This is a genomic window from Roseivivax sp. (assembly GCF_054552075.1).
This window is the reverse complement of the sequence record NZ_JBTOLZ010000009.1, coordinates 1-56,834: the sequence shown is the minus strand read 5'-3', so window position 1 is coordinate 56,834 and position 56,834 is coordinate 1. Positions and strand designations below refer to the sequence as shown.

At 69.2% G+C, this 56,834-nt stretch carries 48 protein-coding genes and 1 tRNA gene (1 of these 49 running past the window's edge); 28 read left to right on the top strand and 21 right to left on the bottom strand.

Translation table 11 applies throughout. The annotated features are described in order from the left end of the window. Positions 1-198, top strand: partial view of a UDP-N-acetylmuramoyl-tripeptide--D-alanyl-D-alanine ligase gene (locus ACX938_RS09160; protein ID WP_459430815.1) — the 3' portion only. The gene continues 1,233 nt to the left of window position 1, outside the view; 198 of the gene's 1,431 nt are visible here — the last part of the coding sequence; its start codon lies off the left edge, out of view; it ends in the stop codon at positions 196-198. Between the two features lie 47 nt (positions 199-245). After that, complete coding sequence (gene mraY / locus ACX938_RS09155) at positions 246-1,328, top strand: phospho-N-acetylmuramoyl-pentapeptide-transferase (RefSeq protein WP_232751977.1); 1,083 nt, start codon at positions 246-248, stop codon at positions 1,326-1,328. Positions 1,329-1,706: 378 nt separating this feature from the next. On the opposite strand, the gene mnmA is transcribed toward mraY, so the two are convergent. Continuing rightward, positions 1,707-2,849, bottom strand: a complete 1,143-nt coding sequence (mnmA, locus tag ACX938_RS09150) for a tRNA 2-thiouridine(34) synthase MnmA (RefSeq protein WP_232751976.1) — start codon at positions 2,847-2,849, stop codon at positions 1,707-1,709. A gap of 161 nt (positions 2,850-3,010) precedes the next feature. Here mnmA and sciP point away from each other — a divergent pair, with 161 nt between their 5' ends. The 4 genes from sciP to recG all read left to right on the top strand — a co-directional run bounded on the left by sciP (position 3,011) and on the right by recG (position 8,899). Next, the gene (gene sciP / locus ACX938_RS09145; RefSeq protein WP_232751975.1) at positions 3,011-3,289 is read left to right on the top strand and encodes a CtrA inhibitor SciP; all 279 of its coding nucleotides are present in this window, start codon (positions 3,011-3,013) and stop codon (positions 3,287-3,289) included. Positions 3,290-3,394: 105 nt separating this feature from the next. Continuing rightward, positions 3,395-4,108, top strand: coding sequence for a response regulator transcription factor CtrA (gene ctrA, locus ACX938_RS09140; protein WP_459430814.1), 714 nt, complete (start codon positions 3,395-3,397; stop codon positions 4,106-4,108). 439 nt (positions 4,109-4,547) lie between these two features. Beyond that, positions 4,548-6,815 (top strand): NAD-dependent DNA ligase LigA, encoded by a 2,268-nt coding sequence (ligA, locus tag ACX938_RS09135; RefSeq protein ID WP_459430813.1) that lies wholly within the window; start codon positions 4,548-4,550, stop codon positions 6,813-6,815. Beyond that, complete coding sequence (gene recG, locus ACX938_RS09130; RefSeq protein WP_459430812.1) at positions 6,812-8,899, top strand: ATP-dependent DNA helicase RecG; 2,088 nt, start codon at positions 6,812-6,814, stop codon at positions 8,897-8,899. Before ligA ends, recG begins: the two co-directional genes overlap by 4 nt. Before the next feature lie 601 nt (positions 8,900-9,500). Here recG and ACX938_RS09125 read toward each other — a convergent pair. Next, on the bottom strand, positions 9,501-9,953 hold the full coding sequence (locus ACX938_RS09125) for an iron-sulfur cluster assembly scaffold protein (protein WP_459430811.1): 453 nt from the start codon (positions 9,951-9,953) through the stop codon (positions 9,501-9,503). Positions 9,954-10,021: 68 nt separating this feature from the next. Between ACX938_RS09125 and hisI the strand changes: the two genes are divergently transcribed. Continuing rightward, on the top strand, positions 10,022-10,384 hold the full coding sequence (gene hisI / locus ACX938_RS09120; protein WP_459430810.1) for a phosphoribosyl-AMP cyclohydrolase: 363 nt from the start codon (positions 10,022-10,024) through the stop codon (positions 10,382-10,384). Here hisI and gluQRS read toward each other — a convergent pair. Genes gluQRS through ACX938_RS09095 form a run of 5 tightly spaced genes read right to left on the bottom strand, consistent with a single transcriptional unit; the run spans position 10,379 to position 14,264 of the window. After that, entirely contained in the window at positions 10,379-11,245 is an 867-nt protein-coding gene (gene gluQRS, locus ACX938_RS09115) for a tRNA glutamyl-Q(34) synthetase GluQRS (RefSeq protein WP_459430809.1), read from the bottom strand. The genes hisI and gluQRS overlap by 6 nt on opposite strands. Further along, positions 11,242-11,850 carry a class I SAM-dependent DNA methyltransferase gene (locus tag ACX938_RS09110; RefSeq protein WP_232751968.1) on the bottom strand — a complete coding sequence of 203 codons (609 nt, stop codon included), beginning with the start codon at positions 11,848-11,850 and terminating at the stop codon, positions 11,242-11,244. Before ACX938_RS09110 ends, gluQRS begins: the two co-directional genes overlap by 4 nt. Before the next feature lie 21 nt (positions 11,851-11,871). Next, the gene (locus tag ACX938_RS09105; protein WP_232751967.1) at positions 11,872-12,078 is read right to left on the bottom strand and encodes a hypothetical protein; all 207 of its coding nucleotides are present in this window, start codon (positions 12,076-12,078) and stop codon (positions 11,872-11,874) included. Between the two features lie 4 nt (positions 12,079-12,082). After that, positions 12,083-13,444, bottom strand: a complete 1,362-nt coding sequence (trmFO, locus tag ACX938_RS09100) for a methylenetetrahydrofolate--tRNA-(uracil(54)-C(5))-methyltransferase (FADH(2)-oxidizing) TrmFO (RefSeq protein WP_459430808.1) — start codon at positions 13,442-13,444, stop codon at positions 12,083-12,085. A 31-nt stretch (positions 13,445-13,475) separates the two neighbouring features. Further along, positions 13,476-14,264, bottom strand: coding sequence for an enoyl-CoA hydratase (locus ACX938_RS09095; RefSeq protein WP_459430807.1), 789 nt, complete (start codon positions 14,262-14,264; stop codon positions 13,476-13,478). 61 nt (positions 14,265-14,325) lie between these two features. Here ACX938_RS09095 and ACX938_RS09090 point away from each other — a divergent pair, with 61 nt between their 5' ends. Then, a complete protein-coding gene (locus ACX938_RS09090; protein ID WP_232751964.1) occupies positions 14,326-14,748 on the top strand; it encodes a PaaI family thioesterase in 423 nt (140 codons plus the stop codon). A gap of 228 nt (positions 14,749-14,976) precedes the next feature. Here the strand turns inward: ACX938_RS09090 and ACX938_RS09085 are convergent, their stop codons facing one another. Then, on the bottom strand, positions 14,977-15,882 hold the full coding sequence (locus ACX938_RS09085; RefSeq protein WP_232751963.1) for a LysR family transcriptional regulator: 906 nt from the start codon (positions 15,880-15,882) through the stop codon (positions 14,977-14,979). Positions 15,883-16,047: 165 nt separating this feature from the next. Here ACX938_RS09085 and ACX938_RS09080 point away from each other — a divergent pair, with 165 nt between their 5' ends. The 4 genes from ACX938_RS09080 to argC all read left to right on the top strand — a co-directional run bounded on the left by ACX938_RS09080 (position 16,048) and on the right by argC (position 22,393). After that, entirely contained in the window at positions 16,048-19,470 is a 3,423-nt protein-coding gene (locus tag ACX938_RS09080; protein WP_459430806.1) for an indolepyruvate ferredoxin oxidoreductase family protein, read from the top strand. Between the two features lie 129 nt (positions 19,471-19,599). Further along, entirely contained in the window at positions 19,600-20,487 is an 888-nt protein-coding gene (locus ACX938_RS09075; RefSeq protein WP_459430864.1) for a lysophospholipid acyltransferase family protein, read from the top strand. Positions 20,488-20,521: 34 nt separating this feature from the next. Beyond that, positions 20,522-21,334, top strand: a complete 813-nt coding sequence (gene murI, locus ACX938_RS09070; protein WP_232751961.1) for a glutamate racemase — start codon at positions 20,522-20,524, stop codon at positions 21,332-21,334. 30 nt (positions 21,335-21,364) lie between these two features. Then, entirely contained in the window at positions 21,365-22,393 is a 1,029-nt protein-coding gene (gene argC / locus ACX938_RS09065) for an N-acetyl-gamma-glutamyl-phosphate reductase (protein WP_459430805.1), read from the top strand. Positions 22,394-22,472: 79 nt separating this feature from the next. Here argC and ACX938_RS09060 read toward each other — a convergent pair whose 3' ends face one another. Next, positions 22,473-23,099, bottom strand: coding sequence for a thiamine phosphate synthase (locus ACX938_RS09060; RefSeq protein ID WP_459430804.1), 627 nt, complete (start codon positions 23,097-23,099; stop codon positions 22,473-22,475). Between the two features lie 140 nt (positions 23,100-23,239). On the opposite strand from ACX938_RS09060, the gene ACX938_RS09055 reads away from it, so the two are divergent. Genes ACX938_RS09055 through ACX938_RS09045 form a run of 3 tightly spaced genes read left to right on the top strand, consistent with a single transcriptional unit; the run spans position 23,240 to position 26,663 of the window. Then, entirely contained in the window at positions 23,240-23,986 is a 747-nt protein-coding gene (locus ACX938_RS09055; RefSeq protein ID WP_459430803.1) for an RNA methyltransferase, read from the top strand. 59 nt (positions 23,987-24,045) lie between these two features. Then, a complete protein-coding gene (ctaA, locus tag ACX938_RS09050; protein ID WP_459430802.1) occupies positions 24,046-25,191 on the top strand; it encodes a heme A synthase in 1,146 nt (381 codons plus the stop codon). Next, complete coding sequence (locus ACX938_RS09045; RefSeq protein ID WP_459430801.1) at positions 25,188-26,663, top strand: carboxypeptidase M32; 1,476 nt, start codon at positions 25,188-25,190, stop codon at positions 26,661-26,663. The genes ctaA and ACX938_RS09045 overlap by 4 nt, the downstream gene beginning before the upstream one ends. Positions 26,664-26,961: 298 nt before the next feature. Here the strand turns inward: ACX938_RS09045 and ACX938_RS09040 are convergent, their stop codons facing one another. Further along, complete coding sequence (locus ACX938_RS09040) at positions 26,962-27,825, bottom strand: LysR family transcriptional regulator (protein ID WP_459430800.1); 864 nt, start codon at positions 27,823-27,825, stop codon at positions 26,962-26,964. 298 nt (positions 27,826-28,123) lie between these two features. Continuing rightward, a complete protein-coding gene (gyrA, locus tag ACX938_RS09035) occupies positions 28,124-30,883 on the bottom strand; it encodes a DNA gyrase subunit A (protein WP_459430799.1) in 2,760 nt (919 codons plus the stop codon). 196 nt (positions 30,884-31,079) lie between these two features. On the opposite strand from gyrA, the gene ACX938_RS09030 reads away from it, so the two are divergent. Beyond that, complete coding sequence (locus ACX938_RS09030; RefSeq protein ID WP_232751953.1) at positions 31,080-31,349, top strand: usg protein; 270 nt, start codon at positions 31,080-31,082, stop codon at positions 31,347-31,349. A gap of 672 nt (positions 31,350-32,021) precedes the next feature. On the opposite strand, the gene ACX938_RS09025 is transcribed toward ACX938_RS09030, so the two are convergent. Continuing rightward, a complete protein-coding gene (locus ACX938_RS09025; protein WP_459430798.1) occupies positions 32,022-33,215 on the bottom strand; it encodes a UbiH/UbiF family hydroxylase in 1,194 nt (397 codons plus the stop codon). A 167-nt stretch (positions 33,216-33,382) separates the two neighbouring features. Beyond that, on the bottom strand, positions 33,383-34,024 hold the full coding sequence (locus tag ACX938_RS09020) for a pyrimidine 5'-nucleotidase (protein ID WP_232751951.1): 642 nt from the start codon (positions 34,022-34,024) through the stop codon (positions 33,383-33,385). A gap of 101 nt (positions 34,025-34,125) precedes the next feature. Between ACX938_RS09020 and ACX938_RS09015 the strand changes: the two genes are divergently transcribed. Beyond that, entirely contained in the window at positions 34,126-34,770 is a 645-nt protein-coding gene (locus ACX938_RS09015) for a GntR family transcriptional regulator (protein WP_232751950.1), read from the top strand. Positions 34,771-34,938: 168 nt separating this feature from the next. On the opposite strand, the gene ACX938_RS09010 is transcribed toward ACX938_RS09015, so the two are convergent. Together ACX938_RS09010 and carA are read right to left on the bottom strand one after the other, a co-directional pair. Then, positions 34,939-36,810: a glycosyltransferase family 2 protein gene (locus tag ACX938_RS09010; RefSeq protein ID WP_459430797.1), complete on the bottom strand. Its 1,872-nt coding sequence runs from the start codon at positions 36,808-36,810 to the stop codon at positions 34,939-34,941. 82 nt (positions 36,811-36,892) lie between these two features. Further along, the gene (gene carA, locus ACX938_RS09005) at positions 36,893-38,050 is read right to left on the bottom strand and encodes a glutamine-hydrolyzing carbamoyl-phosphate synthase small subunit (protein ID WP_459430796.1); all 1,158 of its coding nucleotides are present in this window, start codon (positions 38,048-38,050) and stop codon (positions 36,893-36,895) included. A gap of 188 nt (positions 38,051-38,238) precedes the next feature. Between carA and ACX938_RS09000 the strand changes: the two genes are divergently transcribed. Next, entirely contained in the window at positions 38,239-38,700 is a 462-nt protein-coding gene (locus ACX938_RS09000; protein ID WP_232751947.1) for a GatB/YqeY domain-containing protein, read from the top strand. A gap of 3 nt (positions 38,701-38,703) precedes the next feature. Here ACX938_RS09000 and ACX938_RS08995 read toward each other — a convergent pair whose 3' ends face one another. From ACX938_RS08995 to lipB, 5 genes are all read right to left on the bottom strand, one after another. Beyond that, a complete protein-coding gene (locus ACX938_RS08995; RefSeq protein WP_459430795.1) occupies positions 38,704-39,606 on the bottom strand; it encodes a hypothetical protein in 903 nt (300 codons plus the stop codon). Beyond that, on the bottom strand, positions 39,606-40,103 hold the full coding sequence (locus tag ACX938_RS08990) for a DUF2244 domain-containing protein (RefSeq protein ID WP_459430794.1): 498 nt from the start codon (positions 40,101-40,103) through the stop codon (positions 39,606-39,608). The genes ACX938_RS08995 and ACX938_RS08990 overlap by 1 nt, the downstream gene beginning before the upstream one ends. 1,114 nt (positions 40,104-41,217) lie before the next feature. Next, positions 41,218-42,891 carry a cytochrome c oxidase subunit I gene (ctaD, locus tag ACX938_RS08985; RefSeq protein WP_232751944.1) on the bottom strand — a complete coding sequence of 558 codons (1,674 nt, stop codon included), beginning with the start codon at positions 42,889-42,891 and terminating at the stop codon, positions 41,218-41,220. Between the two features lie 158 nt (positions 42,892-43,049). After that, positions 43,050-44,606, bottom strand: a complete 1,557-nt coding sequence (locus ACX938_RS08980) for an alpha-amylase family glycosyl hydrolase (RefSeq protein WP_459430793.1) — start codon at positions 44,604-44,606, stop codon at positions 43,050-43,052. Positions 44,607-45,444: 838 nt separating this feature from the next. After that, positions 45,445-46,098, bottom strand: a complete 654-nt coding sequence (gene lipB / locus ACX938_RS08975; protein WP_232751942.1) for a lipoyl(octanoyl) transferase LipB — start codon at positions 46,096-46,098, stop codon at positions 45,445-45,447. Between the two features lie 125 nt (positions 46,099-46,223). On the opposite strand from lipB, the gene ACX938_RS08970 reads away from it, so the two are divergent. The 3 genes from ACX938_RS08970 (at position 46,224) to ACX938_RS08960 (ending at position 48,189) form a co-directional block, all read left to right on the top strand. Beyond that, the gene (locus ACX938_RS08970) at positions 46,224-47,216 is read left to right on the top strand and encodes a diacylglycerol/lipid kinase family protein (RefSeq protein WP_459430792.1); all 993 of its coding nucleotides are present in this window, start codon (positions 46,224-46,226) and stop codon (positions 47,214-47,216) included. Beyond that, positions 47,213-48,007 (top strand): metallophosphoesterase family protein, encoded by a 795-nt coding sequence (locus ACX938_RS08965; RefSeq protein ID WP_232751940.1) that lies wholly within the window; start codon positions 47,213-47,215, stop codon positions 48,005-48,007. Before ACX938_RS08970 ends, ACX938_RS08965 begins: the two co-directional genes overlap by 4 nt. 95 nt (positions 48,008-48,102) lie before the next feature. Next, positions 48,103-48,189 (top strand) — tRNA-Leu (locus ACX938_RS08960). 124 nt (positions 48,190-48,313) lie between these two features. On the opposite strand, the gene ACX938_RS08955 is transcribed toward ACX938_RS08960, so the two are convergent. Beyond that, complete coding sequence (locus tag ACX938_RS08955; RefSeq protein WP_459430791.1) at positions 48,314-48,592, bottom strand: hypothetical protein; 279 nt, start codon at positions 48,590-48,592, stop codon at positions 48,314-48,316. Positions 48,593-48,756: 164 nt separating this feature from the next. On the opposite strand from ACX938_RS08955, the gene ACX938_RS08950 reads away from it, so the two are divergent. The 7 genes from ACX938_RS08950 to ptsP all read left to right on the top strand — a co-directional run bounded on the left by ACX938_RS08950 (position 48,757) and on the right by ptsP (position 56,487). Then, positions 48,757-49,926 (top strand): glycosyltransferase, encoded by a 1,170-nt coding sequence (locus ACX938_RS08950; RefSeq protein ID WP_459430790.1) that lies wholly within the window; start codon positions 48,757-48,759, stop codon positions 49,924-49,926. A gap of 31 nt (positions 49,927-49,957) precedes the next feature. After that, positions 49,958-51,166 (top strand): 3-deoxy-D-manno-octulosonic acid transferase, encoded by a 1,209-nt coding sequence (locus ACX938_RS08945; protein WP_459430789.1) that lies wholly within the window; start codon positions 49,958-49,960, stop codon positions 51,164-51,166. Positions 51,167-51,241: 75 nt separating this feature from the next. Continuing rightward, positions 51,242-51,682, top strand: a complete 441-nt coding sequence (locus ACX938_RS08940) for a DUF1178 family protein (RefSeq protein WP_232751936.1) — start codon at positions 51,242-51,244, stop codon at positions 51,680-51,682. Between the two features lie 7 nt (positions 51,683-51,689). Next, a complete protein-coding gene (locus tag ACX938_RS08935; protein WP_232751935.1) occupies positions 51,690-52,337 on the top strand; it encodes an SDR family oxidoreductase in 648 nt (215 codons plus the stop codon). Continuing rightward, entirely contained in the window at positions 52,337-52,789 is a 453-nt protein-coding gene (locus ACX938_RS08930; protein ID WP_459430788.1) for an SgcJ/EcaC family oxidoreductase, read from the top strand. Before ACX938_RS08935 ends, ACX938_RS08930 begins: the two co-directional genes overlap by 1 nt. An 80-nt stretch (positions 52,790-52,869) precedes the next feature. Next, complete coding sequence (locus ACX938_RS08925; protein ID WP_232751933.1) at positions 52,870-54,126, top strand: aspartate kinase; 1,257 nt, start codon at positions 52,870-52,872, stop codon at positions 54,124-54,126. A gap of 117 nt (positions 54,127-54,243) precedes the next feature. Next, complete coding sequence (ptsP, locus tag ACX938_RS08920) at positions 54,244-56,487, top strand: phosphoenolpyruvate--protein phosphotransferase (RefSeq protein ID WP_459430787.1); 2,244 nt, start codon at positions 54,244-54,246, stop codon at positions 56,485-56,487. Positions 56,488-56,834: the final 347 nt, after the last annotated feature.

Sequence of the window (56,834 nt, the reverse complement as noted above, 5' to 3'; positions counted from 1 at the left end):
CTCATGCGCGCCCTCTGGGAGGCGCTGCCGCCCGAGAAACGCGGCCGCGCCACCGAGACCGCCGAGGAGATGCAGGCCCAGCTCGCCCGCGACCTCGATGCCGGCGACGTGGTGCTGGTCAAGGCCTCGCTCTCCATGGGGCTGGGGCGGCTGGTTGACGCGATACGGAAAATGCGCCAAGGCGCGGAGCCATCCTGACATCCCCAAACCCCGCGCCCGGACACGCGTAGAAAGGATCCGAGTTCATGCTCTATTGGCTGGCCGAATTGTCGGACGGGGGCGGTGCCTTCAACCTGTTCCGCTACATCACCTTCCGCGCCGGGGCGGCCTTCCTGACCGCGCTGGTCTTCGGCTTCCTCTTCGGGCCGCCGCTGATCAACGTGCTGCGCCGCGCCCAGGGCAAGGGCCAGCCGATCCGCACCGACGGCCCCGAGGCGCATCTGTCGAAGGCCGGCACGCCGACCATGGGCGGTCTGCTGATCGTCGGGGCGCTTTTGACCTCGACGCTCCTCTGGGCGCGGCTCGACAACGCCTTCGTCTGGCTGGTGCTTTTCGTGACCATGTCCTACGCGGCGATCGGCTTCGCGGATGACTACTCCAAGGTGAAGAAGCAGACCTCGGCGGGGGTCTCCGGCAAGGTGCGGCTGCTCCTGGGTTTCATCATCGCGGCCACCGCGGCGATCTGGGCCTCGATCTACCATCCCGCCGAGCTGACCGGGCAGCTCGCCTTCCCCTTCTTCAAGAATTACCTGCTGGACCTGGGGCTCTTCTTCGTGCCCTTCGCGATCCTGGTGATCGTCGGTGCGGCCAATGCCGTGAACCTGACCGACGGGCTCGACGGGCTGGCGATCATGCCGGTGATGATCGCCGCGGGAACGCTGGGCATCATCGCCTACGCGGTGGGCCGGGTCGATGTGACCGACTACCTCGACGTGCACTACGTGCCGGGCACCGGGGAGCTTCTGATCTTCACCGCCAGCATCTTCGGCGGGGGGCTCGGGTTCCTGTGGTACAACGCGCCGCCCGCGGCGGTCTTCATGGGCGACACCGGCTCGCTGGCCCTGGGCGGCGCGCTCGGCGCCATCGCGGTGGCCACCAAGCACGAGATCGTGCTGGCCATCGTCGGCGGGCTCTTCGTGGTCGAGGCGCTCTCGGTGATCATCCAGGTGCTGTATTTCAAGCGCACCGGCAAGCGGGTCTTCCTGATGGCGCCGATCCATCACCACTACGAGAAGAAGGGCTGGGCAGAGCCGCAGATCGTGATCCGCTTCTGGATCATCTCGCTGATCCTCGCCGCGATCGGCCTCGCGACGCTGAAGGTGCGGTGAGGGGGCTGGGAGGCTTTGAAAAAGCAGCCCCACCTGGGTTCAGGCGGTGCTTTTTTGTCCGCTCGTCGCGATCTCTGGCAGACCGGCGCAGCCAATACCGCCCCCAACAGGGACTCACGGTGAAGCAGAGGGCGCGCGCCGGACCGGGGGCCGGCGCTGCTTAGCTCCGAGCTGAGCACTTTATACCAGCAAGGTCAGGACTAAAGGCGAGCTATGTGCGCCATCCCAAGGAGCGCCGGCCCAAGGGGCCGGTCCGGCGCGCGCCCGGCACCTTCGGTGCTATTCGGGCGCAAGAAGCGCGGGGTGGGACGCAAGCGCTCCGATCCAGACGGAGCAGAGGTCATTCTACACCCCGAGCAAAGCACCAAGCCCCCGGCCTCAATACCCCCGCCAGATCCAGCCGCCGCCCAGGATGCGGCTGTCCCCGGTCTGGTAGAACACGCAGGCCTGGCCCGGCGACACACCCTCCTCGGGGGTCAGCAGCTCGACCTCCGCCTCGGTCTCCGAGATCGGCCGGATCACCGCCTCGCGCGGCGGCCGGGTGGAGCGCACCTTGACCGAGACATGCCATTCCGCCTGGCTCGTGAAGGGCGCGTCGCCCAGCCAGTTGATCTCGCGCACGGGCACCGTACGGGTCGCCAGCATCTCCTTCGGGCCGACCACCACGCGCTGGTTCTCGACGTCGAGCTTCACCACGTAGAGCGGCTCGTCGAGCCCGCCGATCCCCAAGCCCCGGCGCTGGCCGATGGTGTAATGGATCACGCCGCGATGCTCACCCAGGACGCGCCCGTCGGCATGCACGATCTCGCCGGGCTCGGCGGCACCGGGGCGCAGCTTCTCGATGACGCTGGCGTAATTGCCGTCCGGCACGAAGCAGATGTCCTGGCTGTCGGGCTTGTCGGCCACGGTCAGCCCGTATTTCTGCGCCAGTTCCCGGGTCGCCTCCTTCGAGGGCAGGTGCCCCAGCGGAAAGCGCAGGTAATCGAGCTGCTCCGGCGTGGTCGAGAACAGGAAGTAGCTCTGGTCGCGGTTGGCATCCGCGGCGCTGTGCAGCTCGGGGCCCTGGTCGCCCATCTTGCGCTGGATGTAATGGCCCGTGGCCATGCAGTCGGCATCGAGGTCCTTGGCGGTCTCGAGCAGGTCCTTGAACTTCACCCGCTCGTTGCAGCGGATGCAAGGCACCGGCGTCGCGCCGCCCAGGTAGCTGTCGGCGAACTCGTCGATCACCGCGTCGCGGAAGATGTTCTCGTAATCGAGGACGTAATGCGGGAAGCCCATCTCCTCGGCCACGCGGCGGGCGTCGTGGATGTCGATGCCGGCGCAGCAGGCGCCCTTCTTGGCCAGCGCCGCGCCGTGGTCGTAGAGCTGCAGCGTCACGCCGACCACGTCGTAGCCTTCCTCCGCGAGCTTGGCGGCCACGACCGAACTGTCGACGCCGCCGGACATGGCGACGACGACGCGGGTTTCCGCGGGGGGCTTGGCGAAGCCGAGCGAGTTGAGCTTGGTCGTATCGAGGGGCATGGGCGTTCCCAACGTTCTGCATAGTGCCGCGCACCGGGACCGGCGGAATATAGGAAAATCCGACGCATTCTCAAGGGGCCGTTTCACCGCCCGTTAAACGCGCTTGCGCAGTCTCGCCCCTGCCACGCGCGCCTTTGCGGGCGCCTGTAACGGAGCGGGCGATGTATCTGAAGAAAGTCGAAGGGCCGCGCGCGGTGCGGCTGCCGGATGGAAGCACCATGACCCGGGCGGACCTGCCGCCGCCGGAAACCGTGCGCTGGGTCGCCTCGCGCAAGCTCGCGGTTGTGAAGGCGGTGCGCTACGGGCTTCTGACCGCCGCCCAGGCGATCGAGACATACAAGCTCTCCGAGGACGAGCTGGGCGAATGGATGGTCGCGGTGAAGACCTGGGGCAAGGAAGGATTGAAGACCACCTGCCTGCAGAAGCGAAAGCAGGTGTAGAATACAACTAATGGTTGCAATTTGTGGAATTTCAGATACGTTCAGGTCCGGTTAATGTTTTTCAGCGACACCATGAGGTGACCTGAATGTGGACGGAGACTCCTCATGCGTGTGCTGCTAGTTGAAGATGATCCCACGACCCTGAAGAGCATCGAGATGATGCTCACCCATGCCAACCTCAACGTCTATGCCACCAACCTCGGGGAGGAAGGCATCGACCTGGCGAAGCTCTACGACTACGACCTGATCCTGCTGGACATCAATCTGCCCGACATGACCGGCCACGACGTGCTGCGCCAGCTGCGCACGGCCCGGGTCTCGACGCCGATCCTGATCCTCTCGGGCGACAGCAACACCGAGAGCAAGCTGAAATCCTTCGGCTTCGGGGCGGACGACTACCTCTGCAAACCCTTCCACCGCGAGGAGCTGGTGGCGCGAATCCATGCGATCATTCGCCGCTCGAAGGGGCATTCCCAGTCGACCATCCTGACCGGCCGCATCGCGGTGAACCTCGACGCCAAGACCGTCTCGGTCGAGGGGCGGCAGGTGCATCTGACCGGCAAGGAATACCAGATGCTCGAGCTTCTGAGCCTGCGGAAGGGCACGACGCTGACCAAGGAGATGTTCCTAAACCATCTCTACGGCGGCATGGACGAGCCCGAGCTGAAGATCATCGACGTCTTCATCTGCAAGCTCCGCAAGAAGCTGGCCGAGGCGACGGGGGAGCCCTCCTGCATCGAGACGGTCTGGGGCCGCGGCTACGTGCTGCGCGACCCGGTGCCCGAGGAGGACGCCGCGCCGCTCGCCGCCCGCGCCTGAGCGGGAGGCGGCTGCTAAGGGGCAAGGCGCGATGGTTTGGGCTTTAGAGGCGGTGCCTTCGCGGTCGCGTGAGGTCTAAAGGAAAGGCCCAACGGGCATAGCTCGAAGGAACGGCTCACAGGGCAAGGCCCGAGAGAATTGACCCGCGGGGCAGGGCGCCAACCGACGGACGCCCGCCGCCCCGTACCATTAGACTGACCCGACAAGGTTCGGCCCCGGCGACCTCTTGCGGCACTTTCGAACATCCAACCCGGCCCCGACAAGGCCCTAGCCAATCCCCCGGCCTCCCACCGCGCCCCTCAGCCGCCACCAACCCGAGCCCGTCCCGACCGCGCAAAAACCCCCGGCCGCAGGACGCCACCGCCCGATCCGCCCACTGGACCCTGCCCGCCGGGACCCCTATCACTTGGCCCGAACGAGCCTTCGACGGAGCGGGACCATGACCGGGCAGAAAGACTTCTCCGACACGCCGGTGACCGACCTGGACCGCGCCGCCGCCGAGGAGGAACTGGGCCGGCTCGCCGCGCTCCTCGCCAAGGCCAACGAGGATTACCACACCCGCGACGCGCCCGAGCTGACCGACGCCGATTACGACGCGCTGAAGCGCCGCAACGCCCGGATCGAAGAGCGGTTTCCCGACCTCAAGCGCGCGGATTCGCCCTCCGACCAGGTCGGCGCCGCCCCCGCCGAGGGCTTCGAGAAGGTCACCCACAGCCAACGCATGATGTCGCTCGGCAATGCCTTCGAGGATGCCGAGATCGCCGATTTCGACGCCCGCATCCGGCGCTACCTGAACCTCGGGCCCGAGGACGACCTGGCCTATACCGCCGAGCCCAAGATCGACGGGCTCTCGCTCAGCCTGCGCTACGAGGGCGGGCGGCTGATCCGCGCGGCCACCCGCGGCGACGGGACCACCGGCGAGAATGTCACCGCCAATGCCCGCACCATCTCCGACATCCCCGAGATGCTGACCGGCGCGCCCGAGGTGCTCGAGGTGCGCGGCGAGGTCTACATGAGCCACGCCGATTTCGCCGCCCTCAACGAGGGCCAGGAAGCGCGCGGCGGCAAGACCTTCGCCAACCCGCGCAACGCCGCCGCCGGCAGCCTGCGCCAGCTCGACCCCGCGATCACCCGCGCCCGGCCGCTGAAGTTCTTCGCCTATGGCTGGGGGGAGCTGTCGGAACCGCTTTCGGAGAGCCAGAGCGGCGCGCTTTCCCGGCTGGCCGAGCTGGGCTTTTCCACCAATCCGCTGACCCGCCGCTGCGCCGGCCCCGAGGATATGCTCGCGCAGTACCGCGAGATCGAGGAACGCCGCGCCACGCTCGGATATGACATCGACGGCGTGGTCTACAAGGTCGACGACCTCGGCCTGCAGGGCCGCCTCGGCTTCCGCTCGACCACCCCCCGCTGGGCGCTGGCGCATAAGTTTCCCGCCGAACTGGCCTGGACCCGGCTCGAGAAGATCGAGATCCAGGTCGGCCGCACCGGCGCGCTGTCCCCCGTGGCGCGGCTCACGCCGGTCACCGTGGGCGGCGTCGTGGTCTCCAACGCGACGCTGCACAACGAGGATTACATCGCCGGGCGCGACGCCACCGGCGCGCCGATCCGCGGTGGCCGCGACATCCGCGAAGGCGACTGGGTGCAGGTCTACCGCGCCGGCGACGTGATACCGAAGATCGCCGATGTGGACCTCGACAAGCGCCCCGAAGACGCCGCGCCCTACGAGTTCCCGACGGTCTGCCCGCGCTGCGGCTCCGAGGCGATCCGCGAAGAGGGCGACGCCGTCCGGCGCTGCTCGGGCGGGCTGATCTGCCCGGCCCAGGCGGTCGAACGGCTGAAGCATTTCGTCAGCCGCGCCGCCTTCGACATCGAGGGCCTGGGCGCCAAGCAGGTCGAACAGTTCCACACCGACGGCTGGATCGCCGAGCCCGCCGACATCTTCGCGCTGCCCGAACGCTACGGCGCGGGCATGCAGCAGCTCAAGAACCGCGAGGGCTGGGGCGAGAAAAGCGCGCAGAAGCTCTTCGACGCGATCCGAGAGAAACAGCGCATCCCCTTGAACCGGCTGATTTTTGCGCTCGGCATCCGGCATGTCGGCGAGGTCGCCGCCGCCGATCTGGCGCGCCACTACCTGAGCTGGGGCGCGCTGGTCGAGGCGTTGGACACCGCGCGGCCCGCCGAACGCCGCCACAGGGCCGCCGAGGCCGCGGTCACCGCCGAACGCCGCGCCGCCGCCGAGGAGGGCCGCCGCGCCGAGATCACCCGCACCCGCGAGGCCGTCTGGGCCGAGCCGCCCGAGGTGCCGCAGCCCGCCCGCGCCGCCTGGGAGGATCTCGTCGGCATCGACGGCATCGGCGCGACGCTCGCGGTCTCGCTGGTCTCGGCCTTCGCCCAGACCGAGGAACGCGCCTCGATCGACCGGCTCGCGGCCTATCTCGAGGTCGAGGAGGCGCAGCGCCCGGCGACCGAGGGCAGCCCCGTCGCCGGCAAGACCGTGGTCTTCACCGGCACGCTCGAGAAGATGACCCGCGCCGAGGCCAAGGCCCGCGCCGAGGCTCTGGGCGCAAAGGTCTCGGGCTCGGTCTCAAGCAAGACCGACATCCTGGTCGCCGGGCCCGGCGCGGGCTCGAAGGAGAAGAAGGCCCGCGAGCTCGGCGTCGAAATCCTCGACGAAGACGGCTGGCTGTCCTTGATCGGGCCGGCATGAGCGGCCGTCCCGAGCGGCTCTTTCCGCTTTTCGGCGCGCTGACCGCGCTGCCGGGGATCGGCGAGAAGACCGCCCAGGCGCTGGCCGCGCTGGACGTGGAGGCGCCGCGTGACCTGTTGTTTTTGCTGCCTTATTCGGGGATCGACCGGCGCCTGCGCGACACCGTGCAGGGCGAGGATCTGCCCGCGACGCTGACGGTCAGCGTCGAGATCGGCGCGCATCGCCCGCCGCGGACCCGCACCGGCGCCTACCGGATCGAGGTCACCGACGCGCAGCACAGCTTCGAGCTTGTCTATTTCCGCGGCGGCGACTACCTCAAGCGGCTCCTGCCGAGCGGCGCGCGGCGCGTGGTCTCGGGCCGGGTCGAGCTTTTCGAGGGACGCGCCCAGATGGTGCATCCCGACCACGTGCTGGCCCCGGGCGAAGAGGCGGAACTGCCCGCCTTCGAGCCGGTCTACCCGCTGACCGCCGGGGTCACGCAGAAGCTCCTCTGGCGGGCGCTCGCGGCGGCGCTCGAACGGGCGCCGGAGCTGCCGGAATGGATCGACGCGGCGCAGAAGGCCAAGGAGGACTGGCCGGATTGGCGCGCCGCACTGCAGGCGGTGCACCGCCCGACCGGGCCGCGCGACCTCGCGCCCGAGGCGCCGGCGCGGGTGCGGCTGGCCTATGACGAGTTCTTCGCGCATCAGCTGACCCTGGCGCTGGCCCGGGCCTCGCGTCGGGCGCAGCCGGGGCGCGAGACGCGCGGCGACGGGGCGCTGCGCGACCGGGTGCTGAGGGCGCTGCCCTATGCGCCGACCGGCGCCCAGACCCGCGCGATTTCCGAGATCGCCGCCGACATGGGCGCGCCCGAGCGGATGAACCGGCTCCTGCAGGGCGATGTCGGCTCGGGCAAGACGCTGGTCGCGCTGCTCGCGCTTTTGGTCGCGGTCGAGGCCGGCGGGCAGGGGGTGATGATGGCCCCGACCGAGATCCTGGCGCGCCAACATCTTGAAGGTTTGCAGCCGCTTGCCGCCTCGGCGGGCGTGCGGGTCGAGGTGCTGACCGGCCGCGACAAGGGCCGCGAGCGGCGCGAGAAGCTGGCCGCGCTGGCCGCGGGCGAGGTGCAGATCCTGGTCGGCACCCATGCGGTCTTCCAGGACGATGTGGTCTTTCAGGACCTCCGGCTGGCGGTGGTCGACGAACAGCACCGCTTTGGCGTGAACCAGCGGCTGTCCTTGGGCGAGAAGGGGCCGCGGGCGGATGTGCTGGTGATGACCGCGACGCCGATCCCGCGGTCGCTGTCCTTGGCGCAGTTCGGCGACATGGATGTCTCGGTCCTCGACGAGAAGCCGCCGGGGCGCAAGCCGATCCGCACCGCGCTGACCTCTGCCGAGCGGATGGAGGAGGTCGTGGCGCATCTGTCGCAGGCCATCGCCGAGGGGCGGCAGGCCTATTGGGTCTGCCCGCTGGTCGACGAGAGCGAATCCATCGACCTGACTGCCGCCGAGGACCGTTTTCGCCACCTGCGCGCCGCCCTTGGCGAGGGGCAGGTGGGGCTGGTGCACGGCCAGATGCCCGCGGCCGAGAAGGATGCCGCCATGGCCCGCTTCGTCGCGGGTGAAACCAAGGTCCTGGTCGCGACCACGGTGATCGAGGTCGGCGTCAATGTGCCCAATGCCTCGATCATGGTGATCGAACGGGCCGAGTGGTTCGGGCTCGCGCAGCTGCACCAGCTGCGCGGCCGCGTGGGGCGGGGCGAGGCGGCCTCCACTTGCCTTTTGATGTATCGCCCGCCCCTGAGCGAGGGCGGCGAGAAGCGCCTGACCACCCTGCGCGAGACCGAGGACGGCTTCCGCATCGCCGAGGTCGACCTCGAGATGCGGGGGGCGGGCGACCTGATCGGCACCGCGCAGTCCGGCCTGCCGCGCTTCCGCGTGGCCGACATGGAGGCACAGGCGGGCCTCATGCAGATCGCCCAGAGCGACGCGCGCAAGCTCCTGGCCGAAGACCCGGCGCTGACCTCGCCGCGGGGGCAGGCGGCGTGGCATCTGTTGTGGCTGATGCGGCAGGACCGCGCGATCCGGCTGATCAGCGTCGGCTGAGGCCTGACCACGCGCCCGGGTGCAACGGGAATTTCTTCATCTGTTCCGATGTCTTGTCCCCCTTTGTTCTGGTTTGTTCTCATAAAGTTCTGGACTCATGCCCTCAAACATGAGAACAAAGTGCTAACACAAGGTTAGGAGGACCTCATGCTCGACCAGATCCGCACCACGCTTCGCCGTTCGCAGGACACGCTCTGGACCGATGCCCTGGGGGTCATGTCGCTGATCGTCCTTCTGATCGCGGGGCTGCATATCTGACCCGCACCGCCTTTCTGCCTGCGTATCTTGTGCCGGACGCCGTCCCCAGCATCGACTGTCCCGATGCGGCGCCTGACCGACTGTCCCGTCGCGCGCGCCCCTCGCGTCCCCGGAAACCCGCAAGACACGCCACTTGCCGCCATGCGCCCCGAACGCATGGCGGCTTTTTCTTTTTAGGGCAGGGGCTTAGGGCGGGGCGCGGTGCGCTTTCGGTCGGCCCGTCGCTTGTCGTCAGCCGGGTGAAACTGGCTGGGAAAAGCGGGTGTTGGGACGCGCATGAAAAAACGGCGCGCCGCGCGCACCGCTCTTTAAGTCATGCAGATTTGAAGAACCCGCCGGCCCCTCAGGCCGACTGATGCGCCTCGGCCTCGCTCGCGGCCTCCGAGGCCGCGTCGAGCGCCAGGAGGATCGAGGCATGGCGGTTCTTGTAGGCCGCCGCAGGGCGCAGCACCTCGAGCCCCTCGAAGGGCGCGGGCGGGGTCGGGCCGTCTTCCTTCAGCATGGCCTTCAGCGCGTCGCGCGCGGCGGTGATCTGGCCCGCGTCCTGGCCGATGATCGCGCCGCCCACGACCGAGGCCGCCGCCTGGCCCAGGGCGCAGGCCTTCACGTCCTGCCCGTAGTCGGCCACCCGCCCGTCGCGCATCACGATGTCCACCGTGACGGTCGAGCCGCAGAGCGGCGAGCGCTTCTTGACCGTGGCCTCCGGCGCTGCGAGCCGCGTGGTGCGCGGAATGTCCGCGGCCAGCGCCAGGATGCGGTCGGAGTAAAGCTTGATGAGGTCCTGTTCGGCCGACATGGGTTTCCCTTTTTCGCCTGTCCCCATAGATAGGGGCTCGTCCCCCGAGTGCAAAAAGGTTTCTGCCGATGTCCTTCGATCCCGCGACCTTGGTCTATGATGCCCGCGGCCTCCTGCCGGTGATCGCCCAGGATCATCAGAGCGACGAGGTGCTCATGCTGGCCTGGATGAACGCCGAGGCGGTGGCGCGGACGCTCGAGACCGGCCGCGTGACCTATTGGTCGCGCTCGCGCCAGAGCTTCTGGGTCAAGGGCGAGACCTCGGGCCATGTGCAGGAGCTGGTCGAGATGCGCGTCGATTGCGACAGCGACTGCCTGCTGGTGCGCGTGAACCAGACGGGGCCGGCCTGTCACACCGGGCGGCGGTCCTGTTTCTACACCGCGATCCGCGAGGGCGCGCCGGTGGAGATCCTCAGCCTCGAGGGCTCATAAGCCCACCATGTCGCGCAGCTCGGCGGGGCTGACCCCCTCGGCGCGGTAGGTGGCGATGGCGCGGGCGTCGTCGCGCTTGGCAAGCCGCCGCCCGTCCTCGTCGCGGATCAGCCGGTGGTGGTGGTAGCGCGGGCTCGGCAGGTCCAGGAGGCGCTGAAGGACCACGTGGATGGCCGTCGCCTCGAAGAGATCGCGCCCGCGGGTGACCTCGCTCACGCCCTGGGCCGCATCGTCGATGACCACGGCCAGGTGATAGGAGGTGCCCATCTCGCGGCGCGAGAGCACCACGTCGCCGACGGTCTCGATCAACTGGCGGGGCGAGAGGGCGATCTCCCCCATCGCGCCGTCGGGCCCGGCGCCGGTCTCGGTGAAGGCAAGCGGTGTCTCCCCCAGCGCCTCCAGCGCCCGCGCCATGTCGAGGCGCAGCGCCACGTCCTGAGGCAGCGGGCCCTGGCGCGCGCCGGGCCGGTCGCGGCAGGTGCCGGGATAGAGGATGCCGTCCGGCCCGGTCAGCGGCGCGCCGCCCTCCTGCGGGGCCGAGGCGGCCTCGAGGATGTCGCGCCGCCGGCAGCGGCAGGGATAGAGAAGCCCGCGCGCCCAGAGCGCCGCGAGCGCCGCGCGATAGGCCGGCAGGTTCTCTGACTGGCGCAGCACCGGCATCTCCCAGTCGAGCCCGAGCCAGCGCAGATCCTCGTAGATCTGCGCCTCCCAATGGGCGCGGGCGCGGCCCTGGTCGATGTCCTCGATGCGCAACAGGAACCGCCCGCCCGCGGCCCGGGCCCTCTCCCAGGCCAGGAGCGCGGAATAGGCATGGCCCAGGTGCAGCGGGCCGGTGGGCGACGGGGCGAAGCGCGTGATCACGCCTTCTCGAACACCACGACCAGCGCCTGCAGGTTCTTCGAGCGCACATGCGGGCCCATCTCGGCCAGGTGCTCCTTGACCAGCCCGCTGGCGCGGACGCGGTCGATATGCGCCTGGGCCTCGGGTTCGGCCAGGGTCTTCTCGTTGAAGGAGGCGACCAGCAGGCCGCCGGGCTCCAGCGCCTCAATCATCAGGTCGAGGATCGACATCGGGCCGGCGCCCGCGCCGATCACCCCGATCGCCGCCATGAGCCCGTAGCCCGAGGGCAGGGGCGCGCCGGGGGCGATGCGGGTGAGGTTGCGGTAGAGGCCCTTGTCGCGGGCCACGTCGAGCATCCCGCCCGAGACATCCACCCCGTCGAGGAGCGCGAAGCCGCCCTCCTGCAGGGCCGCGCCGGAGAGCCCGGTGCCGCAGCCCACGTCCAGAAGCGGCTGGCCCGGGTCGGGGGCGAAGCGGGCCAGCGCCGCGGCGCAGCGGCCGGGGGTGGCGTAATCGGCCCCCGCGAGATCGGCGTCATATTCCTTGGCCCAGACGTCGTAGATCTGCCGCCGCTCGTCCTGGCTTTGGGCTTCGTAGACGCGGTCGAGGTAGCTTTTCTCGCTCAAGGGGGCCTCCTGTCGGTTGGGTCAGTCGTCGCCTCGGCGGCTTGCGCGCCGCTCTTCTGCGGATTGGTAGATCAGGATCCAGGCGAGCAAAATGAACATCGGGTGGGTCAGCCCGCCCGAGAAGAGGATCGCCGGGATCCAGATGATGAAGACCACGATGGCCGTGAAGATCCGCCCGGTCAGCAGGATCGAGAGCGGCGGCAGGAGAAGGGCCAGTACGTAGTTCATCGGCTCACTCCGCCGCCGCGGCGCTGCCCTGCAGGCCCAGCCAGTCGGTCCAGGCGGCCTTGGCGCGGTCGGTATAGGCCTTGTAGCGGTCACGCCGGCCCCGGCGGCCGCCCTTCACGCCCTCGAGCGGGCGGAACAGGCCGAAATTCACGTTCATCGGCTGGAAGGTCTTGGCCTCGGCGCCGCCGGTGATGTGATGCACCAGCGCGCCATGGGCGCTGTCCTGGGGCACGGTGGCGAGGTCCTCGCCGAGGATCTCGGCGGCGGCCATGCGCCCGGCGAGAAGCCCCATGGCGGCGGATTCGACGTAGCCCTCGACCCCGGTGATCTGGCCCGCGAACCGAACGTTGGGCTGGGCGCGCAGCCGCATCCGGTCGTCCAGAAGCGTCGGCGAATTCAGGAAAGTGTTGCGGTGGATGCCGCCCAGCCGGGCAAAGCGCGCCTCCTCGAGGCCGGGGATCATCCGCAGCACCTCTTTCTGGGCGCCGTATTTCATCTTGGTCTGGAAGCCGACGATGTTGAAGAGCGTCCCCAGCGCGTTGTCGCGGCGCAGCTGCACCACGGCCCAGGGCTTTTCGTCGGGCTTGTGCGGGTTGGTCAGGCCCACCGGCTTCATCGGCCCGTGGCGCAGGGTCTCGCGGCCGCGCTCGGCCATGACCTCGATCGGCAGGCAGCCGTCGAAATAGCCCGCGGTCTCGCCCTCGTGGAACTCGGTCTTGTCGGCGGCGATCAGCGCGTCGATGAAGGCCTCGTATTGCTCGCGCGTCATCGGGCAGTTGAGATAGGCGCGCTGCTCCGCCTCGGTCTCGCCCTTGTCGTAGCGCGACTGCATCCAGGCCTGCGACATGTCGATCGTGTCGGCATAGACAATCGGCGCGATAGCGTCGAAGAAGGCGAGGCTCTCGGTGCCGGTCGCCCGCGCGATGGACTGGCCCAGGCTGTCCGAAGTGAGCGGCCCGGTGGCGAAGATCCACTGGCCGTCCTGGGGCAGCTCGGAGACCTCCTCGTGGCTCACCTCGATGTTGGGATGCGCCTTGAGTGCGCGGGTGATCTCTTCGGAGAAGGGCTCCCGGTCGACCGCCAGCGCGCCGCCGGCGGGCAGCCGGTGGTCATAGGCGGTCGAGATCACCAGCCCGCCCGCGGCCTTCATCTCCCAATGAAGCAGCCCCACGGCGTTCTGTTCGTGATCGTCCGAGCGGAAGGAGTTGGAACAGACCATCTCGCCCAGCTTGCCGGTCTTATGGGCGAAGGTGCCCACCTTGGGGCGCATCTCGTGGATCACCACGCGAACGCCCAGATTGGCGGCCTGCCATGCGGCTTCAGAGCCGGCCATGCCGCCGCCCACGATATGCAATGTCTCGGTCATGGGTGGCAGATAGGAAATCCCGCGGCTTTTGTCACTCCTGCGCCCAGTCCGGAGCGCGTTTTTCGAGGAAGGCCTGGATGCCTTCTTCTGTATCGCGGTCGAGCATGTTCTCGACCATGACGGCGCCGGTATAGGCATAGGCCTCAGAGAGCGGCATCTCGAGCTGGCGGTAGAAGGCCGACTTGCCGGTGCGCACCGCGCTGCCGAGCTTGGCGGCGACGGTCCGGGCCAGTTCGTCGGTCGCCTCGGACAGCGCGTTGTCGGGCACGACGCGGTTGACCAGCCCCAGCGCCTCGGCGCGGGGGGCCGCGATGAAGGCGCCGGTGGTCAGCATCTCGAAGGCCTGCTTGCGCGAGACGTTGCGGGTCAGCGCCACCATGGGCGTCGAGCAGAAGAGCCCGATGTTCACCCCGTTCACCCCGAAGCGCGCGCTTTCGGCGGCCACGGCCATGTCGCAGCTCGCGACGAGCTGGCAGCCGGCGGCGGTGGCCAGGCCCTGGACCTCGGCGATCACCGGCTGGGGCAGGGCGGTCACCGCCATCATCATCGCCGCGCAGCGGTCGAAGAGATCCTTGAAGGCCGCGGCGCCGCCGTCGGGCGCGGCGCGGGCGGCGGTCATCTCTTTCAGGTCGTGGCCCGCGCAGAAGGCCCGGCCCGCGCCGCGCAGCACCACCACGCGGATGTCGCGGTCCTCGGCGATGCGCGCCAGCTCCTCGGTCAGCGCGGCGATCATCGCGTCCGACAGCGGGTTCAGCCGCTCGGGCACGTTGAGCGTGAGGTTCGCCACGCCCTCTCTGTCGTCACGTAACAGCACCGGCATCTTGTCCTCCCCTTGCCCTCGCGGCAGCTTACGGGCGGAGCAGGAGGGAGAAAAGCAGGCGATGACAATCAAGGTATCGAAGGAGGAGATGGCGCCCTTCCTCGACGAGGTCTTCCCGCAGGTGCGCGGCATGTTCGGGATCGACCGGCTCGACGAGGAGCTTCTGGTCATGCGGCTCTTCGCCGATGATCGCCACCTGCGCCCCGGCGGCACGGTCTCGGGCCCGGCGATGTTCGGGCTGGCGGATGTCTCGGCCTATGTGGCCACCATGGCGCGCATCGGCCGCGAGGCGCTGGCGGTCACCACCAACTGTTCGATCGATTTCATGCGCAAGCCGGTCTCGGGCGCGGATGTGCTGGCCGAATGCCGGGTCCTGAAGCTCGGCAAGGCGCTGTCGGTCTGCGACGTGCTCCTGTTCTCGGAAGGCACGCCCGAGCCGGTGGCCCGCGCGAATCTGACCTATTCGCTGCCGCCCAAACGCTGAGAGCCCGCCATGTGCGGCGTATGTCGCCCTGGCCCTCGGGGGGCCGCGCAAAAAAAAAAGGCCGAGCACAAAGCTCGGCCGAAGTCCAACAGGGAGGTATGAAGATGATGCGCGGCTGACCGCGCCATCGACATGCTGATGAATTAGTAATCGGTTTTGAGTCGTTCAACTCAAATTATGCCGCAGCTGCATCATGGCCGCTATGCGGTCTCGACATAACCGGGGCTGTCACTCGGTGCCCATCGCCTGCCGCGTGCGCCTGTGGGCGATGATTTCGTCCTGCACGAAGTCGCGGAAGGCTTCTATCCGTTTGGAATGCCGAAGTTCTTCCGGGTAGGCCAAAAACACCGGCACATCGTTGCTTTCAACGTCCGGCAGAACGCGCACGACGGTGGGGAAATCCTCGATGATGTAATCCGGCAACACGCCGATCCCGAGGTTCGAGATCACCGCCTGCAGGACGCCGAAGTAATTGTTCACCGAAAGCGTGGTCTGGACGTCGTAGGTCAGCAGCTCCTGGACCAGGTGCAGGCCCGCCTGAACCTGCGCGGAGCGGGTGTTCTGGCAGATCAGCCGGTGGTCGGCCATGTCCTCGAGCGTCTTCGGCGTGCCGTGCTGTTCGAGGTATTCGGGCGATGCGTAAAGCCGCATGCGGATGTTCATCAGCCGCTTGCGGATCAGGTCGGCCTGCGAGGGCTCCTTCATGCGGATCGCCACGTCGGCCTCGCGCATGGGCAGGTCGAGGACGCGCTCCTCGAGCATCAGGTCGATGTTCAGCTCGGGATACTTGTCATAGAGCTTCGAGAGCCGCGGCGCGAGCCAGAGCGAGCCGAAGCCGGTGGTGGTCGTCACCCGCAGCTCGCCGAAGACCTCTTCCTCGCTGTCGCGGATGCGCGCGGTCGCCGCCTCGATGCGCTTGGCCATGGCCACGGTCGCGTCGAAGAGAAGCTCCCCCTGTTCGGTGAGAATCAGTCCCCGCGCGTGACGGTGAAACAGGGTGGTATCCAGCGCCTCTTCGAGCGCCCGGATCTGCCGCGAGACCGCCGATTGCGACAGGTGCAGGGCATCTCCGGCATGTGTCAGGCTGCCGGCGTCCGCCACCGCGTGAAATATTCTGAGCTTGTCCCAATCCATGGCTTATCTCTTTGACCCACGCTGACCCTCTACGGAAAACATTGCAAAATATAAACATTGCAACGCGCGAATTCGTGCAAATGCACGTCAAAACGCTGTTCAGGTCAGCGATAGTGACCTAAAATCGCCTCAAATGCAGCTACATTAAGTGACGGGAGGCACGCAATGTCGAAGCAAGAGATTTCCCTCGAGGACCGGTTCAACCTGGAGGCCGATCAGGTGCTCCTGAACGGCACCCAGGCGCTGGTGCGGCTGATGCTCACCCAGTCCGCCCGCGACCGGGCGTCGGGGCTGAACACGGCGGGCTACGTCACCGGCTACCGCGGCTCGCCGCTCGGCGCGGTGGACCTGCAGATGAACCGTGCGGCCAAGCACCTGGCCGGCGCCAATGTGCTTTTCCAGGAAGGTCTGAACGAGGACCTGGCCGCGACCCAGCTCTGGGGCAGCCAGCAGGCCGAACTGCGCGGAGAGGGCAAATACGACGGCGTCTTCGGGCTCTGGTACGGCAAGGGCCCCGGCGTCGACCGCTCGGGCGACGTGATGCGCCACGCCAATATGGCCGGCACCTCCAAGCACGGCGGCGTGCTCATGGCCATGGGCGACGACCACACCGGCGAAAGCTCGACCGTCCTGCACCAGTCCGAATGGGCGCTGGTCGACGCCTATATGCCCGTGGTATCGCCCGCGGGCGTGCAGGAGATCCTCGACTACGGCGTCTACGGCTACGCGCTGTCGCGCTACGCGGGGCTCTGGGTCGGGCTCAAGACCATGAAGGACACCGTCGAGGCCACCGCCGTGGTCGACGGCCGCATCGACCGGGTGCGCGCCCTGCCGCCCACCGATTTCGCCATGCCCGAGGGCGGGCTGAACATCCGCCTCGGTGACACGCCGCACCTGCAAGAGGCGCGGATGATCGATTTCAAGCGCTACGCCGCCGAGGCCTTCAGCCATGCCAACAAGATGGACCAGCGGGTCTGGGGCAAGCCGGGCGCCAAGATCGGCTTCGTCGCCGCGGGCAAGAACTGGCTCGACCTGACCCATGCCATGAGCCTTCTGGGCATCGACGCCGCCGAGGCCGAGCGGCTGGGGCTGACGACCTACAAGATCGGCCAGACCTTCCCGCTGGACATGAAGGGCTTCCACGACTGGGCGGAAGACCTCGAGCTGATCGTCATCGTCGAGGAGAAGCGCAAGCTGATCGAGGTGCAGGTCAAGGAGGCGATCTTCGACGACCGCCGCGGCCGCCGCGTCTACGGCTGGTACAAGGGCGGCGCCGGCGGGATGCACCGCGAGGAGCTTTTCCCGACCCGCGGCGCGCTCGATCCGGTCTGGATCGCCGAGAAGCTCGGCGAGATCCTGATCGAGGAGGGGCGCGGCACCGACAGCGTGCAGGCCGGCCTCGCCAAGCTCGCCGAGGCGCGCAAGGCCGACAACGTGCAGGAAATCGCGGCGCGGCTGCCCTATTACTGCTCGGGCTGCCCGCACAACACTTCCACCAAGGTGCCCGAGGGCTCGCGCGGCTACGCCGGGATCGGCTGCCACTACATGGTGCAGTGGATGGACCGCAACACCGAGGGTTTCACCCATATGGGCGCCGAAGGGGCGAACTGGATCGGCGAGGCGCCCTTCTCCAAGACCCCGCATGTCTTCCAGAACCTCGGCGACGGCACCTACAACCACTCGGGCGTGCAGGCGATCCGCGCCGCGCTCGCCGCGGGCACGAACATCACCTACAAGATCCTCTACAACGACGCCGTGGCGATGACCGGCGGGCAGAAGAACGAGGGCGGGCTGACGCCCGACCGCATCGCCCGCGAGCTCGACGCCATGGGGGTCTCCCGGATCGAGGTGGTCTACGACGAGAAGGAAGAGCCCGAACGCTCGGACTTCCCCGGCTCGGTCGGCTGGCACCCCCGCGCCGACATGGAGCACGTCCAGAAGACCCTGCGCGAGGTCGAGGGCGTCTCGGCGATCATCTACGTGCAGACCTGCGCCGCCGAGAAGCGCCGCCGCCGCAAGCGCGGGCTTTTCCCCGATCCCGACACCCGGGTCTTCATCAACGAGGAGGTCTGCGAGGGCTGCGGCGACTGCGGCGTGCAGTCGAACTGCGTCTCCATCGTCCCGAAGGAGACCGAGTTCGGCCGCAAGCGCGCGATCGACCAGTCGTCCTGCAACAAGGATTACTCCTGCCTGCGCGGCTTCTGCCCCTCCTTCGTGACCCTGACCGGCGCGCGCCGGAAGAAGGACGCGGGCACCGACATCGACCTGCCGCATCTGCCCGAGCCCCAGCTGCCCGAGATCGGAAAGACCTGGAACATGGTGATCACCGGCGTCGGCGGCACCGGCGTGGTGACCGTGGGCGCGGTGCTGGCCCAGGCCGCCCAGATCGACGGCAAGGGTGCCGGCATGATGGAGATGGCCGGCCTCGCCCAGAAGGGCGGCGCGGTGCATATCCACCTGCGGCTGGCCCAATCGCCCGACGACATCAGCGCGATCCGCGTCGCCACCGGCGAGGCCGACACGCTGATCGGCGGCGACCTGGTGGTCTCGGCGGGCTCCAAGACGCTGGGGCTGACGGCCACGGGCCGCACCGGCGGCGTGGTCAACAGCCACGAGATCATCACCGGCGATTTCACCCGCAACACCGAGTTCACCCTGCCGGCGGACCAGCTGCGCCTCGCGGTCGAGCGGCGCCTGCGCGACGACGTGGTCTTCTTCGATGCCTCGGAGCTGGCCCGCGCGGTCATGGGCGACTCGATCTTCTCGAACACCATGCTGCTCGGCGCGGCCTGGCAGCTCGGGCGCATCCCGCTGCCGCATGAGGCGATCAAGCAGGCGATCGAGCTGAACGGCGCCGCGGTCGAGGGCAACCTGCGCGCCTTCGAGATCGGCCGCTGGGCGGCGCTGCACCCCGAGGAGGCGGACAGCATCTCGGCCCCCAAGGTCGTCGCCAAGCCAAAGACGCTGGACGAGCGCATCGAGGCCCGCGCGCGGCACCTGGTCGACTACCAGGGCAAGCGGCTGGCCAAGCGCTACCGCGCGCGGCTCGAGGGCATCTCCGACCCGCGCCTCAAGGAGGCGGTCGCCAAGGGCTACCACAAGGTCCTGGCCTACAAGGACGAATACGAGGTCGCACGGCTGCATCTCGCGACCCGCGAGAAGGCCCGCCAGGAGTTCGGCGGCGACTTCAAGATGTCGTTCCACCTCGCGCCGCCGCTCCTGTCGAAGGAGGGCAGCGACGGGCGCCCGCAGAAGAAGCAGTATGGCGAGGGCATGCTGCGCTGGTTCGGGATCATGGCGCGGATGAAGATGCTGCGCGGCACGCCGCTCGATCCCTTCGGCCATTCCGAGGAGCGCCGCAGCGAACGCGCGCTGATCAAGCAGTACGAGGCCGACATGGCCGAATGGCTGCCGCAGGCCGACGACAAGCGCATGGAGGCGCTGGTGGCCCTGGCCGAGCTGCCGCTCTCGATCCGCGGCTTCGGCCCGGTCAAGGCGGATAATCTCGCCCGCGCCGAGAAGCGCCGCGAAGAGATCCTGGCCGCGCTCCGGGCCGGCGGGGCCGATTTTGCCAAGGCGGCGGAGTAGCCGCGCCCTCGGGCCGCGCGGGGGGCAGCCTCGCGCGGTCCGCAGGCCCTTTTGTCATCGGGCTGTTACGTGAATGTCGCAAACCCGCCGCCAGCCTCATCCCCACTTGGAAGGACAGCGCGCGTGATCATGCCCGATCCCCAGGTCGCCCGCGACATCAGCTACGCCCATTCCGCCCGCAGCCGCGGCGGCAGGGCGCTGATCCGCTTCATGGAGAACGCCACCGGCCGGCCCCGGATGATCCGCCGCGCGGCGGGTTACGAGCGCGACGTCGCGGGTGGCGCGGACTTCTGGCAGGTCATGGTGGCGCGCTACGGCCTCAGCCTCGAAGTGGCGGGCGGCAGCCTCGACAACATCCCCCGCGAGGGCCCGCTGGTCCTCGTGGCGAACCATCCCTACGGCATCCTCGACGGGCTGATGCTGGGGCATCTCCTCTCGGCGCAGCGCGGCGATTTCCGCATCCTCGCGCACAAGGTCTTCCAGAAGGCCGCCGACCTCGACCGGGTGATCCTGCCGGTCAACTTCGACGACACCAAGGAGGCCGTGGCCGAGAACCTCGCCGTGCGCCGCGAGGCGCTGGACTACCTCGGGCAGGGCGGGGCGATCGGGGTCTTCCCGGGCGGCACCGTCTCGACCGGGCTCACGCCTTTTGCCCGGCCGATGGACCCGGGCTGGCGCAGCTTCACCGCGCGGATGATCGCCAAGTCCGATGCCACCGTGGTGCCGGTCTATTTCGACGGGCAGAACTCGCGGCTCTTCCAGCTCGCGAGCCACCTGCATTACACGCTGCGCATGGGGCTTCTGATCCGCGAGTTCCGCCGGCGGGTCGACAAGCCGGTGCGGCTGGTGGTCGGCGCGCCGATCCCGCGCGCCGAGATCGCCGCCCGCGCGGGCGATGCGCGGGCGATGATGGATTTCCTCCGCAAATCCACATATGAGCTGTCCCCGACACCGCTCCGGCCCGATCTTGCGGGCTACGAGTTCGAGAGCAGACACCGCCCGCGGCCCAATCCCTGAAGGGCGCGCGCGGCCCAGAGGGCAGGACGTGACGATGGCGATTGGCGTGTTCGATTCGGGGCTCGGCGGCCTCACCGTGCTCGAGGCCGTGACCCGGAGGCTGCCCGACCAGCCTTTCGTCTACTACGGCGACAACGCCAACACGCCTTACGGCACCCGCGAGGCGCAGGACATCTACGAGCTGACCACCCGCGGGGTCGAACGGCTCTGGGACGAGGGCTGCGACCTGGTGATCCTGGCCTGCAACACCGCCTCGGCGGCCGCGCTGCGCCGCATGCAGGAGACCTGGGTGCCCCGCGACAAGCGCGTGCTGGGGGTCTTCGTGCCGCTGATCGAGGCGCTGACCGAACGGCAGTGGGGCGACAACTCGCCTCCGCGCGAGGTGGCGGTGAACTCGGTCGCGCTTTTCGCCACGCCCGCCACCGTGCGCAGCCGGGCCTTCCAGCGCGAGCTGTCCTTCCGGGCGGTCGGTGTCGACGTCGAGGCCCAGGCCTGCGGCGGGCTGGTCGACGCCATCGAGGAAGGCGACATGATCCTGGCCGAGGCGCTGGTGCGCAGCCATGTCGACGCGCTCAAGCGCAAGATGCCCGACCCGCAGGCGGCGGTCTTGGGCTGCACCCATTACCCGCTTCTGGAAGAGGTCTTCCGCGATGCGCTGGGCCCCGAGGTCTCGGTCTATTCCCAGCCCTCGGTGGTGGCCGAGAGCCTCGCCGACTACCTCGCGCGGCACCCCGAGATGGGCGGGCGCGGCAGCGCCCCGCGCTACCTGACCACCGGCGACGCGCGCCGGGTCTCGGGTCAGGCCACGCGCTTTCTCCGACGCGAGATCGCCTTCGACGCCGCCTGATCCCGCCACACCGCCAGAAAAGACGCCAGAATGACCAAGAACATCGCCATCATCGGGGCCTCGGGCTACACCGGGGCCGAACTTGTCCGGCTGATCGCCACCCATCCCGAGCTGAAGATCCGGGCCCTTGCCGCCAACTCCAAGGCGGGCCAGAGCATGGCCCAGGTCTTCCCGCATCTGCGGCATCTCGACCTGCCGGACCTGGTGACCTGGGAAGAGATCGACTTCTCGGGCATCGACCTGTGCTTCTGCGCCCTGCCGCACAAGACCAGCCAGGAGGTCATCGCCGCGCTGCCCGGGCATCTGAAGATCGTCGATCTTTCCGCCGACTTCCGCCTGCGCGACCCCGTAGCCTACAAGCGCTGGTACGGCAACGACCACGCCGCGCCCGAGCTGCAGGCCGAGGCGGTCTACGGGCTGACCGAGTTCTACCGCGCGCAAATTGCCGAGGCCCGGCTGGTCGCGGGCACCGGCTGCAACGCCGCGACCGGGCAATACGTGCTGCGCCCGCTGATCGCCGCGGGGGTGGTGGACCTCGACGACATCATCCTGGACCTGAAGTGCGGCGTCTCCGGGGCCGGGCGGTCGCTGAAAGAGAACCTCCTACACGCCGAGCTTTCCGAGGGGACCAACGCCTATGCCACCGGCGGCACCCACCGGCACCTGGGCGAGTTCGACCAGGAGTTCTCCGACATCGCGGGCCGCGAGGTGAAGATCCGCTTCACCCCGCATCTCATCCCGATGAACCGCGGGATCCTGGCCACCGCCTATCTCAAGGGCGAGGCCGAGGCGATCCATGCCGCGCTGACCGAGGCCTATGCCGAGGAGCCCTTCCTCGAGGTGTTGCCCCTGGGCGAGACGCCCTCGACCCACCATGTGCGGGGCTCGAACTTCTGCCACCTGGGCGTGGTCGCCGACCGCATCCCGGGCCGCGCGCTGGTGGTCGCGGCGCTCGACAACCTGACCAAGGGCTCCTCGGGCCAGGCGTTGCAGAACGCCAACCTGATGCTGGGCCTGCCCGAGACGACGGGCCTGATGCTGGCGCCCTGCTACCCCTGAGCCGCAACCGAAAGCGCCGCCCTGAATGGGCGGCGCGCATCGCGTAAAACCGTTTGTCCCGAGAGGCTTGCGCCCGCGCTTAACGCGGGGCCATGGCCGCCACGATGGCGCTCAGCGCCTGCGCCGGATCCTCGGCGCGCCAGATCTCCTCGCCGACGGAGATGAAGTCCACGACCGGGGCCAGCCCCTGCGCGGTCTCGGGCGAAAGCCCGCCCTCGGCCACCACCGGGATCTCGATCATCTGCGACCACCACTCGAAGATCTCGCGCTCGGCCAGCCGGCCGTCGCCAAGCGCGGCGCCCGCCACCGGGCCGAAGCTGACGTAATCCGCCCCGGCCTCGCCGGCGGTCATGCCGTCGTGCCGCGAGGTGCCGCAATGGGCCCCGACGATGGCGTCGCTGCCCAGCTCCTTGCGCGCGGCCCGGACCGAGCGCGCCCCGTCGGTCAGATGCACCCCGTCGAGCCCGAGCCTTTCGGCCAGCACGATATGGGTGTCGATCACCAGGGCGATGTCATGGGCATGGGCCACCTCGCGCACCTGGTCGGCGGCGCGGGTCAGGATGTCCTCGTCGCGGGTCGCCAGCGAAAGCCGCAGGCAGGCGACCTCCTCGGCGTCGAGCACCCGCGACAGCGCCTCGGGAAAGGCGAAGAGGTCGATCTCCGGCGGGGTGACCAGGTAGATTTGCGGGCGATCGGTCTCGGCCATGGCGCGCGCTCCTTCAGACTGCCGCGACCTCTTATCGAAAGCCAAAGCGGCTGACCAGACGTGGCGCGCGCGGCGTTTCAGCCAAAGGGGGCAGGGCGGCGATGCTTGCGGGGGCGCGGCGGCGCGGCTATAGGCGCGCCATGCCCAGCCCGACGCCCCAACCCGACTACGTTCTCGTGCGCCCGCAGATGGGCGAAAACATCGGCGCGGCGGCGCGGGCGATGTGGAACTTCGGGCTCGACCGGATGCGGCTGGTCGCCCCGCGTGACGGCTGGCCCAACCCCGCCGCCGACGCCATGGCCAGCGGCGCCGGGCGGCTTCTGGACGAGGCGCAGGTCTATCCCAGCACCGCCGAGGCCGTGGCCGACGCCGATTTCGTCCTGGCCACCACCGCCCGGCCGCGCGGGCTGACGAAGCCGGTCTATTCCCCCGAAGCGGCCCTGGCCGAGACCGCCGAGCGCACCGCTCGCGGCGAGCGGGTGGCGGTGCTTTTCGGGCCCGAGCGCGCGGGGCTCGAGAACGCCGATATCGCGCTGGCCAACGGCATCGTCTCGGTGCCGGTGAACCCGGAGTTCCCCTCGCTCAACCTGGCGCAATGCGTGCTGCTGACCGCCTACGAATGGCGCCGCGCCACCGCCGAGGTCACCCCGCGCGCCACCGCGCTGGCGGGCACCGACTGGGCCAACCAGGCCGAGGTCTCGGCCCTCGCGCGGCACTACGAGGAACGCATGGACGCGGCCGGCTTCTTCTTCCCCGAGCACAAGGCCGAGGGCATGAAGCTCAACCTCCGCAACCTCTGGAGCCGCATGCCGCTGACCCGCTCGGACGTGCAGACCCTGCACGGCATCCTGCGTCAAATGGTGCGGTGGAAAGACCGGGGGGGCTGACTTGAAGCCCCATGTCCCCGGGCCTACTGTCCAGCCGACATCTGCCGAGGGCCTTTTCCATGAGCAAATCCCGCAAGCTGTTTGAGGAAGTCGGCGCGGAAAGCGCCAAGGACCGCCCGCGCGAGACCGGCCTGATCGACAAGGGCCGGCGTGGCGCGCGGGGCGCGATCCGGGTCTGGCTGATGATGCTCTTCGGGCTGGTCGCGCTGATGATCCTGATCGGCGGTCTGACCCGGCTGACCGACAGCGGGCTGTCGATCACCGAATGGGCGCCGGTGGCCGGGGCGCTGCCGCCCATGGATGCGGCCACCTGGAACCAGGAGTTCGAAAAGTATAAGCAGATACCGGAGTATCGCCTGCAAAACGTCGGAATGACGTTGCAGGAGTTCAAGTTCATCTACTGGTGGGAATGGGGCCACCGGCAGCTCGGTCGGGTCGTGGGCCTGGTCTGGGCGGTGGGTTTCCTGGGCTTCCTGGCCACCCGCAGCATCCCGCCGGGCTGGACCGGGCGGCTCTTCCTGCTGGGCGTCCTCGGCGGCACGCAAGGCGCCATCGGCTGGTGGATGGTCTCCTCGGGGCTTTCGGGCGACCGGATCGACGTGGCGAGCTACCGGCTGGCGACGCATCTCGGGCTCGCCTTCGTGATCCTCGGGGTGATCTCCTGGCAGGTCTTCCAGCTTGGCCAGCCCGAGCGCGAGCTGCTCCAGCGCCGCCGCAACCGCGAGGGCAAGCTCTTCTCCATGGGCACCGGGCTCATGCATTTCGTCTTCCTGCAGATCCTCCTGGGGGCGCTGGTCGCGGGCATCGACGCGGGCCGCAACTACACCGACTGGCCGCTCATGGCCGGCGGGATCTTCCCGCCCACGCCCTTCGAGATCGAGCCGATCTGGCGCAACTTCTTCGAGAACGCGGGCACCGTGCAGTTCATGCACCGCGTCGCGGGCTACCTGCTGTTCATCTTCGGCCTGGTCGCCTGGCTGCGCGCGCGCCGCTCGCCCAATGCCGACACGCGCTTCCGCTTCAACGCGGTCATGGCGATGATGACCCTGCAGATGGTGCTGGGCGTGGTCACCGTGCTTTACGGCGCGCCGCTCGAGATCGCCATCGTGCACCAGCTCGGCGCCGTGGCGCTCTGGGTGCTGATCATCCGCGCGCGCTTCGGCGCGGGCTACCCGAAACCGCAATCCCTGCGAGGCCAAGCATGACCGCCTATTCCGATCTCATGGCATTCCAGCGCGAGACCGAGGCCCTGGCCCAGGTGGCCGGGCGGCTCGGCTGGGACCAGGAGACCGTGATGCCCAGGGGCGCCGCCGACCAGCGGGCCGAGGAGATGGCCGCCATGGAGGCCATGCTGCACGCCCGCCGCATCGACCCGCGCATCCCCGAATGGCTCGACCGGATCGAGGAGGGTGCGCTGGACGAAGTGGCCCGCGCCAACCTGCGCGAGATCCGCCGGGCGCATGTCCGCACCGCCAAGGTGCCGGCGAAACTGGCCGCGGAGCTGGCCCGCGTGACCTCGGTCGCCCAGGGCGTCTGGGCCGAAGCCCGCGCGAAGGACGACTTCCAAGCCTTTGCGCCGACGCTGAAAAACGTCCTGGCGCTGAAGCGCGAAGAGGGCGCGGCCCTGGCCGATGGGGGCCATGTCTACGACGCGCTTCTCGACGATTACGAGCCCGGCGCGACGGCCGAGAGCCTCGACGCGATGTTCGGCGCGCTGCGCCCGCGCCTCGTGGCGCTGCGCGAAAAGGTCCTGGGCGCACCACAGCCGCAGGCGCTCAGCGGGCAGTTCGACGAGAGCCGCCAGATACAGCTCTCGCGCCAGATCGCCAAGGTCTTCGGCTACGACATGAGCCGGGGCCGCGTCGACAAGGCGGTGCATCCCTTCTCCTCGGGCTCGGGCATGGACGTGCGGATCACCACCCGCACCGCCGAGGACGACCCGTTCAACTGCCTGTATTCGACCATCCACGAGGTCGGCCACGGCAGCTACGAGCAGAACATCGACCCCGCGCATCTCCTGACGCCGATCGGGCAGGGCGCCTCCATGGGCGTGCACGAAAGCCAGAGCCGGATCTACGAGAACCAGCTCGGCCGCTCCGAGGCCTTCTGCTCCTGGCTGCACGCGCGGATGACCGAGGCCTTCGGCCCGCTGGGCGTCGAGGATGCGCGCGGCTTCTACCGGGCGGTGAACCGGGTCCACAACGGCTACATCCGCACCGAGGCGGACGAGGTGCAATACAACCTGCATGTGCTGCTGCGCTACGATCTCGAACGCGCGCTGATCTCGCGTGATCTCGAGGTGGCGGACCTCGAGGTGGCCTGGAACGACCGTTTCGAGGCGGACTTCGGCTACAAGGTCGACCGCGCCTCGAACGGCGTCCTGCAGGACGTGCATTGGTCGGTCGGGCTGATCGGCTACTTCCCGACCTACACGCTGGGCAATGTCTACGCGGGCTGCCTGCACCAGGCGCTGCGGCAGGCGGTGCCGGGCCTCGACGGGGACCTGGCCAAGGGCGATTTGTCGAGCGCCACCAACTGGCTGCGCGACAAGGTTCAGGTGCACGGAGGGCGCTTCACCCCGCGCGAGACGATCCGCAACGCCACCGGCGCCGAGCCCGAGGAAGGCCCGCTGCTGGATTACCTCGAGGCGAAGTTCGGCGACCTTTACGATCTGTAAAAGGCGGGCCTTCGGGCCCGCGCCGCACCCCGGCGACACCCCTAAGTGACCCACAAAAAAAACGGCCCCCTTGGGGGCCGCGTCAGGTCTACGGTGTGCAAGTGTGGTGCCTGTGGCCTGAAGGGCTGCCCGCCGAAATAAGCGGACCACGCAAGACGGCGCGTCATGGAGGACGCGAGACCCCGCAGCACAAGCGGAACTGGTTACCGGGAAACTGAACTCTAGCGAAAAGAGTTACCGTCTTTGCCGTGCCCGGCAAGATGCGGGCCATCAAACCCGCGCTTGCAGAAATGGGAGGTCAGGCGCTGCGGCGGAACTTGCGCTGCGTGCCTTCGATCTGGCTGAAGCAATACATGATCCAGTCGACCACCCGGCGCATCACCGGGTCCGAGCGGCGGGTCTCGTGATACATCACCCAGAACTCCGCCTCGTAGGAGGGCAGCGTGGGGTCCGCATAGGTCAGATCCGGGTCGTTCAGCGCCATGACGTCGGGCAGGGGGCCGCAAAGGCCGGTGACCTTGATCAGCCCGTAGAGCGCGCCGAAATTCTCGGTCCGCACCACCGGGTCGCAGCCCATGGCATCGAGCGCCATCTTCTGCACCGGGGTCTCGTCGAAGGCCTCGGCGAGGCCGATCCAGCCCTTGCCCTCCTGCGGGCCGGCGACGGTGCGGAAGAGGTTGAAGTTCAGCGCCCCGGCCTTGCGGGTGATGATCCGCCCGGCCTCGGGCGCGCCGAACTGCACCACCACGTCATGTTCGCCCAGCCCCTCGCGGATGAGCCGGTCGTTGAAGGTGATCTCGATGCCGGCGAGGTCCGCCGCGCGCTCCTGGATGAAGGGGATCAGCACCTGCGAGGTGATCACCGGCGGCGAGCCGATGGTGATCGGCACCACGTGGTCGCTGCCCGCCGAGGCGCGGGCGTTGAGCGCGGTCTGCAGCTCCCCGTCGAAGGTCTGGGCCAGTTCGATCAGCTTCTCCACCGAGGAGGAGGGCTGCCAGCCATGGGCGGTCTTCACGAAGGCGGCTTCGCCCAGCGTCTCGGAGAGCCGTTCGATCCGGCGCGAGACGGTGGCCGTGTTGGTGCCCAGCATCTTGGCGGCGGCGGTCATCGTGCCGGTGCGCGCCAGCGCCACGAGAAATCGGAGGTCGTCCCAGTTGTCCATGATCGCGCGGATCCCCAAACTGCCTGCCGTGCCCGGGGTGCGCCGCGGCGTCCTCCGGGGCAGAGAGACCGCGTTCAACCGACGCGGCACACCGATTGGATCGAGGTGTTTCTGCGGTTGCAATATCGCAGGGAGATCGCAATCGCGCAATTGCAAAAAGCGTTAAGTCTGGGTTTCGGGTCGGGTTTTCGGGGGCGGGGTGCCACGCGGTTGGCCCGGCGCCCGAGACAAAAGCGGCCCGACCTTGCGGCCGGGCCTGCTTGTCTGCCTGTCCAGAGGGCCCGCGCGGCCCGGCCCGTCAGCTCTCCTCGGAGCCCGCCGCGCCGTCGCCTTCGCCCTCGGCCTCTTCGTCCTGTTCGGCGATCCAGGCCACGGAGACCACGGTCTCGTCCTTGCCGGTGTTGAAGACCTTCACCCCGCCGGCCGAGCGCGACCGGAAGGAGATGCCCTCGATCGGCACCCGGATCGACTGCCCGCGCGAGGTGGCGAGCATGATCTGGTCGTCGATCTCGACCGGGAAGGCCGCCACGACCGGGCCGCCGCGCATGCTCTTGTCCATGGCCTGCACGCCCATGCCGCCGCGCCCGCGCACCGGGTAGTCATGGCTCGACGAGAGCTTGCCGGTGCCGCCCGCGGTGATCGTCAGGATCAGGTTCTCGGCCGCCGACATCTCGGCGTAGCGCTCCTGCGGCAGCGGGCTGTCGGCATTGCCGTTCTCGTCCTCGTCGGCCTCGCCCTCCTCGGTGACGCCGGCCATCAGGCGGCGCATCTTGAGGTAGGCGGCGCGTTCGTCGGAATCCGCCTCGAAGTGCCGGATCACCGCCATGGAGACCACGTGGTCGCCGTTGGTCAGCCGGATGCCCCGGACGCCGGTGGACTTGCGGCCCTTGAAGACCCGCACGGCGGTGGTCGGGAAGCGGATCGCCCGGCCGCTGTCGGTGACCAGCATCACGTCGTCCTCTTCCGAGGCGATGCGCGCGTTCACCAGGCTCACGTCCTCGGGCAGATCCATGGCGATCTTGCCGTTGCGCATGACATTGGTGAAATCCGACAGGGCGTTGCGGCGCACGTCGCCCGCCGAGGTGGCGAAGACGATCTGCAGGTCGGCCCATTCCTCCTCGGGGCGGTCGACCGGCATGATCGCCGCAATCGAGACGCCCGTCGGGATCGGCAGGATGTTGACGATCGCCTTGCCCTTCGAGGTCCGCCCGCCGAGCGGCAGCCGCCAGGTCTTGAGCTTGTAGACCATCCCGTCGGTGGTGAAGAACAGAAGCTGGGTGTGGGTATTGGCCACGAAGAGCGTGGTGACCGCGTCGTCTTCCTTCAGCTGGCCGCCCGAGAGCCCCTTGCCGCCGCGCTTCTGGCTGCGGAAATCGGCCAGCGGCGTGCGCTTGATGTAGCCGCCCTGGGTCACGGTGACGACCATGTCCTCGCGCTCGATGAGGTCCTCGTCCTCCATGTCGCCGGACCATTCGACGATCTCGGTGCGGCGCGGCACGGCGAAGAGGTCGCGGACCTCGCGCAGCTCGTCGGAGATGATGCCCATGATGCGCTCGCGCGAGCCGAGGATCTCGAGGTATTCCTTGATCTTGCCGGCCAGCTCCTCGAGCTCGTCGGTGACCTCCTTGACGCCGAGCTGGGTCAGGCGCTGCAGGCGCAGCTCGAGGATCGCGCGGGCCTGCGCCTCGGAGAGGTTGTAGGTCCCGTCGTCGTTCATCGTATGCGTCGGGTCGTCGATCAGCCGGATGTAGGGCGCGATCTCCTCGGCGGGCCAGCGCCGGGTCATCAGCTTCTCGCGGGCCTCGGCGGCATCCTGCGAGGCGCGGATCGTGGCGACCACCTCGTCGACGTTCGAGACCGCGACCGCCAGACCGCAGAGGATATGGCTGCGCTCGCGCGCCTTGCGCAGCAGGTAGGCAGTGCGCCGGGCGACCACTTCCTCGCGGAAATCGATGAAGGAGGTCAGGAACTTGCGCAGGGTGAGCTGCTCGGGCTTGCCGCCGTTCAGCGCCAGCATGTTGCAGCCGAAGGAGGTCTGCATGGGCGTGAAGCGGAAGAGCTGGTTCAGGACCACGTCCGGGGTGGCGTCGCGCTTCAGCTCGACCACCACCCGGACGCCCGAGCGGTCGCTCTCGTCCTGGACGTGGGCGATGCCCTCGATCTTCTTGTCGCGCGCGGCCTCGGCGATCTTCTCGATCATCGCCGATTTGTTCACCTGGTAGGGGATCTCGTCGATGACGATGGCATAGCGGTCGCGGCGCAGCTCCTCGACCCGGGTCTTGGCGCGGATGATCACCGAGCCGCGGCCCTCGAGATAGGCTTTGCGCGCGCCCGAGCGGCCCAGCATCAGCCCGCCGGTCGGGAAGTCGGGGCCGGGGACATACTGGATCAGCTGCTCGGTCGAGAGGTCCGGCTCGTCGATCAGCGCCAGCGTCGCCTCGACCACCTCGCCGAGGTTGTGCGGCGGGATGTTGGTCGCCATGCCGACGGCGATGCCGCCCGCGCCGTTGACCAGCATGTTCGGGAAACGCGCCGGCAGGACGGTGGGCTCGCGGTCCTTGCCGTCGTAGTTGTCCTGGAAGTCGACCGTGTCCTTGTCGATGTCGGCCAGCAGGTAGCTCGCCGGCTTGTCCATGCGCACCTCGGTGTAGCGCATGGCCGCCGGGTTGTCGCCGTCCATGGAGCCGAAGTTGCCCTGGCCGTCGAGAAGCGGCAGCGACATCGAGAAGTCCTGCGCCATGCGCACCAGCGCGTCGTAGATCGCGCTGTCGCCGTGGGGGTGGTATTTACCCATGACGTCGCCCACGGGACGGGCCGACTTGCGGTAGGCCTTGTCGTGGGTGTTGCCGGTCTCGTGCATGGCATAGAGGATCCGCCGGTGCACCGGCTTCAGCCCGTCGCGCAGGTCCGGGATCGCCCGGCTCACGATCACGCTCATGGCGTAATCGAGGTAGGACGACTTCATCTCGTCGAGAATGGAGATCGAGGGCCCGCTCGGGGCCGCCGGCTCGGGCGGCGTCTGGCCTTCGTTTTCAGGCGGTTCGGGGGTATCGGTCACGGATGCGGTCTGCCTGTGAATATTCTATATGTTGTTGATCTCTGTATAACAGACCGCAACAGAAAGGTGCAATGCGCCGCGCGATTTCCGCATGTGTTGGCAGCCGACAGGGAGTGATGCTAACAACCTGTTTTTGTTGATTTTTCAGCGCTTCGTGGCAAGGATTCTTCTCCCAGAGGTCAACGAGGAGAAAAAAATGGCTGCGAGCGAGACCGAACTCATGCTGCAGGGCTACGGGCTGACGACGGCGGAGATATTCTACCGCATGCCCGACTACAAGAACGTGCTGAACACCTTCGTCTGGCAGGAATACGACCTGGCGCCGGATCACCCCAAGCTCTTCGGCTTCATCGAGTTCTGGCAGGACCGTATCGAGGGCCCGCTGCATTCGGTGCGCTTCACCCACCGCAAGATGATCGCGCCGGGAGAGTGGCGCAGCGTGGTGGGCGAGCTGTCCTATCATTGAGGGGTCGCGCGGGGCTTCGGGCCCTGCGGGGCTTTGAGCGGTAGGCTGTGGGCGCGCGCGGTGGGGTGCGGTCGTCTCGATCACGCCCTCCCAGCGAGGGTGCGCAGGTCTCCACGACGCCTGATCTCGCGCTCTCAGGAAAGGCGCGCAGGGCTCCACTGCATCCGGCCCCGCCCTCTCATTGAAGGCGCGCAGATCTCCACTGCGCCCGATCCCGCCCTCTCAGAAAGGGCGCGCACCGGACCGGGGGCCGGCGCTGCCGACCTCTGAGCTGCGCGCTTTATCCACACAAGGTCAGGACTAGGGGATAGCTAAGCGCGCCACCCGAAAGAGCGCCGGCCCAAGGGGCCGGTCCGGCGCGCGCCCGGCACCTTCGGTGCTATTCGGGCGCAAGGGGGTGGGCTGGGGTTTGAGGCGTCTTGAGCGGGTTTGGGCGAGGGGATGCGGCAGGGAAGGCTCCGGTGCGCACCGTGCCCTAGGCGCTGCGCTTCGAGGTAAGGTCATGTCCCGAGCCGCAATCCGCACCACCGCGCGCCGGCAGCGTCACCATCCGCAGGCCCACTCACGCTCGAAAGCGACCGCAACCGATACTGCGCCACATCGCCCACATCCCCCGCAGCACCAAGCCTCCCGCTGCCGCCGCACATCCCCCGCAGCCACCAAGCCCCCGGCTCACGCCCCCTTCGCGCCGAGCCCCAGCTCCATCAGCGCCCGTCGCAGGGGCGCTGCGTCGTGCAACAGCCCCAGGCCCTTGGCGCGCGCCGCCTGCAGCATCGGCAGGCCCTGCTGCGAGGCGCGGTTCAGCACCGCGATCCCCTGCATCCGCAGCTTGATATCCGGCGCCCGCCGCCGTGCGTAATTCGACAGCATGGCGGCATCACCCAGACCCTCGGGCCGGGCCTCGGCCAGCTCCAGGAGCGTCGCGAGATCCTTCAGCGACATGTTCAGCCCCTGCGCGCCGATCGGCGGCATGACATGGGCGGCCTCGGCCACCAGCGCCAGCCGCTCGCCCGCCAGCCGCTCGGCGGACTGGATCACGATGGGCCAGAGCGTGCGCCGCGAGGCCAGGCGCAAGGGCCCGTACATCGCCGCCGACCGCGCGGTCATCTCGGCCTCGAACTCCGCGGTCTCGAGCCCCGCCAGCCGCTCGGCCTCGCCCGCCCCGGTCATCCAGACCACCGCCGAGGAGGGGCGCCCCTCGAAATCCGGCAGCGGCACCAGGGTGAAGGGCCCGCCCTCGCGGTGGATCTCGGTCGAGACATTGCCATGCGGCGCCGCATGGGTGACCGCGAAGGCCAGGGCCTTCTGGCCGAAGCGCGTGGTCGAGACGCCGATGCGCGCGGCCTCGCGCATGGGCGAGCCGCGCCCGTCGGCGGCCACCACCAGCCGGGCCCGGACGCGGGTGCCGTCCGACAGCCCGACCCGCGCCTCGCGGGTGCGGGTGAAGAGCCGCTCTGTCGCGGTGCCGGGCCGGTAGTCGACCCCGGGCAGATCCTCCAGCGCCGCGGCCATCTCGCGGCGCAACAGCCAGTTCGGCAGGTTCCAGCCAAAGGGCGCCTCGGAGATGTCGCCGGCGTCGAAATCGCGGGTCATCACCGGGTCCTGGCTGGCGTCGGCGATGCGCATGATCTGCAGGGGCGTGGCGTGATCCGCGAGCCGCTCCCAGAGCCCGGCGCGCGCGAGGAAGGCCCGCGCGGGCTGCAGGAAAGCGGTAGTGCGCAGGTCGGCGCCCTCGGCGGCGCGGTCGGTCACCGGCGGCGCGGGGTCGACCACGCAGACCGAGAAACCCGCCCGTCCGAAGGCCGAGGCGGCGGTCAGCCCGGCGATGCCTCCGCCCGAGATCAGGATGTCGACGTCCATGCTCATGCCTTTCGTTTTGCGGAAAGTTAGGCGCGGCGCGCGGCTGGGACCAGACCCGCGCGGGCCTTTGCCGCAGCCGCGCAGGACAGCCGTTCCGTCATGCCAGGCTTGCGACGCCGCACTGCCCGGGCGCCCTCAGTCCACCCGCGCAGGCTTTCACCGCCCGCCCGATCTCAGACCACCCGCCCGAGGAACCCCGCGAGGTCGTCGGTGTGGAACTGGATGTGCTCGGCCGGGGCGGGCTCGGGCGCCACATGCACCGTGCGCATCCCCATGGCATGCGGCGCGGCGAGGTTGCGCGGGTCGTCCTCGAACATCGCCGCGCGGGTCGGCTCGATGCCGTCGCGCGCCAGGATCGCCTCGAAGGCGCGGCGCTCGGGCTTCGGGGCGAAATCCGCGTGTTCGACGCCGTAGACCGCGTCGAAGAGCCCCTCGAGCCCGCGTGCCTCGATCACCCGGCGGGCATAGGGCGCGGTGCCGTTGGTGTAGACGATGCGCCGCCCGGGCAGCGCGGCGATGCCCGCGGCGAGCCCCGGGTCGGGCGTCAGCCCGTCGAAGGAGATGTCGTGCACATCGACCAGGTAGCCCTCGGGCGAGACGCCGTGCAGCGCCATGAGCCCGGCCAGCGTGGTGCCGTAATCCGCCCAGTAGCGCTTGCGCAGGCGGTTGGCCTCGTCGCGGGTGACATTGATCTCGCGCATCATCCAGTCGGTCATGCGCACCTCGATCTGGTCGAAAAGGCGCGCCTCGGGCGGATAAAGCGTGTTGTCGAGGTCGAAGATCCAGGTCTCGACGTGGGAAAAGCGTGACTTCATGGCCTCCGAGCTAAGCCGATGCGCGGGGATGCGCAATGGCGGGCATTGCCAGCGGGGCGCGCCGGGGCCTATCGTCACCCGGTTCGGTTCACAAATTCATCATGCGAGACAAACCCTTGCCCCAGCGCGACGCCTATTCGCTGATCCTCGAAGCCATCGACATGGGCACCTTCCGCCCCGGGGACCGACTGGTCGAGAGCGACCTGGCCGAACGCTTCGGCGTCTCCCGCACGCCGATCCGCGAGGCGCTGCAGCGGCTCGAGACGCAGTCGCTCCTGACCCGCGACGGGCGCTCGCTGATCGTGGCCTCGCTCGATCACAACCAGATGTCCGAGCTTTACGCCGTGCGCACCGAGCTCGAGGGGCTGGCCGCACGGCTCGCGGCGCGCCACGCCACCGAGGAAGAGATCGAGGTGCTGGGCGGCATGGTCGAGGAGGACCGCGCGCGGCTCTCCGATCCTTCGGCGCTGTCCCGCGCCAACCGGCGGTTTCACAAGCAGATCCACCTGGCCTCGCACAACCGCTTCCTGGTGCAGCAGCTCGACCTGGTGCATCGCTCCATGGCGCTGATGGCGACCACGTCGCTCGCCGCCGAGGGGCGGGGCGAGAAGGCGCTGGCCGAACACGCCAGCATCGTCGACGCGATCCGGCGGCGCGACGAGGATGCCGCCTACCGGGCGCTGCGCGATCATATCTCGGTGGCCTTCGTGACCCGGTTGAAGCTCGACGCCGCGCGCGACGGGTGAACGGGGAGCTCCGGCGGGGCGGCAGCGCATCGCGCGCGGCCCGCGCGACATGAGCTGACCGTAACGCCCGCGCGTCACGACCTACCCGCAACGCCAGCGCGTCGCGACCTGCCCGTAGCGCCCGGGTGCCGACCTGCCGGAAACGCCCCACACCCTAGCCCCCAAACCTCACCCCTTCGGCACATCCGCGCCGGGGGCATCGGGCGCCGAGGCGCCGTGCTGGGTCTTGTCCCAGTAGAAAGGCCGCCAGATGACCTCCCAGATCGCCTTCCAGGCCGCCGCGGTGCCCAGCGGGTAATAGAGGATCAGGCTCGGCACCCAGGGCATCAGCCCGGTGTGCGGCGTGCGCGAGATGGCGATCAGGCTTGCCAGGACCGAGACGCCCTCGGCGGTGATGAACAGCGCGAAAAGCGCGCCCAATGCCTCGGGCGCCAGCACCGCCTGGGCGGGATGCGGCAGCCCCGCGAGGATCAGCCAGAAGGACCAGAGCGCCGGCGCAAGCAGGAACTGCAGCAGCGCGCCCAGGAACAGGATCTGCACCCCGCCCGCGCGCCAGGGCCCGAGGTCCCGCAAAAGACGCCCCGGCGCGCGGCTGTGCGCCGCCCAGGTCATCGCGTAGCCCTTGAGCCAGCGCGAGCGTTGCTTGACCCAGGGCAGGGGGCGGTTGTTGGCCTCCTCGCGGGTCACCGTCGGCACGATCTCGGTGCGGAAGCCCTGCCGCGCGAGCCGGATGCCGAGGTCGGCGTCCTCGGTCACGTTGAAGGCGTCCCAGCCGCCCACCGCCTCGAGCGCGGCGCGGCGGAAATAGACCGTCGTGCCGCCCAGCGGCACCGGCACCCCGAGCCGCGCGAGCCCCGGAAGCTGCATGCGGAACCAGCTCGCGTATTCGATGGCGAAGCAGCGCGAGAGCCAGTTGGCCTTGGGGTTATAGAAATCGAGGACGCCCTGCAGGCAGGCGACCTCGGGGCCGCGGGCGCGGAAGCGGGCGACGATGCGCTCGACCTGGTCGGGGGCCGGGGCGTCCTCGGCGTCGAGCACGCCGATGATCTCGGCCCGGGTGAAGTTCAGCGCGTAGTTCAGCGCCCGCGGCTTGGTGCGGAGCCGCCCCTCGGGCACCGTCACGATGCGGCACCAGCCCGGCAGATCGGCCCGCGCCAGCGCCTCCGCGGTCATCCGGTCGCTGTCCTCGAGCACCAGGAGCACCTCGAGCGCGCTGCGGGGATAGGTGAGCCGCCCGATCCGCTGGGCGAGCGCCGGGGCGATGTCCGACTCGTGGAAAAGCGGCACCAGGAGCGCCACCCGCGGCAGCGGCGGCTCGGCCGGGGGATCGGGCGGATCGGGATGGCGGCTGGCGATCAGCGCCGCGACCCGCAGCGCCTGGCTGGCCAGGAGCGAGAGCGTCGCCAGCGCCAGGAGGCTCGCGAATAGCGCCAGCGGCGCCACCCAAAGGAGCCCCACGGCCAGCGCCGCGATGCCCAAGGCCAGCGCCCGGCGGCCCGGGCCCGTCGCGCCGAACTCCCGGCAGGAAAGCGGCTCGGGCAGGGCCGTCTCGGCCCGGTCGATAAGCTTGGCGCCGTGGCGCGCGCCGATCTCGTCCAGGATGTCGGCCTCGGCGGCCATGCCCATGCGCATCGCGAAGCCCAGGGGTTCGAGCGCCCGGGCGGCCTCGGCAAAGCCCTCTTCGCTGGCCGCGGCGATCAGCAGCGTCTTGCCGCGCAGCCGCCAGGGCAGGGCCGAGGCCGAAAGCGCGATGTCCACCGGAAGAAGCCCGGCCAGCTCGGGGTCGGGCGGGTCGCGCAGCGGGTCGAGATAAGGCGCCCCGGCCGCCGCGCCGCGGCTTTGCGCCAGCTCGGCGGCGGAGGCGAGCCCGCGCGCCAGGAGCACCTGCGACAGCGCCACCTCGGTGCGCGCGGCCTCCTGCAGGGCCGAGACCATGTCCCGGGCCGAGATCCGCCCCCGCGCCAGCAGAAGCCCCGGCGCCGTGGCGCCGACCGCCCGGTCATGGTCCTGTCGAAACTCTGTCTGCCGTTGAACCTGCACATGCGCCCCCGCGACAAGTCACGGGGGCAGCATAGGCGCGCCCAGGCTTAACGAGCCCTTAACGGGGCCGATAAAATTCGGCTCAAACCTGTGCGGCTTCGGGTTTGCGGGCGGCCATGGAGGTGGCGAAACGCTCGAAGAGGTAGAAGCTGTCCTGCGGGCCGGGGCTCGCCTCGGGGTGATGCTGGACCGAGAAGACCGGCTTGCCGGAAAGGCGGATGCCGCAGTTCGACCCGTCGAAGAGCGAGACATGCGTCTCTTCCACCCCGGCGGGCAGGGACTGGCTGTCGACCGCGAAGCCGTGGTTCATCGAGGTGATCTCGACCTTGCCGGTCTCGTGGTCCTTGACCGGGTGGTTGGCCCCGTGGTGGCCGTGGTTCATCTTCACCGTCTTGGCGCCGAGCGCCAGCGCCAGCATCTGGTGGCCGAGGCAGATCCCGAAGACCGGCAGCTCCTTCTCCAGGACGCCGCGGATCATCGGCACCGCGTATTCCCCGGTCGCCGCCGGGTCGCCCGGGCCGTTCGACAGGAAGACACCGTCGGGGTTCAGCGCCAGGACCTCTTCGGCGCTGGCGGTGGCGGGCAGGACGGTGACGTCGCAGCCGGCGCTTGCCAGGCACCGCAGGATGTTGCGCTTGGCGCCATAGTCGATGGCCACGACCTTGTGCTTGGGCGCCTCCTGGCGCTTGTAGCCCTCGGGCCAGGCCCAGCGCATCTCGTCCCAGCGGTAGCTCTGGGCGCAGGTCACGTCGCGCGCCAGGTCCTGGCCCTCGAGCCCGGCGAAGCCGCGCGCCTTGGCGACCAGCGCCTCGGTGTCGAAGTTGCCCTCGGGGTCATGGGCCAGCGCCACATGCGGCGCGCCCTGCTGGCGGATCGCCCGGGTCAGCCGCCGGGTGTCGACGCCGCCGATGGCGATCCGGCCGCGGCTGGCGAGCCAGTCTCCGAGCTCCTGCGCGGCGCGCCAGTTCGAGCTTTGCGTCGGCATCCATTTCACCACCATGCCGGCGGCCACCGGGTCGCGGGTCTCGTCGTCCTCGGGGTTGACGCCGGTGTTGCCGATATGCGGGAAGGTGAAGGTCACGATCTGCCCGGCATAAGAGGGATCGGTCATGATCTCCTGGTAGCCGGTCATCGCGGTGTTGAAGCAGAGCTCGGCCACCGTGTCCCCGGTGGCGCCGAACCCGTGACCGTAGAACAGCGTTCCATCGGCCAGGGCGAGGCAGGCTGTGGGCTTGGTCATGGGGGCGCTCCTGCTGTGTCGGTAAATTGACCCGTATCTAAGGAGAGCCGCGCATGCGGTCAAGTGCGCGGAATTTTGGCAAATTCAAGCGTTTTCAATGGCTTGACCTTGCGGCCCGCGATGTTGCGCGCGGAGCGGGAAATCAGTAGGTTCAGCCTTTGGCATAACTTCGAAGGACAGCTCACCCGATGGACCTGCGCACACGCATCACCGCCGCGATGAAACAGGCGATGAGAGACAAGGATGCCGCCCGTCTTTCCACGCTGCGCCTGATCAACGCCGCGATCAAGGACCGCGACATCGCCGCCCGTGGCGAGGGCCGCGAGGACGGCGTCGGCGACGAGGAGGTGCTGTCGATCCTCTCGAAGATGGTCAAGCAGCGCCGCGAGAGCGTGAAGACCTACGAAGAGGGCGGGAGGCTCGACCTCGCCGCCCGCGAAGAGGCCGAGATCGCGGTGATCGAGGAATATCTGCCGCGCCGGCTCAACGAGACCGAGGTCGATGCCGCCATCGACAAGGTGGTGCGCGACACCGGCGCCTCCTCGATCCGTGACATGGGCCGGGTCATGGGCGAGCTGAAGCAGCGCTACTCGGGCCAGATGGATTTCGGCGCCGTGGGCGCCCGGGTCAAGGACCGGCTGGCGGGCTGAGGCTCAGCCGAACTCCTCCGCGACGGCGCGCCTATGGGCCGCCACGCGGGTGGCGTATTTCGCCACGAAGCGGGTCTTGAAGGAGACCCGCCCGCGCCGGGCCCCGAAGTTTTCCCCGTGGTTCAACTCGTAGAGCACCGCCGGCGCCGGCAGGGCGCGGAGCGGCAGCCCCGCGAGCCGCGCGAGATAGGGAAACATCCGGTGCTCGTGCTGCCACATCGCGCCGAGGAATGCCGCGCTTTGCGGCAAGGCGGGGTCGTGATGCAGCGCCGCGCAGGAGCCGCAGAGCTTCCAGAAGGCGCGCTGGCGCGGGGCCGAGAGGCTCGCCGGGCGCGCCACCGCGACCTCGCCCGTGGCGACATCGCGAACGAAACCCGTCTCGACCAGCCAGCCCGGCCCTTGGCCCTCCAGCATCCGCGCGACCGTGCCCTGGCGCAGGAGGTCATCAGCATCGAAGCTCATGGCGAAGGCGGGGGCCTCGGCGTTTTGGCCGAGGTCGCGGGCCAGGGCCGCGAGCTTGCGCCACTTGTCGTTCCCGGGCGTCGCATCGTCGAAGGGCAGGTGGCGGATGCGGGCATCCTCGGGCAGGGGCGGGGCCTCCTGGCAGCAGATCACCGCCTCCCAGTTCGGGTTGTCCTGGGCGCGGAAGCTTTGCAGCGTGCCCGCGAGCCGCGCGGTCACCGCCGCCCAGTCGCCGACCTGCGCGGGCGCGACCAGCGGGATGAGGAAGATCACCTTCTGCGCCGGGCGCCGGGGCGTGTCGTCGCGAGCCGCGCGCAGCGCCAGCGCCGCGCGTTCCGAGGCCTGCAGCCCGCCCGAGCGCGCCACCGCCTTCGGCCCGAAAAGCCGCGCCGCGGTCAGCCGCTGCCAGCGCATGGTCTTGGGGGTCGCGGGCACCTGGGCCATCAGGCGAGCCAGATCCGGCCGAGCCGCTCGCTCAGCTCCGCAAACAGCGCCTTGCGCTCGTCCTCCGAGAGGAAGGCGCCGATCTCCACCTCGCGGCCGCCGCCGGTCAGGGTGACGTAGTTCGGCACCGGCCCGCCGGTCTGGTGCAGCGCCACCCGCGCCCAATAGGGATTGCAGGCCCAGTCGCGGGCGTCGCCCTTGGGATCGTAGCGCACGAGTTGCAGCTCCTCGGGGGTGATCTTCAGGATCTCCAGGATCCGCCGGTCGGCCGCGTTGCGCTGGAGCGCGTAGTAGAGCCCCGCCGTGGCCAAGAGCAGGAAGGGCAGGAGCCCCCAGAGCAGCGCCGTGCCGAGGAGCCCGTAGAGCGGCAGTGTCGCCATGGTGAAGGTCGCGAGGACGAAGGCCGCGAAGCCCTTGGGCGGCAGCGAGTTATGCGGCCAGAGCGTGAGCTCTCCGGTCGGGGCCAAGGCGTCGTCATGGGTCCAGCGGTAGGGCATGGCCGGGTTTTAGCACCCCGCGCGTGGGTGTCGAACGGTGATTTGTCGCGGGATGGGGGGGTGAGGTGGCGGTGGAGAGTGATCTGGTGGGGCGCCCGGGTGGTGCGCAGGGTCGCTGGTGTTGTCCGCGACGTCTCGCAGTTTCCCAAACGCTGCAAAACATGCTGTTCAAGAAGTTCGGTGCGAGCCCTGACAATCAAGCTGCTCCGACACTGCCAATCGCCCACCGCGCCGAACACCCATGCCCCCCTTGCGCCCGAATAGCATCGAAGATGCCGGGCGCGCGCCGGACCGGCCCGATGGGCCGGCGCTCCTTGGGTTGGCGCGCTTAGTTCGCCTCTAGCCCTGACCTTGATGGGATAAAGCGCCTCGCTCGGAGGGCAGCAGCGCCGGCCCCCGGTCCGGCGCGCGCCCTCTGTTCGGGCGGGTTGAGAGGGGGCGGGGGCGGCCTTCGATGAGTGCACGTGACGCCGTAGGTTCGTGCCGGGCCCGCGCTTCGAAGCGCTGCGTCTCAGGCTCTCGTTCAAAGCTTGATATGAGGTGGGCAGCTGCGACGTCACCCTGGTTTCTCTTGAACACTCGGGCTCCCCGCACAAGGCTGGCCGCCCATGCCCCCCTTGCGCCCGAACAGCACCGAAGGTGCCGGGCGCGCGCCGGACCGGCCCCTTGGGCCGGCGCTCCTGTGGGGGGCGCGCTTCGTTCATCGCTAGCCCTGACCTTGTGGGGATAAAGCGCATTGCTCGGAGGTCGGCAGCGCCGTCCCCCGGTCCGGCGCGCGCCCTCTGTTTGGACTGGTTGAGAGGGGGCGGGGGCGGCCTTTGATGAGTTAGAGAAAGACCGTCGGTTGGTCCCGGGATCGCGTTCGGAGGAGCTGCGTCTCAAGCCTTCGATCATTGCTGGTTGGGAGGAGGGCGAGCGCCAAAGCCATCGGCAGGCTCTGTAACTCACCCACCTTCAGCGCCTGTCTGCTGACCACCCGCGATCATCCGAGCCCCTGCGAACGCTATGTTCAGAAACACCCTCCAAACCCAAACTCCAACCCCACACCCCCCCAACAAAAAAGGGCCCCGCCGCAGCGGAGCCCCTTATTCTCAACCTCAACCCGAGGGAAGGATCAGTGGGCGTGGCCCTTGTCCCAGTCCTCCTGCTTCGGCAGCTGCTCGAAGGTGTGCTCCGGCGGCGGCGAGGGCAGGGTCCACTCGAGCGTGTCCGCGTATTCGTTCCAGGGGTTCGCCTCCTTGGCTTCCTTGCCCTTGAACAGCGCGTAGAAGATCACGCCGAAGAAGAACAGGAAGGACGCGAAGGAGAGGAAGGCACCCCAGCTCGAGACGTAGTTCCAGAGGGCATAGGCCTCGGGATAGTCGATGTAGCGGCGGGGCATCCCCTGGCGGCCCAGGAAGTGCTGCGGGAAGAAGGTGATGTTGGCCCCGATGAAGAAGGTCCAGAAGTGCAGCTTGCCGGCCCACTCGGGGTACATCTTGCCGGTCATCTTGGGGAAGTAGAAGTAGATCCCCGCGAAGATGGCGAAGACGGCGCCCAGCGACATCACGTAGTGGAAGTGCGCGACCACGTAGTAGGTGTCGTGATAGGCACGGTCGACGGCGGCCTGGCTCAGCACGATGCCGGTGACGCCACCGAGCGTGAAGAGGAACAGGAAGCCGAAGGCCCAGAGCATCGGCGTCTTGAACTCGATCGAGCCGCCCCACATCGTCGCGATCCAGGAGAAGATCTTCACCCCCGTCGGCACCGCGATGACCATGGTCGCCAGCATGAAGTAGCTCTGCTGGGTCAGCGACATGCCCACGGTGTACATGTGGTGGGCCCAGACCACGAAGCCGAGCGCGCCGATCGCGATGATCGCCCAGACCATCGGCAGGTAGCCGAAGATCGGCTTGCGCGAGAAGGTCGCGATCACGTGGCTGATGATGCCGAAGCCGGGCAGGACCACGATGTAGACTTCCGGATGGCCGAAGAACCACAGGATGTGCTGGTAGAGCACCGGGTCGCCGCCGCCCGCGGGATCGAAGAAGGTGGTCCCGAAGTTGCGGTCGGTCAGCAGCATGGTGATCGCACCGGCCAGGACCGGCAGCGCCAGCAGGATCAGCCAGGCGGTGACGAAGACTGACCAGGCGAAGAGCGGCACCTTGAAGAGGCTCATGCCCGGCGCGCGCATGTTCAGGAAGGTGGTGATCACGTTGATCGCGCCGAGGATCGAGGAGGCGCCCGAGACGTGCACGGCGAAGATCGCCAGGTCCATCGACAGGCCGCCTTCACGCACCGAGAGCGGCGGGTAGAGCACCCAGCCCACGCCCGAGCCGAGCTGGCCGTTGCCGCCCGGCGAGAAGACCGAGCAGACCGCCAGCGTGGTGCCGGCCACGTAGAGCCAGTAGCTGAGGTTGTTCAGACGCGGAAACGCCATGTCCGGCGCGCCGATCTGCAGCGGCATGAAGTAGTTGCCGAAGCCGCCGAAGAGCGCCGGGATCACCACGAAGAACATCATCAGGATGCCGTGGCCGGTGATCATCACGTTCCACAGGTGGCCGTTGGGCGTGCATTCGCCCGCGGCGGCGGGCAGGAGGCGGGCGCCTTCCATGCACATGTACTGCACGCCGGGCTCCATGAGCTCCATCCGCATGTAGACGGTGAAGGCGACGGAAATGAAGCCCGCCAGCGCGGCGGTCACGAGATAGAGGATCCCGATGTCCTTGTGGTTGGTGGACATGAACCACCGGGTGAAGAAGCCCCGGTTGTCTTCGTGTTCATGGCCGTGAATGGCGGCGTCTGCCATATAAGCCTCCTCAGCGTGACGGAATGGGGGGCGCGCGGCGCGCCCCCTTAATCGCGGGTCGTTTTAGGCAAATCGCTGCCGGGCGGCAATGACCGCTTTCGTCGCAGCGGGGATAAATTTGTCGCACGTTTGCCGCGCCTTTGTCCGGCGGGGGCCCTTCAGCCCGCCCGCGTGACGCGTCCCTCGCCGGGCCGCAGCCGCCCGCCGGCCTCGGCACCGGGATGGGTGGAGACCAGAAGCGCCCCCGCCAAGTCGATCTCGGCCGGGGTCGTGCCGGTGTTGAGCGCCACCTCGAGGCGCGTCTCCCCGAGCCGCCGGGTGTAGCGCAGCACCGCGCCCTCGGCCCGGACCTCCTCGAGGCTGCCGCGGGTCAGCGCCGGGGTCTCCTTGCGGAGCGCCAGGAGCGTCCGGGTGAAGGCCAGCATGCTGGCTTCGTCCTCCTCCTGGCGGGCGACGATGCGGGCCGCGCCGAGGTCCATCGGCAGCCAGGGCTCGACCGTCGAGAAGCCGCCGAAGGGCGCCTCTTCCCAGGCGATGGGCGTGCGCACCGGATCGCGGCCAAGCCCCTGGCCGGGCACGTTTTTCTCCCAGGGGTCCTGGACGCGCTCGGGCGGGATCGTGACGTTCTCCATGCCCAGCTCGTCGCCCTGGTAGATCGTCGGCGTGCCGCGCAGGGTCAGGAGCATGAGCATGGCGTTGCGGGCCTGGGCAGCGCCGACGCGGCTGGCGATCCGGGCGCGGTCATGGTTGCCGAGCACCCAGTTCGGCCAGGCGCCCTCGGGCAGGGCGGCCTCGTAATCGGCGATCAGCCCGGCCAGGGTCTCGGCCTCCCAGGGGGCCTCGATCAAGAGGAAGTTGAAGGGCTGCTGGAAGGCGTCGAGTGCATCGCCGTAGTATTTCATCACCTGCGGGATCTCGCCGTAGGCCTCGCCCACCAGAAGCCGCGGCGGGTCGTATTCCTCGGCCACGGCGCGCATCTCGCGGGCGATCTCGAAGATCACCGGCAGGTGCTTGGTGTTGGTGCCGAGATGCGAGCGCGCGGGGCCCATGCTTTCGACCCACTCGGGGTTGGGCGGGTTGTCGCCCGCCTCGGGGTCGGGGGCCATGTTCTCGACCGCGTCGACCCGGAAGCCGTCGACGCCGCGGTCGAACCAGACGCGCATCACGTCGTACATGGCCGCGCGCAGCTCGGGGTTGCGCCAGTTGAGCGAGGGCTGCTCGGTCAGGAAGATGTGCAGGTAATACTGGCCCGTGGCCTCGTCGAGCGTCCAGGCGGGACCGGCGAATTCGCTGATCCAGTTGGTCGGCGGGCCGCCGTCCGGGCCCGGGTCGCGCCAGACGTACCAGTCGCGCTTGTGGCTGTCCTTGGAGGCGCGGGCCTCCTGGAACCAGGGGTGCTGGTCCGAGGTGTGGCTCGGCACGAAGTCCAGAAGCACCTTCATGCCGCGGGCATGGGCTGCGGCGGTCAGGCTTTCGAAGTCCTCGAGCGTGCCGAAGGTCGGGTCGATCCCGGTGTAATCCGAGACGTCATAGCCCGCGTCCTTCATCGGCGAGGGGAAGATCGGCGAGATCCAGATCGCGTCGATCCCGAGCCTCGCGAGGTAGTCGAGCCGGGATTCGATGCCCTTGAGATCGCCCACGCCGGTGCCGGTCGTGTCCTGGAAGGAGCGGGGGTAGATCTGGTAGATGACGCCGTCTTTCCACCATTCACGCATGATGCCTGTCCTCTGGTCGGTCTTAGGGTCGCGGTGTGATTGGCCGCGAAACTGGCGAGATGTGACGGAAGATCAAGCGGGGATCCGGGGGAGAGGGCGGATTTTTGGTGGTGTGAGGGGGAGGGCGCTGGGTTTGCGGGCGGTTTTTTTGGGTGGGGTTGGGTTGGCTTGAGGGCAGCAAGGCGGCCCAGGCGTCGTCTCTCGCTTCTGCTGGAGAAATGAGGACGAAACCGGCGTCCCGCGCAAGCTTCCGACTTACCATTGGCGTGCCCTAGGCAAGTGCAGCCTTTTTCTGCATGTCCAACTCAAGCGAAACTTGGGAACGGAACCGCAGCCCCTGCAACCGCCCCACCTGCCACCCCTCGCAACAGAGGGCGCGCGCCGGACCGGGGGCCGGCGCTGCCGACCTCCGGGCTATGCACTTTATCCCAACAAGGTCAGGACTGGATGTGAGCTAATCACGCCACCCCAAGGAGCGCCGGCCCATCGGGCCGGTCCGGCGCGCGCCCGGCATCTTCGATGCTATTCGGGCGCAAGAAAGTGCCTTGGCCCAAGCGCGGCACCTTTGGAGCTGTTCGGGCGCAAGAGGCGCGGGGTGTCTGGCGGTGGGAGAAAGCCCAGACCGGGCTCGCTGGTGCCTTGTGTTTTCAGTGAAGTCTGGGCGGAAGAAGGACCGGCTAGGGGCAGGGACGGATTGATTGCGCGACGAGGTGCGTGCGCCGGATGGATCGGTCGGGACGATCCGGCTGGGGCAATTGTCCGAGGCTTTCAACAGCAACGCAGCGGCTCTCTCAGCAGAACCCGACCGCACCCAGCCCCCTCCAGCCAAGCCCCCCCATCACACCTCCCCGAACACCTCCTCGAAACTCTTCCGAAGCGCCACGTCCACATCCGCCATGCTCACCGGCAGCCCAAGATCCACCAGGCTCGTCACCCCGTAATCCGTGATCCCGCAGGGCACGATTCCCTCGAAATGCTCCAGCTCCGGCTCCACGTTGATCGACAGGCCGTGGAAGCTGACCCAGCGGCGCAGGCGGATGCCGATCGCGGCGATCTTGTCCTCGGCGAGCCGCCCGTCGGCCAGCCGCGGCTTCTCGGGCCGCTCGATCCAGACCCCGACCCGGCCCTCGCGGATATGGCCGGTCAGCCCGAACTCGCCCAAGGCACCGATCACCCAGGCCTCGAGCTCGGCCACGAAGCGGCGCACGTCGCGGCCCCGGCGCCCGACGTCGAGCATCACATAGGCGACCCGCTGCCCGGGCCCGTGGTAGGTATATTGCCCGCCGCGCTTGCTGGCGTGCACCGGGAAGCGCTCGGGCTCGCGCAGGTCCTCGATCCGCGCAGAGGTCCCGGCGGTGTAGAGCGGCGGGTGTTCGACCAGCCAGACCAGCTCCTCGGCTGTGCCCGCGGCGATCGCCTCGGCGCGGGCCTCCATGAAGGCCACGGCCTCCTCGTAGCCGGTTAGCCCTTCGCTGATGCGCCATTCGACCATGTCTCGCGCCCCTACCTCGTGCCAGGCCCGTCTTCCCTGCTGCCTCCCTTAGCGCCAAGCGGCGGCGGGTGGAACCCGGGCGGCCCCGGCCCGGTTGAGGCGAGGATGACAGGAAGGCCGCGCCGATGACCGGGACCCACAGCAACACCCACCGCATCGCGGTGCTTCTGAACCGGGCCTCCGGCGCCGAGGACAAGGGCGACGTCGAGGCCCGCCTCAAAAAGGCCTTCGCCCCGCATGGCGACCTCTTCGCGCTTTTCGCCTTCGACAAGGGCAGCGAACTGATCCCCGAGTGCCGCCGCGCCATGCGCGAGGGCTTCGGCACCGTGGTGGCCGCCGGCGGCGACGGCACGATCTCGGGCGTCGCGCAGGAGCTGGCGGGCTCGGACCACCACCTCGGCATCATCCCCCAGGGCACCTTCAACTTCGTCGCCCGCGGGCTCGGCATCCCCGAGGACCTCGAAGAGGCCGTGGCGCTCCTGGCGCGCGGCACCACGCGGCCCTTTCCGCTGGGCGATCTCAACGGGCATCTCTTCGTGAACAACGCCTCGCTCGGGGTCTATCCGCAGGTCCTGAAGGAGCGCGAGGGCACCTACCGCCGCTGGGGCCGCTCGCGGCTGGCGGCGCATTGGTCGGTGATCGTCACCTTCCTGACCTTCCGCCGGCCCCTGCGCATGCGGGTCTCGATCGGCGGCAAGGAGGTGCGCCGGCGCACGCCGCTGGCCTTCGTCGGTCGCTCGGCCTTCCAGCTCGAGCACTACGGGCTCGAAGGCGCCGAGGCGGTGCGGGAGGGTGCCTTCGCGCTTTATCTCGCGCCCGAGAGCACCCGCTGGCAGCTGCTCATGCGGGCGCTCCGGCTGGCCTCCAAGGGCATGGTGCTGAACCGCGACTTCGAGCTTTTCACCGGCACCGACATCGAGATTTCCACCGGCAGCAGCGCGCGCTCGGTCGCCATGGACGGCGAGCGGCGGCGGATCACCGGGCCCTTCCGCTTCACCATGCGCCCCGACGCGCTGCGCGTGGTGGCCCCCGATCCCGCCGAGGCCACCGGCGACAGCGACGGGCAGGCCAGCGACCCGGCCCCCGGGGGAGGCGGCAGCGGGAGCGCCGCGGCGTGACCCGGCTCGTGCATATCTCCGACCTGCACTTCGGGCGCGACAGGCCCGAGCTTCTGCGCCCGCTTCTCGAGGCGATCGACCGCGCCGGGCCCGACCTCGTCTGCGTCTCCGGCGATCTGACCCAGCGCGCGCGCCCCGGCCAGTTCCGCGCCGCGCGGCGCTTTCTCGACCTTCTGCCGATGCCCTGGATCGCGGTGCCCGGCAATCACGACACGCCGCTCGACAACCCGCTTCTGCGCTTCGCCCGGCCCTGGAGCCGCTGGCGGCGCTATCTCTCGCGGCAGACCGAACCGGAATGGCGCGGGGCCGACTGCGTGGTGGCAGGGCTGAACACCGCCGACCCCAAGGCCTGGCAGCGCGGGCGGCTCGCGGGGCGCGGGCTGTCGCGGATCCGCGGCGCGCTTTCCGAGGCGCGCGAGACGGGGCGCACGGGGCTGGTGATGATGCACCATCCGCCCGAGCAGCTCGAGGGCGACCGCAAGCGCCCGATGAAGGGCGCGCGGCGCGGGCTGCACCGGCTCTCGGAGATGGGCGCCGACGTGGTGCTCTGCGGGCACCTGCACGTCTGGCGCGCGCGGCCCGCGCGGCAAAGCGCGGGGCTCTTGATTCTGCAGGTCGGCACCGGGCTGTCGACGCGGGGGCGGGGCGAGCCCAATGATTTCAACGTCATGGACATCGACGCCGAAGGTCTCGCGCTCGACCGCTACGGCGCCGGCGCGCGGGAGACCGGCTTCACCCGGCTTTCGGCGCATCGATTCCGCAAGGAAAACGGCCTCTGGCAAAGCCTCTGAGCCGCGGATTTCGCCCGGGCGAAAAAATCGCGTGGGCCCCCCTTCACAAGCCGGAATCGCTCGTCTATACGCCCCGCTACCAAGTCACAGACAGTGCGGTCGTGGCGGAATTGGTAGACGCGCAGCGTTGAGGTCGCTGTGGGGTAAAACCCGTGGAAGTTCGAGTCTTCTCGACCGCACCATTTTCTCTCTGAAGAAAACTGACACCCGCGATGCGGCCCCCGGAGACGGCGGGCCGTTCTGCGTTTCGGGCAGGTGTTGCGGGGCGATGGTGCCGCCATTTGCGGGCTCTCTAGCCGCCGAGGATCAGCCCTGCGCGCGCCGCGCCGAAGGCAGCGCGGCGTCGGTATTGGCCGCGGCCTGCCGGTGCACCTCGTCGAGAAACCAGCCGATGAGCGCCTCGCGCCCGAACCGGGTCTCACAAAGGCACAGCAGCGCCTCGCGGTTCTCCAGAAAAGCCCAAAGCTCGAAGGCGGCATATTCCGTCCGGTCGGGCAGGCGGCCCATGTCGTCGAAGGCGAAATCGGACAGATCCAGGTACCAGTCACGGACCAGCGCGCGGATCTGCTCTTCCTCTTCGGTCATGGCCTGCTCCATTTCCGGTATATCGCTTTTGCAATATCGCAAGACGCCCCGAATCGCAAAGACTTCCGCCGCTTGGAACGGCGATTCGACGCAAGGCTTGCCGTGCTGTGGCGCTGTTGCTAGGCGCAGAGGATCGGCAGGGCGCAGGCCCCCAAGGAGACCCCATGCGCGCAGCGATCGGCACCAGCGACTACCATGTCCCCGGCGAGACCTTCATCAACCGCCACATCGCCCATCTCTTCGGCGGCGACACCTGCGTGATCGCCGGGCGCTGGGACGGCGCGAACCCCTATGACAAGCCGGTCTTCGAGCGCCGCGCGCGGATGGCGGCGGGGGACCTCGCGCAGATGCCCTTCTGGACCGGCTGGAACCGGCTGCGCCACAAGACCACGCGGCTGCCCTTCGGCGCGCAGAAGCGCGCGCTGGCGCAGTTCCTGCGCGACCAGAAGGTCGAGGTGATCCTGGCCGAGTTCGGCACCCAGGCTTTGGCGCTGGCGCCCCTGGCCAACGAGATGGGCCTGCCGATCTTTTCCTATTTCCGCGGCACCGATGCCTCGAAGGCGCTCAGGCCCGCGCGGATGCAGGCGGCCTACCGGCTGATGATGCCGCGGCTAGCGGGGGTGATCTCGGTCAGCCAGTTCCTGCTCGACAACCTCGCGGCCCATGGGGTGAGGCACCCGAACGCCCATGTGATCCCCTCGGGTGTCGACGTGCGGCGCTTCACGCCGGGGACGACGCGGCCGCTCTCCTGCCTGGCGGTCGGGCGCTTCGTCGAGAAGAAGGCGCCGCTCACCACGCTCCAGAGCTTCGCCGAGGCGACCCGCGATCTGCCCGAGGCGCGGCTCGATTTCGTCGGCGACGGGCCGCTCTACCAGGCCGCCCGGGACGAGGCCGCGCGGCTCGGCGTGGGCGACAAGGTCACCTTCCATGGCGCGCAACCGCATGACTTTGTCCGTCAGAAGCTCTCGGAGACCGAGTTCTTCCTGCAGCATTCCGTGACCGCCGCCGACGGCAATACCGAAGGGCTGCCGACCGCCATCCAGGAGGCCATGGCGGCGGGCTGCATCACCGTCTCGACCCGCCACGCCGGCATCCCCGAGGCGATCGACGAGGGCGAGACCGGCTTCCTGGTCGAGGAACATGACGCCGGGGGCTTCACCCGCGCCATGGCCCGCGCCTTTACCGCGCCCGACCGGGCGGAAATGGCGGCAAGGGCCCGCGCCGTGGCCGAGGCGCGCTTCGACAACGACCGGCTTCTGGCCAAGCTCGAGACGACGATCCGCGACACGCTGGCGGCGGGGCCGGGCTTCACAGCGCCCCGCACCCCGGGCTAAGCACCGGGGGAGCGACAGAAGGCGCGGCTCCATGCTGATCTACCGGATTCTCATCACGCTTTTCGCGGCGGTCGTGCTGACCCGCGCGGCGCTGCGCCAGGGGCGCGCGGCGCTGGCGGCGCGGCTCGGGCGCGGGGGCCCGCGCGACGGGACGCGGCGGATCTGGCTGCACGCGGCTTCGAACGGAGAGCTTTCCTCGGTCCGCCCGGTGATCCGGGCGCTGGGGCAGGCGCGGCCCGACCTGGGGCTGGTGGTGACCTGCAATTCCGACAGCGGCGTAGCGCTGGCGCGCGAGATGGGGCTCGAGGCGCGGCTGGCGCCGGTGGACCTGGTCAGCACCACCCGCGCCTTCCTGAAGGGCTGGGGCGTGGTGGCGCATCTGGCGCTCGAATCCGAGCTCTGGCCGAACCGCGTCCTGCTGACGCCGGGGCCGGTCCTCGTGCTGGGCGGGCGGATGAGCGCCAAGACCGCCGAGAACTGGGCGCGGCTGCCGAAGCTCGCCGCGCGGCTCCTGGGGCGCATCGCCTTTCTCTCTGCCCAGGACCGCGCCTCGCGCGACCGCTTCCTGTCGCTGGGCCTGCCCGAGGCGGCGGCGGGCCCGGTGACCGAGCTGAAGGCGCTTTACGACCCGCCCGCCGAAGGCCCGCCCGATCCCGCGCTCGAGGCGGCCTATCCGCGCGGCCGGACCTGGCTTGCCGCCTCGACCCACAAGGGCGAGGAGGAGGCCGTGATCGCGGCCCATCTCGAGGCGCGCAAATCCGAGCCGGGGCTGCGGCTGATCCTGGCGCTGCGCCACCCGCACCGGGCGGGCGAGGTGGCGGCGCTCCTGCGCGCGGCCGGGCTCGATTACGCGCTGCGCTCGCGCGGGGATGCGCCGGCCGAGGTGCTGCTGGCCGACACCCTGGGCGAGATGCCGCGCTGGTACCGGCTGGCGGGCCGGGTCTTCATCGGCGGCACGTTGACCGACCGGGGCGGGCACACGCCCTTCGAGCCCGCCTGGTTCGGCGCGGCGCTGTTGCACGGGCCCGATGTGGCCAATTTCGCCCGGCCCTTCGCGCGGCTCCTCTCCGAGGCCGCCGCCGTCGAGGTCGAGGAGGCCGAGGACCTCGCCCAGGCGCTGACCGCCCTGGCCGACCCCGAGGACCAGGCCCGCGCCGGCGAGGCCGCCCGCAGCGCCCTGCGCCCCGAGGAGGACCTCGAGCGGCTGATGGCGCGGATCACGGCGGTTTTGCCGCGGTAACGCGGCTGGGAGGGCGTCTTGATCAAAGGCCCCTCCGCAATAAATATTACAGTATAAACGCTTACGGGCAGCAGGATGATCAACTACACCCTGAAATGCGCCGAGGGACACAGCTTCGACAGCTGGTTCGCCTCGGCCAAGGCTTTCGACGCCCTGGCGGCGCAGGGCCATGTGGTTTGCGCGGTCTGCGGCTCCGAACAGGTGGAAAAGGCGCTCATGGCGCCCGCGCTCTCGAAGTCCGAGGCGCGCGGCACGCCCGAGCCGCAGCCCAAGCGCGCGCTTTCCGAGCCGCGGTCGCAGGCCGAGAAGGCGCTGGCCGCGCTCAAGGCGCATGTGGAGAAGAACCACGATTACGTCGGGCGCGACTTCGTGCGCGAGGCCCGCGCGATCCACGACGGCGAGAAGCCGCAGCGCCCGATCTGGGGCGAGGCCCGCGCCGAGGAGGCCCGCCGCCTGGTCGAGGACGGGGTGCAGGTGGCGCCGCTGCCCTTCACACCCAGCCGCAAAAGCAACTGAGGCCCATATGACGCGCATTTTGGTAACCGGTTCAAATCGTGGAATCGGATCGGCTCTCTGTGCCGAGTTCACCGACCGAGGCGCCGAGGTCCTGGCCACCGCGAGGGGATCGGGCGGGCAGATCGGCCTCGACGTGACCGACCCGGTCTCGGTCCGCGACGTCGCCGCCCGGCTCGAGGGCGAAGAGCTCGACGTCCTGGTCTGCAACGCCGGCATCTACCCCGACAAGGGCGAGGACCTGGCCGAGGGCTACCCCCGCGAGATGTGGGAGGACGCCTTCGCCACCAATGTCTTCGGTGTCTTCCAGAGCGTGCAGGCCTTCCTGCCGGCGCTGCGCCGCGCCAAGGCGGGGCGGGTGGCGATCATCTCCTCGCAGATGGGCTCGTCGGAGCGGGCGCCCGGCGGCAGCTACATCTACCGCGCCAGCAAGGCCGCGGCGGTGAACCTCGGGCGGAACCTCGCCGCCGACCTGCAGGAGGAAGGCGTGGCCGTCGGCATCTATCACCCGGGATGGGTCCGCACCGACATGGGCGGCGAGACCGCCGAGATCTCCGTCGAGGACAGCGCGCGCGGGCTCGCCGACCGCATCGACGGGCTCTCCCTCGACACCACCGGCCGGTTCGAGACCTGGGACGGCCGGCTGCATCCCTTCTGATGCTGCCCGAAGCGCCCGAGGACTTCCCCAAGGCCTTCGCCCAAGCCTGGGCCAGCCGCGAGGGCGCCAAGATCGGCGCGCTTTTTGCCGAGGACGCGGACTTCGTGAACGTCGTGGGCCTCTGGTGGCACGACCGGGAGGCCATCGCCCGGGCGCATGACTACGCGCTGAAAAGTTTCTTCGCCGAGACCACGCTGAGCGCCGGGGCGACCCGGGTGCGCGCGCTCGGCCCCGACCATGCGCTGGTGCAGTGCCGCTTCCGCCTGACCGGGCAGACCGCGCCCGACGGCAGCCCCGCGGGGCCGCGCGCCACGATCCTCAGTTTCGTGCTTGAACGCAGGGACGCAGGCTGGATCGCCCTGGCCGCCCAGAACACCGACATCGCCCCCGGCGCGGAGACCCATGTGAACCGCGACGGGCTCGGGGCTGTCGACTACCGCACATCAGGTTGAGGCGCAGGCCATCGCGCTCTCTTGCGCGGCTTATCCCCCGCGATTACACCGCCGGACGAATCGACCACCGGGAGCCCTCCATGCCCGTTCTCGTGATGAAGTTCGGCGGCACCTCCGTCGCCACCCCCGACCGCATCCGCCGCGCCGCCAAGCGCGTCGGCGTCGAGGTCGCCAAGGGCTATGACGTCATCGTCATCGTCTCGGCCATGGCCGGAGAGACCAACAAGCTCGTGGGCTACGTCAACGAGACCTCGCCCTTCTACGACGCGCGCGAATACGACGCCGTGGTCAGCTCGGGCGAGGCGGTGACCGCGGGCCTCATGGCGCTGACGCTGCAGGAGATGGACGTGCCCGCGCGCTCCTGGCAGGGCTGGCAGGTGCCGCTCAAGACCACCTCGGCGCATGGCGCGGCGCGGATCGAGGAGATCCCGACCGACAACATCACCGCCAAGTTCGGCGAGGGCATGCGCGTGGCCGTGGTCGCGGGCTTCCAGGGCGTCAGCCCCGAAGGCCGGATCACCACGCTGGGCCGGGGCGGCTCGGACACCACCGCGGTGGCCTTCGCCGCCGCCTTCGGGGCCGAGCGCTGCGACATCTACACCGACGTCGACGGGGTCTATACCACCGATCCGCGGATCTGCGAGAAGGCCCGCAAGCTCGACCGCATCGCCTTCGAGGAGATGCTGGAACTGGCCTCGCTCGGCGCCAAGGTGCTGCAGACCCGCTCGGTCGAGCTGGCGATGCGCTACAATGTGAAGCTCAGGGTGCTCTCGAGCTTCGAGGAACAGTCCGACGAGGCGGGGACCCTCGTTTGTCCGGAGGAATTGATCATGGAAAGCAAGGTCGTCTCGGGTGTCGCCTATTCCCGCGAGGAGGCGAAGGTCACGCTGGTCACCATCGCCGATGTGCCCGGAATCGCGGCCTCGATCTTCGGCACGCTGGCCGATGCCGGGGTGAACGTCGACATGATCGTGCAGAACGTCTCCGAGACCGGCTACCAGGGGCTGAAGGAAGGCGTGACCGACATGACCTTCTCCTGCCCCAACGACCAGCTCGCCCGCGCCGAGAAGGCGCTGGAAGCGGCGCGCAGCGAAGGCCGGATCACCTTCGAGCGGCTCGAGACCGAAACCGAGGTCGCCAAGGTCTCGGTGGTGGGCATCGGCATGCGCAGCCACGCCGGCGTGGCCGCCAAGATGTTCGAGACGCTGGCCCAGGAAGGCATCAACATCAAGGTCATCGGCACCTCCGAGATCAAGATCTCGGTGCTGGTCGAGCGCAAGTACATGGAGCTTGCCGTGCAGGCCCTGCACGACGCCTTCGAGCTGGCCGAGGCCTGACGCCCAAAGACAGGGCAGGGCGGGGCGACCCGCTCGCCTTACGCGGGAGTCCCCTTTTCCTTTCCGCGCCGCATGCCCTATGAGTGGTGGGCGGATTTTTCTTCATGGGTTTATGACATGCCAGATCGCGGGGTCGGAGAAAGCGAGAGCCGGAAGCTCCTGCGCCGTCTGCGCGATACCATGGCCGAAGAGGCGGCGGGCCAGGCGCGGCTCGACAAGATCACCCATCTGACCGCCGATTCCATGGGGACCGAGGTCTGCTCGATCTACCTCTTCCGCGACGAGGTCACGCTGGAGCTCTGCGCGACCGAGGGCCTGAAGGAGGCCGCGGTCCACCAGACGAGGATGAAGCTCGGCGAGGGTCTCGTGGGCCGGGTCGCCAAGGCCGGCAAGGTGGTCAACACCGCCGATGCGCCGGCCGCGCGCGGCTTCCGCTACATGCCCGAGACCGGCGAGGAGATCTATTCCTCCTTCCTCGGCGTGCCGATTCAACGGCTGGGCGAGAAGCTCGGCGTGCTCGTGGTGCAGTCCCGCACCGCGCGGGAGTTCACCTCGGACGAGGTCTACGCCCTCGAGGTGGTCGCCATGGTGCTGGCCGAGATGGCCGAGCTGGGCGCCTTCGTGGGCGAGGGCGCGGCGCTGGCCGCGCGGCACACCGAGCCGCGGCTGATGCGCGGCACCATGGGCCAGGAGGGCGCCGCCGAGGGCCACGTCTGGCTGCATGAGCCGCGCGTGGTGGTCACCAACCTCGTCGCCGACGATCCCACCAAGGAACGCGCCCGGCTCGAGGAGGCGGTGCAGTCGCTGCAGGTCTCGGTCGATGACCTCTTGGCCTCGGCGGTCGACCCCGAGCAGCGCGCGGTGCTGGAAGCCTACCGGATGTTCGCCGCCTCCAAGGGCTGGATGCGCCGCATGGAAGAGGACATCGACCGCGGCCTCTCGGCGGAATCGGCGGTGGAGAAGCAGCAGTCGCTGGCCCGCGCGCGGCTGGCGCAGGCGCCGGACCCCTACCTGCGCGAGCGGCTGCAGGACCTCGACGACCTGTCGAACCGGCTTCTGCGCATCCTGACCGGGCAGGGCAACGAGACCGGCGCCGAGATGCCCGCCGACCCGATCCTGGTGGCGCGCAACATCGGCCCCGGGGAGCTTCTGGAATACGGCCGCGCGCTCAAGGGCATCGTGCTCGAGGAAGGCTCGGTCGGCAGCCATGCCGCCATCGTCGCCCGGGCCCTGGCGATCCCGCTGGTGATCCATGCCGGCGGCGTCACCACCGAGGCGCTGAACGGCGATCACATCATGGTCGACGGCGACCAGGGGCTGGTGCACCTGCGCCCCGACGACACCGTGGTCGGCGCCTTTCGCGACAAGATGGCGATGCAGGCCAAGGCGCTGGAGCGCTACGCCTCGATTCGCGACACGCCCTGCGTGGCGGCCTGCGGCACCCGGGTGCATCTGAACATGAACGCGGGCCTCATGGCCGATCTGCCAAGTCTCGAGGGTTCGGGCGCCGAGGGCGTGGGCCTCTTCCGCACCGAGCTGCAGTTCCTGGTCCGCAACCAGATGCCCAAGCGCACCGAGCTGGCCGCGCTCTATGCCCGGGTGCTCGACGCGGCCAAGGGCAAGCGGGTGAACTTCCGCACCCTCGACATCGGCTCGGACAAGGTGCTGCCCTACATGAAGCCCAACGACGAGCCGAACCCGGCGCTGGGCTGGCGGGCGATCCGGGTCGGGCTCGACCGGCCCGGGGTGATGCGGATGCAGCTGCAGGCGCTTCTGCGCGCCGCGGACGGGCGGCCGCTGACGGTGATGTTCCCCTTCATCGCGCAGTTCGACGAGTTCCGCGCCGGCCGGGCCGAGATGGACAAGGCCATCGCCCGCGAGCGGCGCTTGGGCCATCCGATCCCCGAGCACATCGAGGTCGGCGCCATGCTCGAGACCCCGAGCCTCGCTTATGCGCCGCGCAAGTTCTTCGAGGAGGTGGATTTCCTCTCGATCGGGGGCAACGATCTCAAGCAGTTCTTCTTTGCCGCCGACCGCGAGAACGAGCGCGTGCGGCGGCGCTACGACACGCTGAACACCTCCTTCCTGACCTTCGTCGAGGGCATCGTGACGCGCTGCCGCGAGATCGGCACGCCGCTGTCCTTCTGCGGCGAGGACGCCGGCCGGCCGATCGAGGCGCTCTGCCTCGCCGCCATCGGGGTCGAGACCCTGTCGATGCGACCGGCCTCCATCGGGCCGGTGAAGCACCTGATGATGCGGGTGGACCTGAAGGCGCTGAAATCCGTGATCGACGAGGCCCGCGACGGCGGCGCGCAGAGCGTGCGCCCGGCGGTGATGGAGCACCTGCGGGAGCTGGATTAGGGCGGGGCGGGGCTGTCCTGCCCGATCCGTGTCAGTGCGCGCGCTGCCTTACACCCGAGTGGCACCGCAGGTGCCGGGTGCGCTTCGGTTCGAAGCGTCTCCCTGCGTGCAGCTCGCCTCCTTGCGCCCGAACAGCACCGAAGGTGCCGGGCGCGTTTCGGTTCGAAACGTCGCGCTGCACCCTGCGATGCCCTTCGCGCCCGAACAGCACCGAGGGTGCCGGGCGCACCTCGGTTCGGGACGCCGCGCGGCCCCCTGCGCGCCTCCTTGCGCCCGAATAGCACAGAAGGTGTCGGGCGCGCGCCGGACCGGCCCGATGGGCCGGCGCTCCTTGGGGTGGTGCGTGT

Excerpts from the sequence above, each read along its gene's own strand:
- ACX938_RS08930 (WP_459430788.1), top strand. The coding sequence starts at position 52,337 with ATGCTGCCCGAAGCGCCCGAGGACTTCCCCAAGGCCTTCGCCCAAGCC.
- ACX938_RS09040 (WP_459430800.1), bottom strand. The coding sequence starts at position 27,825 with ATGGACAACTGGGACGACCTCCGATTTCTCGTGGCGCTGGCGCGCACC.
- murI (WP_232751961.1), top strand. The coding sequence starts at position 20,522 with ATGGCGATTGGCGTGTTCGATTCGGGGCTCGGCGGCCTCACCGTGCTC.
- mraY (WP_232751977.1), top strand. The coding sequence starts at position 246 with ATGCTCTATTGGCTGGCCGAATTGTCGGACGGGGGCGGTGCCTTCAAC.
- ACX938_RS09045 (WP_459430801.1), top strand. The coding sequence starts at position 25,188 with ATGACCGCCTATTCCGATCTCATGGCATTCCAGCGCGAGACCGAGGCC.
- ACX938_RS09095 (WP_459430807.1), bottom strand. The coding sequence starts at position 14,264 with ATGCCGGTGCTGTTACGTGACGACAGAGAGGGCGTGGCGAACCTCACG.
- ACX938_RS09015 (WP_232751950.1), top strand. The coding sequence starts at position 34,126 with ATGCGAGACAAACCCTTGCCCCAGCGCGACGCCTATTCGCTGATCCTC.
- ACX938_RS09000 (WP_232751947.1), top strand. The coding sequence starts at position 38,239 with ATGGACCTGCGCACACGCATCACCGCCGCGATGAAACAGGCGATGAGA.
- ligA (WP_459430813.1), top strand. The coding sequence starts at position 4,548 with ATGACCGGGCAGAAAGACTTCTCCGACACGCCGGTGACCGACCTGGAC.
- trmFO (WP_459430808.1), bottom strand. The coding sequence starts at position 13,444 with ATGACCGAGACATTGCATATCGTGGGCGGCGGCATGGCCGGCTCTGAA.
- ACX938_RS09030 (WP_232751953.1), top strand. The coding sequence starts at position 31,080 with ATGGCTGCGAGCGAGACCGAACTCATGCTGCAGGGCTACGGGCTGACG.
- ACX938_RS09075 (WP_459430864.1), top strand. The coding sequence starts at position 19,600 with ATGCCCGATCCCCAGGTCGCCCGCGACATCAGCTACGCCCATTCCGCC.
- ACX938_RS08925 (WP_232751933.1), top strand. The coding sequence starts at position 52,870 with ATGCCCGTTCTCGTGATGAAGTTCGGCGGCACCTCCGTCGCCACCCCC.
- ACX938_RS08935 (WP_232751935.1), top strand. The coding sequence starts at position 51,690 with ATGACGCGCATTTTGGTAACCGGTTCAAATCGTGGAATCGGATCGGCT.
- ACX938_RS08990 (WP_459430794.1), bottom strand. The coding sequence starts at position 40,103 with ATGCCCTACCGCTGGACCCATGACGACGCCTTGGCCCCGACCGGAGAG.
- ACX938_RS09060 (WP_459430804.1), bottom strand. The coding sequence starts at position 23,099 with ATGGCCGAGACCGATCGCCCGCAAATCTACCTGGTCACCCCGCCGGAG.
- ctaA (WP_459430802.1), top strand. The coding sequence starts at position 24,046 with ATGAGCAAATCCCGCAAGCTGTTTGAGGAAGTCGGCGCGGAAAGCGCC.
- lipB (WP_232751942.1), bottom strand. The coding sequence starts at position 46,098 with ATGGTCGAATGGCGCATCAGCGAAGGGCTAACCGGCTACGAGGAGGCC.
- ctrA (WP_459430814.1), top strand. The coding sequence starts at position 3,395 with ATGCGTGTGCTGCTAGTTGAAGATGATCCCACGACCCTGAAGAGCATC.
- ACX938_RS09105 (WP_232751967.1), bottom strand. The coding sequence starts at position 12,078 with ATGAACTACGTACTGGCCCTTCTCCTGCCGCCGCTCTCGATCCTGCTG.
- ACX938_RS08955 (WP_459430791.1), bottom strand. The coding sequence starts at position 48,592 with ATGACCGAAGAGGAAGAGCAGATCCGCGCGCTGGTCCGTGACTGGTAC.
- ACX938_RS09090 (WP_232751964.1), top strand. The coding sequence starts at position 14,326 with ATGACAATCAAGGTATCGAAGGAGGAGATGGCGCCCTTCCTCGACGAG.
- ACX938_RS08940 (WP_232751936.1), top strand. The coding sequence starts at position 51,242 with ATGATCAACTACACCCTGAAATGCGCCGAGGGACACAGCTTCGACAGC.
- ctaD (WP_232751944.1), bottom strand. The coding sequence starts at position 42,891 with ATGGCAGACGCCGCCATTCACGGCCATGAACACGAAGACAACCGGGGC.
- hisI (WP_459430810.1), top strand. The coding sequence starts at position 10,022 with ATGTCCTTCGATCCCGCGACCTTGGTCTATGATGCCCGCGGCCTCCTG.
- ACX938_RS08980 (WP_459430793.1), bottom strand. The coding sequence starts at position 44,606 with ATGCGTGAATGGTGGAAAGACGGCGTCATCTACCAGATCTACCCCCGC.
- ACX938_RS09080 (WP_459430806.1), top strand. The coding sequence starts at position 16,048 with ATGTCGAAGCAAGAGATTTCCCTCGAGGACCGGTTCAACCTGGAGGCC.
- ptsP (WP_459430787.1), top strand. The coding sequence starts at position 54,244 with ATGCCAGATCGCGGGGTCGGAGAAAGCGAGAGCCGGAAGCTCCTGCGC.
- ACX938_RS09125 (WP_459430811.1), bottom strand. The coding sequence starts at position 9,953 with ATGTCGGCCGAACAGGACCTCATCAAGCTTTACTCCGACCGCATCCTG.
- ACX938_RS08950 (WP_459430790.1), top strand. The coding sequence starts at position 48,757 with ATGCGCGCAGCGATCGGCACCAGCGACTACCATGTCCCCGGCGAGACC.
- sciP (WP_232751975.1), top strand. The coding sequence starts at position 3,011 with ATGTATCTGAAGAAAGTCGAAGGGCCGCGCGCGGTGCGGCTGCCGGAT.
- ACX938_RS09025 (WP_459430798.1), bottom strand. The coding sequence starts at position 33,215 with ATGAGCATGGACGTCGACATCCTGATCTCGGGCGGAGGCATCGCCGGG.
- carA (WP_459430796.1), bottom strand. The coding sequence starts at position 38,050 with ATGACCAAGCCCACAGCCTGCCTCGCCCTGGCCGATGGAACGCTGTTC.
- ACX938_RS09020 (WP_232751951.1), bottom strand. The coding sequence starts at position 34,024 with ATGAAGTCACGCTTTTCCCACGTCGAGACCTGGATCTTCGACCTCGAC.
- ACX938_RS08970 (WP_459430792.1), top strand. The coding sequence starts at position 46,224 with ATGACCGGGACCCACAGCAACACCCACCGCATCGCGGTGCTTCTGAAC.
- argC (WP_459430805.1), top strand. The coding sequence starts at position 21,365 with ATGACCAAGAACATCGCCATCATCGGGGCCTCGGGCTACACCGGGGCC.
- mnmA (WP_232751976.1), bottom strand. The coding sequence starts at position 2,849 with ATGCCCCTCGATACGACCAAGCTCAACTCGCTCGGCTTCGCCAAGCCC.
- ACX938_RS09055 (WP_459430803.1), top strand. The coding sequence starts at position 23,240 with ATGCCCAGCCCGACGCCCCAACCCGACTACGTTCTCGTGCGCCCGCAG.
- ACX938_RS08945 (WP_459430789.1), top strand. The coding sequence starts at position 49,958 with ATGCTGATCTACCGGATTCTCATCACGCTTTTCGCGGCGGTCGTGCTG.
- ACX938_RS08995 (WP_459430795.1), bottom strand. The coding sequence starts at position 39,606 with ATGGCCCAGGTGCCCGCGACCCCCAAGACCATGCGCTGGCAGCGGCTG.
- recG (WP_459430812.1), top strand. The coding sequence starts at position 6,812 with ATGAGCGGCCGTCCCGAGCGGCTCTTTCCGCTTTTCGGCGCGCTGACC.
- ACX938_RS09085 (WP_232751963.1), bottom strand. The coding sequence starts at position 15,882 with ATGGATTGGGACAAGCTCAGAATATTTCACGCGGTGGCGGACGCCGGC.